The sequence below is a fragment of the Candidatus Nitrosotenuis uzonensis genome, from assembly GCF_000723185.1.
Lineage (GTDB): Archaea > Thermoproteota > Nitrososphaeria > Nitrososphaerales > Nitrosopumilaceae > Nitrosotenuis > Nitrosotenuis uzonensis.
Genome location: NZ_CBTY010000008.1, coordinates 1 through 57,671, shown reverse-complemented (window position 1 = coordinate 57,671; position 57,671 = coordinate 1). Strand labels below are relative to the sequence as shown.

Sequence of the window (57,671 nt, the reverse complement as noted above, 5' to 3'; positions counted from 1 at the left end):
ACACATGCGACATACAATGCGGCCGCGGCAAGACCCATCGGATCTTTTCCAGCAGATATCTTGTTTTCTTCTGCGTTCCTGAGAATCCTTGCGGCTTCACGCTTTGTCTTCTCCGATAGTTCAGCCTTGCTTGCAATCCTTGAAACGCATTTTATCGGATCCACTACGGGCATCTTCAAACTGAGTTCTTTGAGCAGCAATCTGTAACATCTTGCAATGTCCTTTCTTTTTATGTTGCTTGCAACACCGATATCCTTCAGTGTTCTTGGTGTTTCTGTGTCCCTGCATGCGGCATACAATGCCGACGCAATGAGAGCAGAAATTGAGCGGCCGCGCACCAGCCCTTTTTCGATTGCCTTTCGGTAAATGTATGCTGCCTTTTCGATCACAGCATCTCCAAGCGCCAGCTTGTCCTTCAGTCTGCTAAGCTCTGAGAATGCCTGCCTGAAATTTCTGTCAGCCGGCTCGTGTACCTGACTCCTAGAATCCCACGTTCTGAGTCTCTCTATTGTGTTCTTCATTGACGATGACAGTGGTTTGCCTGCAGCGTCCTTGTCTGCCTGGCCTATTATGGTAGCAAGCCCCATATCGTGCATTGCAAGCGATGTTGGAACTCCTGCCCTGCTTTTTCCTTCGTCATCTTTTGAGAATGAGCGCCATTCAGGCCCCGATTCGATGCTTTCCTGATTTATCACAAAGCCACACTTGGCGCAGAAATTTTCCCCAGTGTCATTGTCAGTTACCAGAGACCCTTTACCACAGCGTGGGCAACGGGATGTTTTATCTACATTTTTTACCATTTTTTTCTAGCCTGTTTTCTGTGATTTTCAGATTCTAATTTCTAATTATAGATAAGTTTATCGATGAAAATCTCAGAATCGTACCTGAAAAATCGGTATTTAGGATGGCTTCCAGCCTTTTGGCATTGAGCCGCGTGTAGAATCTGACTTTGGCTCATCTCTTTTGGCCTCTGTGTCTTTTGGCAGTGAGCCGCGTGGGGATTGTTGATCATAGACGCTCTGATGTTGCTTGTAGCTCTGGTCGTCTGTTGCAAGTTCTGCCTCTCCTCTGTTGGTCTTGTATCCACCAGATGCTTCACTTGTATCAACACCTCGGAGATATTTTGGATCAATTCCTGTCTGGATGTACTCTGATTCGCGTTTTGCCTTTTTGTTGCTCCAGAAGAAGAATCCGCCTGCTCCTGCAGCTGCCATTCCGGCCATGCCATATATGATGAATACTGGGAATGAGCCAGTCGATGTTTGGGCAGCAGATGTCGGTGCGGTTGCAGAGACTCCTACCACCTCGTGATCTTGTAATCTATCAGGAGATGCATAGCCTGCAAGGAAGATGTTCGCAGAGTCCCCAGACTGGACAGTCCTTACACTGTAGGGTGCATCCTTTGTAAACGATGCGTGGACTTCTTTTTCTCTTACCTGTCCCTCTCTGAAACTGCTCTCACCCATTGTAAACGATGATACTACAACTTTGGCTCCCGAAAATCCAAATTTGCTAGTCTCTGCAGCAATTCCTGTAGGATCAAACAAAAAGTGCCAGTTTGTTAGCGGCTGGTTGCCTATCCCTGATGCATCTATGAGTCCCATAGCAAGGACGGATTCACCTTCCGTACCGGCTATCTGTGCTGCAACTGTTGGATAATACTTTTTAAAGAATGATAACGGCTGGTTTATCTCAATTTCTCCATGTTCTTGGGTTGTAAGTGTGATTGGTGCATTGGTCTGGATTCCCCTCCATGCCACATCAAATAGTGCAGGCGTTCCTTGTGAGTATTCACGGATTAAAAATCCCTCTATTGTAGGCGTAAGTATAATTCTATAGTCAACAGACGCATTATCGCCTCGTCCATAAAGCGAAGCTCTGTATTCTATTTTGATATCGGTGATGTGTGTTGAGCTCTGTGCCCTCGATAGGCTCAAGTTAAGCTCATCCAGTAGTTTCTGAATTCCAGGTGTGTTCGAATCTGCAACGACTGTAACTGAGTACTCTTGGCCCCTCAGCGCGTCTGCTATTGCTCCACCCTGTTTGTATTCTATGAAAACCGTTCTCTGGAATGTGAATTTTGGTATCTGTGCAGTCTCGAATGTTTTTGCGTCCCAGTTGAGCTGGGCTGCATACGCCGGAGAAACTACACTCATAACTAAAAGACTAACTGTAACAGTAAAGAGTGCGGCGCCCTTTTTCACGCACAGACTGCCAATCGTCGCAGTAATAAATCTTCCCTGAATTATGAAAATCGCTAAAAAATTTTTCAAAAAACACAGTTCCGTGTTATGATTTTATTTTTCGTGAAAAAACATTGGAAAACATTCGATATTGAAAGGGTAATATGGATCCGCCGACTCTTACAAAAAGAGGTTTTAGAGTAGATGATAACAATTCTTGCTGGAGGCACTGGCTCTGTAAAGTTTGTACGAGGACTAATATCCCAGACACGGGACGTTAACGTAGTCTGCAATGTGGGCGACAACTATTGGCTTTACGGACTGTATGTGTGTCCCGACATAGACACCATAATCTACGGCTTGGCAGACATATTGGATTATGAAAAAGGCTGGGGCATAAGGAAGGATACTTTTGGATTTTTAAGACAAATGGAGATATTCGGAGAAGAGACATGGTTTAGAATAGGCGACAGGGATGCGGCAACACATCTCATTAGAACTAACATGCTAAAGAATGGCAAAAATCTTGCAGACATTACAAAATGGATGTGTGAAAAGTTTGCGGTGGAGGCAAAGGTCATGCCAGTCACAGACAATACCATCGAGACCAGAATAAACACAAACAAGGGGGAGATGCACCTGCAAGAATATTGGGTAAAGTACAAGGGAAAAGACAAGGTTGAAGGAATTCAGTATATAGGCGCAGACAAGGCAAGGCCCAACCCAGAGGCAGTAAACGCAATACATGATTCAGAATTGATAATAATTGCTCCAGGCAACCCGTTGACCAGTATAGGCCCAATGCTTCAGATAAAAGGGATTAGAAAAGAACTGTCAAAGAACAGAAAGCGCGTAGTTGCGGTGAGCCCCCTGATAGGCAACAAAGCGTTTTCAGGTCCGGCCGCAGAATATATGGCAGCAGCTGGCATAGAGGTCTCACCCTACGGCATAGCCCAGATGTATTCTGATGTCTGCGGAAGCATTGTCATAGATTCCAAGGACAGGCTGATCACAAAAAAGATTCAGAATCTAGACATGAAAGTATACGATACCAATATCAAGATGACCAACAAGCTCACAGAGGACGCCTTGGCATCATTTGTACTAAAGAACGTGCGCGTATAGATTGCAAATAGCTGCAATTATTCCCGTAAAAACATTTTCAAGGGCAAAGAGTAGACTTGGCCTTCCGCAGGAAAAAACTGCGGAACTTTGCAAGCTAATGTTAGACGAGGTCCTCTCGGCAATCTCACAGACACCGTCGATACAAAAGATCATCGTCGTATCAAGAGACGAGGACGCATTCAAGCTTGCAAGAAAGTATGGCGTCAAAGAGATTTTTGATCAATCCGAGAATGGTGTGAACGAGGCTGTCGCTCTTGCAGAAAAATTTCTTCTTGAGATTGGGTTTGACTCGTCGGTGGTTTTTCCGCAAGACATACCGCTTGTACGCCCTCACGACATTCAAACACTACTCTCCTTTCAAAAGTGGGACAACTCGATGATTGTGGTTCCGTCAAGAAAATTTGATGGAACCAATGCTCTCCTAAGAACACCACTAAATGTGGTAGAGACCCATTACGATGAGGACAGCTACAAAATACACCTTACCACCGGCAAGTCGCGCAATGTCAGAACATCGTTTGCTCTTATCAACAGGATAATGTGGGATGTAGATGACAAGTCAGATGTTGAATTTATCATGAGTAACATTGAAAAACAAGAACTTGCAATAAAGCTGCAAAACATACTGGAGAGAAGATGATACCATTAATCGGAGTGTTTTTGGCAGTAATAATGTCTGGAAGCGTAATTCCAGGTGGCACCGTGTCGTTTTACGTGCATGATGATGATCTGAATACTAGTCATCGAGGAATTGATGAGATATCAACTGCAGGTCTTCTCACAATCACCCTTGCTGGCACCCCCATACCAGGACCATCAAAGATAGTGGAAACAGGAGTCAATTCTGGCGTGTTCGTCGGCAGAGTGAGCATACCTGAAACAATCAACGGCAGGACAGTGCAGCAAGGTGACACATTAATAATAAAATACAATGACGAATCGGACTCGTCTGGCTACCCCAATACAGCATCACGCTCCACATCCGTTGCAAAGACAGAAAGCAAGTTCAGCATATCTTCCACCAAAATAAGGCCAGGCCAATCCTTCCAGGTAAAAATCTACAGCCCCAACTACAATCTTGACTCAAGAAACGCCGATAACATTTCCCTGAGCCTAATAGAGTTCAAGGGAAGCAACGGTGTCAAGACCACGCTTGCAAACAAGGCTTTCGATCCGAGGCCGACATCTCTGAGGGAGACTGGCGATAACACCAACCTGTTTGTGGCCACCCTCAAAATGCCAAAACAGATTGACGGCAAGACATTAAAGATGGGATCAACGGCTGAGCTAAAGTTCAAGGATTCAACAGGTCCATCAAGAACCACTGAGACGTCCAAGATAAACGTCAGAATAGGATCTTAGAAAAACTGCGTGCTGGCCGTAACCCTCCTTCTGTTTTAGATGAGCATTTCGCTTTGCAGCCTACCTGAACTTTGTGCAGGTCATACGTTCTGTTTGGCTTTGCTCTGCACGGGTCAGACATTGCATTCCGTCCTGCCGGAAACCTCAGGTGTTCCATCATCGTACTCCAGTTCGGATTTTTTCTGTTCTGTTGCCAATCATCTCTGAGTTTGTGTCTCCACAACGTGCTCCTGCATTGAGGGAGGAGTTTCCTCTGCTTTCGCAGCGCTCATCCGCCAGCTCGCATATGCAGTACGCATCAGTCGTATATCACTGTTTTATCTTAGAGTCAAAATAGTCCTCATCGTATCTGCCTCTTGCGCGCCGTGCCTTAAGCGAATATCCAAGATGAACCACATCAACATAAATTCTGTAAAGATATCTGTTCTCCCTCAGCCTTGACGATATTATCTTCCAGATCGTCCTTGCATGAAATTCGGAGAACCTATGATCACGTATTACCATGACCGATTTTTTCGTCCTGCTTAGCACCTCAAGCGTCTTTGGCGAGAAAGCTGAATCGGCTTGGTTTCCTGCACCGAGTATTATTATCTCAGATTCGACCTTGTCAAATACTTCAAGCAGGCTAGGCGCCACATTCTTGGTCTTTGGATATACTTTCTCAAACTGGACATTCTTCATTTCCAAATCAAACATCATTTCGTTTATGGCATTCATTACCTCAAGCTCATCCTCAGGTGATTCGACCACGCCGCGCACAACTCGGATCTTGCTTCCAAATGATTTTGAGATAGAGTTTGCAATCCTCAGTCCCAAATTGGAATGCCTCCCCTTATCATATGATACAACGATGTTCTGAAAATCTACGTCTATGTTTTTGCCTATCTTCATGCCCACAAAATCACAAGTTGAAAGCGAGAGGAGCTTACGGTTGCTTCGCAAGTCGGAAAAATCCATTATTACCAAGTTTATTCCCTGTTCTTCCACGGTAGCCAGAATCGCATCCGTTACGTCGTGTGACATCCTCACAAGATATCTGTGTCTGATCGGATTTGGTATTGATTTTTTGAGCTTGTCAAATACTGCAATTGCAGATTCTCCTACCTTTGATGAGAGGGAAAGTGGCAGGTGGACTGGAATGTGGACAACAGAGAGGACTGAGATCTCACCCTCCTTTTCGCTTGCTATGGCATTTGCGATTTTAAAGTAATGCATGATGTATTTTGGGTGGTAGATAATCAGTATGCGGTATTCCCTTCTTTCTTCCGGACCCTGATTGTAAATCAGCGGGGCATAGTGTTCGATTTCTTTTTTTGATGTGTATGTCTTGTAAATGATAAAACCTGCCACAGTCCACACTATTGCAATTGCCCACGATTGTGGATGCATAAAGAGAAGATATACAGACAGTCCCACCGCCGAAAGAATTCCCAGTGTAGGAATGAGCGGAAAAAATGGCGTCTTGAATGTGTATTCCAGCTTTTTCTCGTACAGACGTCTTATGCTTATTGCAGCATAGTTTACCTGTGCAAACAGGAATAGGAACATCACGCTTGCTGCAAACGCAATTTCTGTAAGATCAAGTGCAAGTGCTAGCACCAGCATTATTGCCCCCGATGCGATTGTTGAGACTACCGGTGTCTTGTACTTGGGGTGGATTTTGCCGAAGGGTTGAGGCAGATTGTACTGCGAGCCCATTGCATACGAGACGCGGCTTGATGAGTACGTAGTCGCATTCAATGCTGCAAGTGTTGAGACAAATGCACCTACAAGTACTATGAGTGCTCCGAATGGAAGAAGATGACGCGAGGCCTCGATTATCCCAAGCTCGCCAAAGCCTCCAATATAGGACCATGACGGCTCCCCAAGTTCAGATGATGAAAGCCCAGCAATGAACACGAATGTAAAGAGAATATAGATTGCAACAACAGCGCAGAGCGAGATGAGTATTGCACGCGGAATGTTCTTTTTTGGGTTTCTCAGCTCGTTACCAGTCTGAGCTATCACCTCATATCCTTCAAATGCTATGAATGTCAGCCCCATGGCAATTACCAAGCCAGACACTCCATGTGGGAAAAAATCCTCAAAGTTCTGCGGCCACGAGTTGTTTGTAAAGGCCATAGCAAATACAGCAGCGGCAATTAACAGGCCGATTATCGAGATTTGTGTTATTGTAATTGCATTACCTACTTTGCTTGTAGGTGATGTCCCTTTCACATTTATGATTGTGAATGCCATGATTGCAAGCGCGGCAAAGCCCTTCTCAAGCAGTGCAGATGACTCGACCAATCCCATCTGCGAGATAAGATGGACAAAGAACGAGGCAAACGCTACCGCATACAGGCTCCCTGCGATCGTGTGCGCAAACCACGACATCCAACCACTCAGAAATGCATTGGGTCTTGGAAGTCCCTCCCTTACCCACCTATATCCTCCTCCCGTATCAGGCAGAGCCGAGCTTAGCTCTGCATATGTAAGTGCGGTAAACATCGTTATCACGCCGTTTAGAAGGAATGCTATCATGAGTGCAGGTCCGGCCTCTGCCATTCCTGGTCCGACCAGCACAAATATTGCGCCGCCGATCATTGCCGCAACACCGACCATCACAACATCTAGCAGTCCCAGCGTCCTTGCAAGTCCGGTAGAGTTTTCAGCTGCCATTGGTATCTACCGCTCCAGAAGCGAATTTGAATAAATCTTTACTTGGGATCTTAACTTACCAAATCAGTCAAAATTAGCGAATCCGTACTGGCTCAAAAGCGGTGCTATCTGCTCCTCAGATTGCAGCAAAGAATAATCATTTAGCAGATCCTCGTTTAGCTCAAGAAATGTGTGGCCCCAGTTGAACTTGTTTAGCAGTTCCTTGCAAAGACTGACATATCCTAGAATGAAAAGCGCTCCGGCTATTGCCTCCACCGTTGTGAGCTTTCCCAGCTTGGCATAGTTGACCGGATTTCCTGCTAGAAGCGGCGGAAGTTTGCGTGGAATTCCGGAAAATCTTTTTGCAAACGTGTTCTGTGCAAGATTCCACGAGCAGTCTATTGCTGTAACCGATGAGCATATATGAGCATCGCGCCGCAACAGCGTTGTTTTTGCAAACGGGTCAAGAACTATTGTGTTGCCGTGCGTCCTTGTCACAGGTCTTGCAAGCCCGAACTTGACAAGTTTGGCAGCCGTGCATTTCTTTGGATCATCTTGTCTGAACATGAAAACCTGAACATTCATCAAGCTCCAGAATACGCTCGGAAATATCTTTCTACTGGATTGCGTTGTATAGGATCTCGTAGTAAAATCTTGACTGCTGCTCGCCCTTTACTATTTGGACAATCCAGACAGAGTCCGGGACAGCAGTAGATGATATGAAGAATTTTTCAACAGGCTTGTCGTGTCCTGAATATTCTACGTTGTACATCTCCTTTCCGATCATTACCGATGTTCCAGTGGTCGGCCCGCTTACAAGGCACATGGCCTCCTGACCTATAACGCACTGTCCGTCCGGGGCAATTATCCTAAGATTGACGTTTTGCTCCTGTCCTCGCGACGTGATGACAGAGCCTTGGAGTGATATTGGCGTCATGCTTTTTCCATCAAGTGTCTTTGATGCAAGGAATATCGGAATCTCAGATTCTGGTAATCTGTTGAATTTTTCTGATATTGTCGAGACTATAACAGGTGCAGGCACTTCAGCCTTCTTTGGCACAATCTGGAATGTTTTTGTGAATGTGCCAAACTCTGCGTCCACCTTGACTAGGTATGTTCCGTATTCGACTTTCACTGGAATTACATACTCGTAGCTGTACATGCCGTTGTTGTAAGAGCGCGCAATGTCTGTCTTTTTGCCTCCAAGACCACAGTTGGCAGTTCCACAGTTTATCGCAGTGCTCTCTTCTGGAATAACTACAAGGTCGAGCTTTTGCAGTGGCGATATCCTGTTTGTGGTTGCAACTATCTGCACCCTCTCGCCTGGAGTGTACTCTTCCTTGTCTGTTGTGACAAGCAGGATTGTCTTGCCGCTGCTCTCAAGCGGAAGATTGTTTTTTACATTAAACGTAGTTTCCGCCCTGGTCTTCTGGTATATTGCAGTAACCTTGTATGTGCCATCCTTGAACACGGTCAACGGCAGGTCGTATGTTGCTCTAAAGTAGCCGCCTGCGTCAAGAGGAAGTGATGAGTCATAGATTACTTTGTTTACGGATGTTCTTATCTGCACGTTCACTCTTTCAGGTATGCCGCCAAGAGTGCTCTTTACCTGCTCTCGCTTTATGGCAGCGCCGGTAACTAGTAGCTTCTCCCCTGCAGCATACGTCTGCTTGCCGGTTGATACCTCAAGAGGCTTTACAACCAGAGTGTCAGTTTCCGGGTTTTGCGAGACCTTGAAGAATACGTCAACTGTCTGAGATGCAGACTTTACGGTTATCTTGTAATTTCCAAATACTGTAGGACGCACTTCTTTTGGATCTCTAATATCTGCCTGTGCGAATTCTTTTATCGGAGTCTTCCAGCTCCATGAAAATCGTGATTTGTCTATGTGTGCCCCGCTCTCTTCTGTCTTTCCGTCAGGCCTTGTAAGTGTGATCTTGACGCCTGATTGGCCTGCTACAAGCGTGCCCTCCATCTTGACGGTCTCTCCAAGGCCATACACTGTCTTGTCCAGCTTTACGACCAGATCCTTGTTTGTCACATCAAGCTCCTCTCTGATGGCAAAGTCGGTAGTAGTTACAGTGCCGTCATAGTTTGCCTTTATGAAGTACTTACCTGGTGGAAATACTGCCCTTGAGAGTTGTATGTCTACTTTGTAGTTTCCCACCGGATCTGGGATCGCCGTAAAGCTGTATTGTGCTACAAGGCTGTCATCTCTAATCCTAAGCTTGGGGTCTTTGGCATAAAATGAGATTGGTTTTCCCATAGAGTCCTCAATAGATATTTGGACAGGGATTGCTGCAAAGGTGGTTCGCTGCTTTAGTATTACATGGCCCATTATTGTAGCCTTTTCATCTATTTTGTATTCTGCCTTGTCTGTTGTGACAAAATTCTTGTTTTCGGCATAAACGTACTGGTCTGGATTTTCAACTATCTTAAAGGTCGTAGTTGCACTACCAAACTCTTTTGATACTGTTACCTTGAAATCTCCAAGATTTGATTGGCCTGCAGGTACATTCAGCTCGTACCTGAATGTGCTATCTCCTGCCAACTTTACTTGGTCTTTGACTTTGAAGATGTTAGAAACAGTCTTTCCAACGGAGCCGGTTCCAGTCTGCAGTATCTCTATGTCAAGTGCGGCCACATACTTGTTACTTCTTCCTGTGATGACTATGGGCTCACCCATCCCGTACACTTTTTTGTCTGTAGTAAGCACAATCTGCGAGAGATCCTTTACATCCTGAAGAACATCAAACGTTGTTTCTGCGTGCTGTCTGCCATAGTCGGCGACCACATTATATCTTCCATAGATTGGGTTTACCGTGCTAACGAACATTGTGGTGGAAAACTCGCCTTTTGTGTTAGGGTATAGCGAGCCTGAGAAGACCTGCTTGCCTTTTGCATCATAAATTACAAGTTTGAGGCCCTCAAGCGGAATTATCTTGTTAGTCGATGCCAAGAGGCTCACTCGCTGGCCCGGTATGTATGCAATATTATCAGTATATACTGCAAGCTCTGATTCTTGCTCCGCTACAGTTTCTGCGACTTTGTCGCCCACTGTAAAAATGGCAGTATCCTGTGCACTTCCATAAGATACCGATACTGTGTATGTGCCGCCAATTATTCCCTGCACCTTGTCAAGCTTTAGGCTTGTCTTGTAGTTCAAGTTTAGATCAGGATACATTGAGAATTTCTTTTGGTAGTTGCCAGGCCCTTTAACCACTATTTCGATTTGCTGCTGCGAGAAAAATGGCTTTACCTGGTATATCTGCTCTGAGACGGTACCTGATATGACGGCAGTCTCGGAGAACAGATAGCCTTTCTTATCGGTAGCAACCGTCACTGTGAGCTGGCCCACATCAGCAGAGTCGGCGCCAATCTTTCCGTTTGAGCTTCCAGCATTTGATGTTCTGAAAGTCCAGTCATTAGATGAGTTGGTATCATACCCATCATACTTTCTTTGCCACGAGTTGACATCATTTTTTTGATCAGAAATCGTCGGGGTTTCATCTATGACGTCACCTGCCTTGTTCTTTAGCTGCACCCTCTCTGAGACATCGGTAAACCAAAGAATCGTGTTACCAAATACTAGATGTTGACCAGCCTTTATTGTCGTTCCAGAAGACAATGTAAGAGTCTTTCTTGCAACTGAAGTTGACGCAATCTGCCATCCGCCTATGTCCACATCTTTGTCAGTCGGATTGTAGAGTTCCACCCATTCCACTACCGATTTTGCATCATCGCCGGGCGGATTTGTGTCCACTTCATTGATTACTACATAATCAGCTATCTGAGCATAAGAGCTGGCAAAAACTCCACAGAATGCCAGTGTGGCTATTACACCTAGTAGGGGCAGCGTACGCATTTTTTCTACCTATTGGCTTTTGTCAATTTTATTATCATTTTAGAAGTAAATTGAGTAAAAGTTGAGCAAGTGGTTAAGTTGAGGTGCATTTGCCATTACTTGCTTGTTTATCATTAAAAAAGGGTGCGTATGAATGTTCACGGACTTGGTTGGCATTTTGGACACCTGCCTCCAGTTATTTTCGAGCCACAGTCCATGCAGAGTCCCTCTCCGACATCCTTTGCAATCACATTCTTGCTTCTGCTCACGTAGAACTTGATGCCTACGTATATTGCAACAGATATTATCACAGAGTAGATTAGAGGCAGTCCGACACCAAGAAATCCTATTGTGAGAAATATCACTCCTGCGACAAGCAAGAGTTCACGTTTTTGGTATGCCAACGAATTTGAATTTATGTTGCCAATTAAAATGGTATTGAAAAGGTGGGATCGGCCGGATTTGAACCGACGACCTCAGGTACCCAAAACCCGAATCATACCAAGCTAGACCACGATCCCAGTCAAGTCTGCAGCTTTTTCTCCCCAATTTAAGCCACATGCTTTTAATAATATTCAGAATCAGTGCAGACATTGCAGCTTGATGATTATGTGAAAGCAGGCAAAATTGCGTCCGAAGTTCGTGAGCTTGCCAGAAAGACAGACTGGGTAGGAAAAACACTGTACGAGATTTGCGAGTCAGTCGAATCCGAAATCAAAAAGCGAGGCGGCAAGTGTGCATTTCCAGTCAACGCAAGTCTTAACGAGCTTGCAGCACATTACACTGCAGAACCCAACGACCCAAAGATGCTCACAGACAGGGATCTTATCAAAATAGATCTTGGAGTGCAGATAAACGGATTCATTGCAGACACCGCAGTTACTATATCTTATGATCCGCAGTACGAGATTCTTGTGAGCACTGCAGAAGAAGCACTCAAGACTGCAATGTCGATGGTAAAGGAAGGCACAAAGTCAAGCGAGATCGGAAAGACCATAGAAAAAGTGGTAAAACAGTACAACTGCAAGCCAATTGCCAACCTCAGCGGGCACTCGCTGGAGCAGTATACAATACATGCAGGCAAGTCAATTCCCAACATGTGGTCCATAGGATCATTCTCACTTTCAGCAAAAGAAGCTTATGCCTGCGAGCCGTTCGTAACGACATCAAATGGCCTCGGTTTTGTCAGAGAAGGAAAGATAAAGAACATCTTCGGTCTTGTTTCGCGAAAGAAGGTCAAAAGCGAGGCAGCAAACAGACTTGTAGAGCACATATGGAATAACTACAACATGCTTCCATTTGCCCTGCGCTGGATTACAAAGGAATGGGATGAAAAGGAGGCAAGAGCGGCACTGGACGAGGCAATAAAGAACAAAGTTGTACGCGCATATCCAATACTAGTTGAGGCAAACGGTCAATGCGTGGCGCAGGCAGAGCACACGTTTATTCCCACCGAGAATGGTGCAATCATCACTACTCAATAGTCTCGCCAAAAATTTTTGCAATCATCATCTTTACTTTGCACTCTTTACACTCTGATGCTTGTGCGAACAAAATATCGCCTTCTTTGAACTTTCGTTTTGAGTCTTTTTTACAGGACGGGCACTTTTCCACAGTAAATGCAACTATCGGCTTTTCTTTTTTTGAGAATATCATTGTGGCACCCCCAATGTATTTCCTACCCCGACTACCAGTACTGTCTGCCCTGGAGTAGTACTCTCACGTATCGTTCTGTAAACTTCGGATTCGACTTCATCTGCTCGCTCCGCTATCTCTTTTGTCATCAGCGTTATTGCCTCTTTAATTGACTGTTTTATCACTATGGCGTAAATTGGGATTTTGTGCTTTGTTGCAACTTCTTCGATTTGAAATCTGTCCGTTCCGATACCCCCTATTGCCGCACCGAATCCCTGAGCTATTGATGCTGATGACTCGCCCTCTAGCTTTAGTGCTGCATCAATCATTATTATGATGTCAGGCCTTTTCTCACCGACTATTATCTCGACTGCATCACCTGGTCTTCCCACAGTTGCAAGCGGACCTTCTGCTTTTAGTAGTTGCAAGACTCTTTGCTCAAACTCGCCTTGAGCATACACGGTCTCAAATGCGATTGATTTTTTTTCCAGTCCCAGCATCATTTTGCCCACCACCATAGGCCCTATGCCATCACCTATAGGTTGCCCCTGTCTGAGAGCTGAAACTGCGCCGCGCAGTGCCGCTGCCTGCTCCATTATGAATGGCAGCATCATCTGCAGCGGCAGAATCAATGGGAAATTGTTCTGTTTTTTTGCTGTAAGGAATAGGTGTCGAACGATTTTGTGCAACAGATGTAGCGATGTTACGACTTCGAGTAGGTTCTGCACCTTGCTTAGCTCATGTGAGTTGTCTGTGCCGCATAGCATCTTTACCTGTAATCTTGTATAGTCCTCCCTTGAACGCATAAGGTGTTTTATTTTCGGCATGATCCCATTGGGGTCGATGTCAACTGGCATTATAGTAAAATATTCTATGAAGCGCTCCACGCTTTTTTCCACATCACCTGAAACTTGGAGGCTTTTCTTCAAGTGATCGAGCATCTCTTTTTTTGATTCATCCCTGAACTTGAGTAGCTTTTCAATGTTCTTGTTTATCTCCCCTGATGTCACATGAAGCTGGATTCTCTGGCCATAAAAGATGAAGATTACAATCGGAACTATCCATATGAGCCACATTATTGGGTTAGAGTCCTCCATTCCAAGGAACTGATCTATATTGATATCAGTAAAGTTCAACTAGAATAACTGGCCTAGAGCACCTCATTAAATGATTGTGCATGGGATCAGGCTCAAACGGCGCGAATTTCAAATTAATTGTCCGCTAGGTAAACAAATAGAAAGTGCTTTTTATATAGCCTAGCTTCCTGAACTGGTAGCGTATGCCACAAACAAAACCGATTGTAAGCATTGAAAACGTAGTTGCTTCTGCCTCAGTGGACCAGAAAATGGATCTAAACGAGATTACTCGCAATTTTCCAGATGTAGAATACCATCCTGACCAGTTTCCAGGACTAGTATTCAGGCTCAAAAGTCCCAAGACGGCAACACTGATTTTCACATCAGGTAAGATGGTCTGCACGGGGGCCAAATCAGAAGAGATGGCAAGAAGTGCAGTCAAATCCGTAGTGCAGAAGCTTCGAAAGGGTGGAATCAAGATCAAAAAAGATGCCGTAGTAGACATACAGAACATAGTTGCGTCAATCAACCTTGGCGGCAAGATTCACTTGGAACAGGCTGCAAGAACGCTACCAAGAAGCATGTACGAGCCAGAACAGTTCCCTGGCCTGATTCACCGAATGCTAGATCCAAAGACCGTAATTCTGCTTTTCTCCTCAGGAAAGCTTGTCTGTACGGGTGCAAAGAAAGAGCCGGACGTATACCGTTCTGTGAATAACCTGCACTCGCTTCTTGAAGAGAAAAACTTGATGATTTACGACTAGGACCTCTTCTTTTTTGTTATAATTGGTTATGTGTAATCTAAGGAGATAGTCTTTCTGAGCGGAAAGTGACATGTTTCACTCTGGCAAGTCAATTAGGAGTAAAATCTAGCTCAACATTCATTGGATCAAAAATATTTGAAGATGCATTTGGTATTCTGTGAGGTTGCTGGCACTAAAATCTGTAAAACAGCCAAAGGCAGATGGCTTCCAAGTGAAGCGGTGAAGAGGAACGCGGTTTATCAGGAACCGCTAATCCTCCGAGTCGATGGAAGCAAGATGGTCACGGAGGGTTGAAAGTGTCAGCCACGTAGATCACACAGAACCTTACAATTCATAAGCAAAGTAGACATACTCGTATGGATCACTATCTTCAGTGAAGATAGAGAATTTTGGAGAATTCAGGTTAAAGGACATCACGTTGATTTCCTCACTGCCAGACATGGGGCGCGTCGGCGGACTTGTAACTGAACACATTGCACAAAAAATAGGCGCCAAGATTGCAGCCAAAGTTGTTCTCACAGACAAGCCCTGGGTAGAGCTCAAAGACGGAATAATAGAGATGCCGTTTGACGAGTACAAGTTATTAGTTGATGAGAAGAGCTCACTTGTCATATTTACAGGCGAGAACCAACCACAGGAACCTGCGATGGTATTTGAGCTGGTAAACTTTGTGATTGATACTGTGCAAAAATGGGGCAATATCAAAAGAATAATTTCCACGGGAGGCTACATGCCGATGCAGAAAACAGATGGCGATTCCGTCTACTGTGTTGCCACTGACCAAGATACTCTCGATGAGATGAAGTCCTATGGCATAAAGCAGCTTGGCGGTGATGTCAAAAGCATCACATGGTTCAATGGCCTTGTGTTAGGCATTGCCAAGCTGAAAAAAATACCAGGTATAGGACTGTTCGGTGAGATTTATGATGCGGAAAACCCGCAACACCGCGCCGCAAAAAACATCATAGAGAAAATAGAGAAGATGATAAACATCTCAATAGGAACGACCGAGCTCAAAGAAAAAATACTGGAAAAGCCCGTAGAGACAAAAAAAGACGGCCCTGGCATAGGCTAGACAAATCATTTGATCACGACATCTACAAAAGATCAAGACTGAGCTGAGCTTCAGTCCTGTGTGTTGCCGGTAACATGCAGACTCTATACGCAGTTGTAATGCATCAGATATGCGCTATTTTATTTTGGTTCCAGTCGGTACATCAGAGTCAACTGTAAGCCAGTACGGTTTATCGTTAAGGTCAGCTGCAAGAAGCATTGCGTTTGATTCGACACCGCCAACGGTTTTAGGTTCCAGATTGGTTATTGCAATAACCGTCTTACCCACAAGCTCTTCTGGGGTAAAATACTGGGCGCCCCCTATTATCAGCGAGCGACTTTGATCACCAAGATCTATTACTCCTTTGATTATCTTTGTCTTGCCTGGAATCCTTTCTGTGGAGATTATCTTTGCAACACGAATATCCAGCTTTGCAAAGTCATCGTATGTGATGCTCATGCTATCGAAGATTTTTGGCTCGTTAAAATCATTTCCCAGAAACGGCAGTTTGTGAAGGATGTTTAATACCAGATCGACAATATATGCACAATCCATTTATTAAAAATGCCCAAGAATCAAAATCATGGGACAGTTCTTCACGGATGACGTGGACGAGCTAATCAGGCTCGGTCATGGTGATCAAGAGCGACTCAATCGAATAAAAAGCGAATACCAGACAAAAAAGCTTGTCACTCTTGAAGACAGAAGGTACGTTGAGGGCCTAATTGCACGTTACATGAGACCAGCAGCAGAACCGCAGCAAGAAAAACCAAAAGCCAAAGAAGAAAGAATTGTACCACCACCTCCAACCCCGCCAAAACAGCAAGACAGGTTTGAAATAAAACAACAGAAAGCAAAGATGGAAAAACCAATTCCAAAGATTGGTGCAAAAAAGATGCGCAATATTGCCATTAGTGTTGCATCAGTTGCGGTGGCAGTTGTCATAATAGGACTGGTTTCACTAAATCAGGGCGGAATATCACTTGACGGTATTGATGAGCCAAAAAATCTAGAGCTTGATCAAAAATCATACTATCGAGGCGATATAATCTCTATATCTGGAAGAGTGAGTGTCCCAACCAGCGTTGTGAGCCTTGGAATTTTCAACACACAGAACCAGCCAGTATGGACTGAGACTGTAAACGTGGACGAGAACGGAGAGTACTCCACACTTGTAATTGCAGGTGGTGATGGATGGGAGCAGGCCGGAACGTATGCAGTAACGGCAAACTATGTAGGAACACAGGATCAGGCAAACTTTTCGTTCAATCCAACTTCGCAAGACTAGCGCCAGATGCAGTCAAGACTAATATTTTAGATCAAAAAACACACAGCATGACGGAAATTGAGGCTTCAGTGAACATAAGTGCACCGGTAGAGAAAGTATGGCAGATTGTCTCCGACCTTGACGGTGAACCAAAATTCTGGAAGGGCACCAAGTCGGTCAGGAATATATCAAAGGACGGCAACACTATCGTGCGCGAGGTAACCATCGCATTCAAGGATTCAAAGTGCATGCAAAAAGTCACACTTACTCCAAACGAGAAAATATTTGCAGAATTCACGGAGGGAATAATCAAGGGTACAAAGACAGTAATCCTCATCCCACACGGTAACGAAACGGAGCTGAAGGCAGTCTGGGACATCAAGCTCTCAGGCATGATGGGTATGTTCACAGGCATGGTCAAAAAGCACATCAAAAGTGGCACAGAGCAGGCACTTGAGAGCATAAAAAAAGAAATCGAGAAATAAGATGGACTTTGTCGACATTGTCAACTATGTCTTTGTTGCAATCGTAATTGGAATCATACTTGCTTGGGCGTTTCTGCTAAAATCCATGGCAAACTCGTTCAACAAGACACCGTCGCTGGACAAGTTCTCAAATACAATACACAGGATGCCAATGGTATCAGTCATACTTCCTGCAAGAAACGAGGAGGGATTTATCGAAAAATGTCTTGATTCGCTGCTGGAGCAGGATTATGAGAATTATGAGATAATCGCAATAGATGACTCTTCTGAGGATGACACCGGCAAGATAATTTCAGAGTATGCAAAAAAGAATCCAAGAATAGTTCACGTGAGCGCAAGGCCCAAACCAGACGGATGGATGGGAAAGAACTGGGCATGTATGGAAGGATACAAAAAGACGCAAGGCGAGCTTTTGCTTTTTACTGATTCGGATACCACGCACTCACGGAATGTCATATCGCTTGCAGTATCACACCTTCTCTCAGCTGAGCTTGACGCACTGACTGTCATTCCAAAGATGAACTGCCTGGATAGGTGGACAAAGATCACGCTTCCAGTACTTTCCACATTTCTGCACACGCGTTTTTCAGCTTTGCGCGTAAACGATCCGACAAAGAAGACAGGCTACTTTTTTGGCAGTTTTTTTATCATAAGAAAATCAATATATGAAAAAGTCGGAATGCATGAGGGAGTAAAATCCGAGATTATCGAGGACGGGGCACTTGGGAAGAAGGTAAAAGAATCAGGATTCAAGTTGCGTATGGTGCGAGGCGACCACCTAGTTGATGCAGTTTGGGCGCGTGACTGGCCCACATTATGGCATGCCCTAAAAAGACTGATGATTCCGCTATACCTGCAGAATGGTAAAGCTGCAATAGGCGTGTTCTTTGCAGTGCTCTTTTTGCTTTTCATGCCGTATGTGTTTTTGGTATACTCTGCGCTGCTGCTCCAATATTCGAGCTCGTTTGCAACCCTGTTTGCTTCTTCGGCAGTATCAGCTGGCCTTCTTTATGCAGCCGGACTGTATGATGCAAGAGAGCTCAAGATACCGGCAAAATACGCAGTGTGCGGACCACTTGGCAGTCTTGTGATTATTGCAGGCTTTCTTGCCGGCCTTGCTCACGCAAAAAGTAACAGATCCGTCTCATGGCGCGGCAGACAGTATCACATGAGAGATCATGTGCAAAACTCAATCAGCGTGTGAGCCAGATCATATAACATTGGTTAGTAAAGATTATACGGAAACTTGAAGCTTTCAGATTGTTGAGCAAATCAACTGCAATAGTAGGTAGTCTTCTCGGAGTAATAATAGTGCTTATTGCGTACAGCGTTCTGCTAAATCCGCCAAGCCAGATTCCAACAGTTGATGTTATCTCACAGACTACAAAAAACGTCGGAATAGCGCAGAACGCCAATTATGAGTTATCTCTAGTCCAAATTTTTGACAAGTCCGAGGCAGGAGTTGTCCGTATTAACGTGCAGAGACCTGCAGAGGCATCACGCGGTCCGATCGGGATAGGCTCTGGATTCGTCTACGATAAGGAAGGCCACATCATAACAAACGCCCATGTCGTGGACAAGGCAGACAAAGTTACAGTTACGTTTTTGGACGGAAGATCATTTAAGGGAAAAGTGATCGGGCATGATGCGTTTACCGATCTTGCAGTGATTAAAGTCAATGCCAGCTCCGATGCACTACACCCACTTGAGCTTGGAGACTCCTCACAGCTCAGAGTTGGCCAGCCCATAGCGGCAATAGGAAATCCGTTTGGACTTTCAGGCTCGATGACATCAGGTATAGTTAGCGCTCTTGGAAGACTGCTTCCAACGCAGGACCGGGGATTCCAGATACCAGATATCATACAGACGGATGCAGCGATAAACCCAGGCAACTCTGGCGGGCCACTTTTGAACATGCAGGGTCAGGTAGTCGGAATCAATACAGCAATCCAGTCAGAATCGGGCGAATTTTCCGGCGTCGGATTCGCAATACCATCCAACACGGTAAAGAAGATAGTTCCTGGACTTATCCGGGACGGAGGATACCACCATCCATGGGTTGGAATATCCGGAAGAGATATCGATCCTGAACTAGCTGAGATTTTGGGCCTCAAGGATGCAAGAGGATTTCTAATCATCAATGTTCTAGATGACAGTCCGGCGGAAAAGGCTGGTCTGCGCGGCACTACAGAGTCAAAAGACATAGACGGTGTAAGATACCACCTTGGAGGAGACATCATACTTGCAGTAGATGGCAAAACAGTCAGGAAGATAGATGACATACTCATACACCTGCAAAGGGAAAAGACAGTAGGTGATCAGATGGTATTGCAGATTCTAAGAGACGGCAAAGTGACAGATGTGGTGATCACTTTGACTGAAAGGCCCAACTCCAACAGCATCATAAACTCGACCGAGTCCACACAAAGATAAATACGGCATTTCTTGATTACTCACATTGAGCGACCTTGTGCTCGATTCTGAGCCGCTAAACAGAATTGCAGAGGGAAGAAAGGTTACAAAAGAGCACGCATTTGAGATTTTCAATTTAGCAAAAGACAACCCCTCTGAGCTGTACAATGTTGCAGCTTGGATGCGAAATAAACACAAAAAGAAAACAGTCACATTCTCAAAGAAGGCATTCTTCAATCTAGTAAATTTATGCAGAGATACTTGCGGATACTGCACGTACAAGGCAGAACCGGCAAGCTCCAAACTGTCAATGATGAGTAAAAATGAGGTAAGGGAGCTGGCAAGGCTTGCAAGAAAGTACAAGTGCACTGAAGCGCTTTTTGTCACTGGCGAGAGGCCAGAGCAAAAGTATGCTGAGGCACGAAAATGGCTCAAAGACAATGGGTTCTCAAGCACGCCAGAATACCTTGTGCACGCTTCAGAGATAGCGCTCAGTGAAGGGCTGTTCCCGCACACAAATGCCGGAAACCTATCAAAATCAGAGCTTGCTGAGCTGAAAAAGACAAACGTCAGCATGGGTCTCATGCTTGAGAGTGCAAGCCAGAGATTGATGCAGGAGAATATGCCGCACCATCTTGCCCCGAGCAAAAATCCAAAAGAGAGAATAAGCGTACTGAGGAACGCAGGTGAGCTCAAAATACCCATGACCACCGGTATCCTGCTTGGCATAGGAGAGACACCGGAAGAGTCAATCGAGTCGATATTTGCAATAAGTGCACTACACGAACAGTATGGGAACATCCAGGAGATAATACTGCAGAACTTTCAGCCAAAACATGACACAGTCATGAGAAAGATGCCATCTGCGGAGGAAAATTACTTTAAGATCATGGTTGCAATGACACGGGTAATCATGCCGGAAATGAACATACAGATACCGCCTAATCTATCGCCAAGATCATACCAGAGATTTCTTGAAGTAGGCATAAACGACTGGGGCGGAATCTCACCACTGACATCAGATTATGTAAATCCGGAATTTGCATGGCCTGAGATATCTTTCGTTGATAAGAATTGCCGGATGGCAGGATTTGAACTCAAGGCAAGGCTGCCGGTATATCCGGAGTTTATTTCCATGACAGATTCGGGACTACATGAGAAAATCGCACAGGCAACTGACACGGAGGGTCTTGCAAAGACATCGTACTGGAAATGAGCACAATCGACTTGCTGCTAAAAAACGCTGATCCGCTTATTGCTCACACCCTAGATAGGGCACTTGATGAGAAGGAGATATCTGAGGAGGAGGCCGTGCGTCTTTATGAGGCGCAAGGCCTTGACTTTCACCTTGTCGGGATGGTGGCAGACGAGCTTAGAAGAAGGCGGGTCGGCGATACTGTCACATTCGTAGTCAATAGAAACATCAACTTTACAAACGTGTGCATAAAGCAGTGCGGGTTTTGCGCGTTTAGTAGAGACTTTAGAGAAGAGGAAGGATATTTTTTGCCAACCGAGGAGATAGTAAGACGGGCAAAAGAAGCATACAGTCTTGGTGCCACCGAGGTTTGCATACAGGCCGGACTTCCTCCAGACATGGACGCTGGATTGTATGAAAAAATCTGCAGGGCAATCAAGTCAGAAATACCAGACATGCACATACACGGATTCTCCCCTGAAGAAGTGCTGTACGGTGCAACACGTTCACAAGTTTCAATCAAGGAATACCTATCAAGACTAAAGGATGCAGGCGTCAACACGCTTCCTGGTACCGCCGCTGAGATCTTGGATCAGAAGATCAGAGACAAGATCTCACCAGGCAGAATATCAGTTGACGACTGGACCGAGGTGATAAAGACGGCTCACAGACTGGGAATTAATTCCACATCTACCATCATGTTCGGCCACATAGAGACTCGTGAGGACAGAGTAAGGCATATTGCAAAAATTCGCCAAATACAAAAAGAGACTGGCGGATTTACCGAGTTTGTGCCGCTCAATTTCGTCCACACCGAGGCACCAATGTACAGGTACAAGATGCATGAGGGAATTCAAAGTGGCGCAGATGCAAATGATGTGCTACTCACTCATGCGATATCAAGAATAATGCTAAACAACCACATCAACAACATACAGATGTCTTGGGTCAAGGAGGGCCCCAAGATGTCACAAATATTGCTCATGTGGGGGGCAAACGATTTTGGCGGCACCCTGATAAATGAGAGTATCTCAACTTCAGCTGGCTCTCAGCACGGACAGCTTCTCAGGCCGCGCGAGATAAGGCGCATCATACGCGAGGCAGGAAGAATTCCTGCACAACGTACAACCACATACAAGATAATCAAGACATACAACACAGACTCGGAAAGCGACGAGTTAGACAGAGTCGACGATACCAATAGATTCGGCTCGTACTTTGAGTTGGTAAAAATCGACAAATACAGATACAAAAACCCAAGGTCGTCATAGTTGTCAGTCTGCGACGATATCATCGCACGCTCCAGACACCTCAAGGTAGACGAATGCGAAGCTGTCATGTGTTCAAAGAGAGCAATCACAGTAAGAATAACAGACTCGGAGATTACCGAGATAAAGGAAGGACTCTACAATGTTGCATGCGTGCGATTGATCCATGAAAAGAAAATCTCTGCGGCGCAATCCACATCGCCCCATGCTGGCATGGTTGATGATGCACTTGCATCCTCAAGGTATCTTGTGCAAAGGCCGTTCTGGATATCTCTCCCTGAAGACTCTAAATGCCACGCAGTCAAGAACATCAATGATGAAAAGTTATGGGCAGCTGACGCATCATTTGCAGCAGATATTGCTCAAGAGATGATAAATTCTGCTTTACACAGCAGCATTGCAAACATCTCAGGCTCGCTGAACATCGTGTGTGATGAATTTGAGATAATGAATACGCACGGTCTTGAAAGGAAGGAAAAATCTACATACATATCAGGCGTGATAAACTCGGATTCGGACAAAACCAGTATGCCCTCAAGCGGAATAGGTCAATCAAATTCCAGAATGCTGCATGGCTTTGATGCTGCCAGCATAGGTGCAGAAGCATCACAAATGTGCTCAAACTCGCTCAACCCAAAAAGTGCAGAGCAAGAAACGACAAGCGTCATCTTTGAGCCCATGGCAGTAGGTGAAATACTTACATTCGTTCTTTCTCCTAATTTTTCTCTAAAGACGTACTCTGAGAAGCGCAGCTGCTTTTCAGGCAAGATAGGCTCGCACATAGCAACCCAAGAGTTTTCACTATCAGATGAACCGCACGTTGCAAACGGGCTTGGCAGTAAGTCCTTTGATGATGAGGGCATGCCCACCGCAAGAAGACAGTATGTCAGGGAAGGCGTTATGGAATCGACATATTCTGACCTGTATAACGCGTTCAAAGAAAACACAGTAACATCTGGAAACGCTATAAGGCACGGCTCACCGCTTGGCAGGGCAGCAGAGCCAATACCTATTGCCTCGCCGCACAATCTTTCCATAACTGCAGGCAATATGACAAGAGATGAGCTTGTAAGGCAGACCCACAGCGGCATCATAGTAAGCAGACTTTGGTACACTTATGCTGTAAATCCGATCAAAGGCGACTTTTCATGCACCGCAAGGAGCGGCATCTGGAAAATAGAAGGAGGAAGAATCATACATCCACTAAAGCAGGTAAGAATAGTGCACACACTTCCAAAGCTTTTGCAGAGCATCTCTGCAATAGCAAACAATCCTAGGACGGTTCTTTCGTGGGCTGCAAATCCTGTCAGCGCACCTACCATAAGATGTGATGGGATATGCATTGCGCCAACCTAGCAAATTTAATTAGCAGTTTGACAAAATCATCACCATGTGCGAGACATTGGATGAGATTCACGCCATGCAGCTTGCCGCAGTCATAGCAAGAATGCGCAAAGAGGCAAAACGCCAAGAGATTCCAGCCGTGGCCTAATGCATGGTGTAGAAAAGCTGCCCAAAGATCAACAATTTTCCAAGCTAACCTTAATAAGGTAATGTACCGTACCATACAGTACATGAGAGCAAGACTGACATACCTTCCTGTAGAAGTGGCCGACAAGTTCGAGGATTTTATCATATCGCGTGACGAGCAGGTTCTGGATGCAGTAAAGGCACGTGCGCGTGACTTTAGCACTCTCTCGCTGCTAAAGCTTCTCTATCAAGTAAGGTGCGGGCCAATGACATTCTCTGAGCTGTATGCAAGCTCAAAGATCCGCATGAAGAGATCTTTTCTCAACTATCTGCGGCTCTGTACCGATTACGGGTTTGTCGCAAAACAAAATGTGGGATCAAATGTGAGTTATTCTATCACCGACAAGGGCAGAACAATGCTCAACTTATTCATGCAAAAAAGTAATTAATTGCAGAGCAAGTCAGAATAGAGTGAAAAATAATTCTGGCGATCACGTTCATGAGATTGCCAAGACGAGCTTTAAGAGCCCCATAATCTTTGCAGGTTTTGTAGGTCCGGGTCTTGCAGGCCCGCTTTCTGTAGGATACATGATAGAGAGACTGAAGATGAAAGAGATAGGATACCTTCGTTCAAAATATCTGCCGCCGTCCACCGTTTTTATGCAAGGCAGACTAAGACATCCGTTCAGGTTCTACCTAAATGATGACGGAACGATTTGTGCAATAATTTGTGAGATTACCTTGAGGATGGATGGGCTGTATGATATAGCATCTACCATTCTTGATTGGGCCGAAAGCAAGGGAACAAGGGAATTTGTCATACTTGACGGGGTCGCAAGCGATGAGCATGATGAGAGGACTTTTTGCGCAGCAGAGGAGGACCTATGCAGGATAATGCAGGACAAGGGCATAAACATGATATCTCAGGGATTCATCACAGGAATACCTGGAAGCATACTTAACGAATGTCTTGTGCGCAGGATACGCGCAATAACGCTCCTTGTCAAGGCAAACAACACAAACCCCGATCCGCTTGCAGCGGCGACCCTCATAGATTCCATAAACAAAGTATACGGTCTTGACATCGACACTACCGAGCTCAAAAAGGAAAAGGAGCGCATAGGCAAAGAATTCAAGGAACTGTCTGAAAAATACAAAGAACACCGCAAGGTCGACTCTGGGATGTACATGTGACTAGGCTTTTATTATTACACAGACACGTGATAACATGGCATTAACATACAAGTCCTCCGGCGTCGATGTGCAGAAGATAAAGAAAAGCCAGAGCTCAATTGGCAGAATAATTGCAAGCACGCACAGCTTGCAGAAGGTAAGATCAGGTTTTGGTCACTATGCCGGACTGGTAGAGATTCACGGAGGCAAGATGCTTGCAACACACACTGACGGTGTAGGCACCAAGGTCATGATAGCAAACATGATGAAAAAATACGATACCGTAGGAATAGACTGCGTTGCAATGAATGTTAACGATATTATTTGCATAGGGGCAACGCCGCTATCTTTTGTGGACTATATTGCTGCAAACAAAAATAACGAGCGCGTATTCATCCAGATTGCAAAGGGACTTGCAGTAGGTGCAAAAAAGGCTGGCGTGCCTATAGTAGGAGGCGAGACTGCCATAATGCCAGACCTGTTTGGTGAAAAAGAGTTTGCATTCGATCTTGCAGGCATGGTAGCAGGATTGGTTGACAAAAACAAGATAATCTTTGGCAACAATATAACCACGGGGGATGCAATAATAGGAATTGCAAGCAGCGGAATACATTCCAACGGATACACACTTGCAAGAAAGGCATTGCTTGGAAGATATTCCGTAAAAGACAGTGTCAGGGGCATAGGCAGGATAGGCGATGCGCTCCTAAAGCCTACTGAAATATACGTAAAGCCTGTACTTGAAATCATTTCAAGATGCCAAGTGCACGGCCTTGCAAACATCACAGGGGGCGCGTTCACCAAGCTTTTGAGACTAAAAAAGACTGGATTTGTGCTCGATTCTATGCCAGAGCCGCCCAAGATCATGCAGTTAATAGAAGAAATCGGTGTAAAAGAGGAAGAAATGTACAAGACGTTCAATATGGGTGTTGGATTTTGCGTGATTGTCCCAAAAAATCAATCAGAGAAAGTCATCACAATATGCAAAAAGCACAAAATAAAATCATGGCAGGTAGGGAGCATATCAGATAAGAAGGGCGTCTTTGTCCGATCCAAAAAAATCGCCTAGACAATAAAATCATTTTTAATTACCAATATTCATAGGACAGAAGAAGGGGAAAATGGCAGCAGAATCACATTTCATTCAAGTTGTAATCAGCGTTTGCATACTCTTGTTTGCTGCCAAGCTTTTCGCAGAGATATTTGTGAGGCTAAAGCTTCCAATCGTGCTAGGCGAGCTTCTGGCAGGAATGGCAGTAGGCCCGTTTGCAATAGGCTCACTCCTTACAGTAGAGGGCGACTCGCTTGTCAGCCTCAGCCAAGAAGTAAAGATACTTGGCGAGATAGGCGCAATCGTCATCTTGTTTATGGCAGGACTTGAGATGACGCCGCGAGAGTTCATCAAAGGAGGGAAGGCATCATTTACTGTCGGCACACTGGGTGTGGTCGTGCCGTTTTTTGTAGGATTCATAGTTTTCCAGTTTTTCGGATTTGATGCATTTCAGGCAATGCTAGTTGCCACTGCCCTGACTGCCACAAGCATTGCAATATCTGTGCAGGTGTTAAGCGAATTCGGCAAGCTAAAGACTACAGAGGCCCGGCTGATAATTGGTGCTGCAGTAGTTGATGACATACTTGCAATTGCCGTTCTCTCGATCGTAACATCGTTTGGCGGCGCAGCCGACCTATCTATTGATGTAATAGAGATCACATATACAATATTCAAAGTACTTGGCTTCTTTGCGGTAATGGCAGTTGTTGCGATATTTATCATACCAAGAATCGTTGGCTCAAGACTGTGGAAGGCAGGAGGCAGCATAGAAGGCATAGTTACGGCCGCATTCTTTGGTGCCGCAGGAATTGCTGCATCAATAGGTCTTTCCCCAATTCTAGGTTCCTTTGTGGTCGGCATGGCGCTTGCATCCACCAAGGTCTTTGAGAGAGTCGAGCATTACATCAGCAAGCTTGGACTCATCTTTGCCCCACTGTTCTTTGCGATAATAGGAGCGCAGGTAGACTTTAGGGGACTCAACTTTGAGATACTGATGATAGGAGGAGCGATAATTGGCGTGGCAGTTGCAACAAAGCTGCTCGGATGCGGCTTGCCTGCATGGTTGTTCTTAAGAAACGGGGCGCAGGCAAGAAAGGTTGGTGTCGCAATGGTCTCAAGAGGAGAGGTCGGCCTGATCGTAGCAGGTGTTGGAATATCAAGCGGAGTTCTTGCACAGAACGTCTACACCATGATAGTCATCATGGTTGCAGTGACCACGATCATAACGCCCATCTGGCTTAAGATAGAGTACAAAAAAGAAATGAAACAAAACCAGTCATAGACGAAAAATATTAAATTAGACTAACAAAGTCGAGCATTCATTGGCTGAAGATTTTGTGGACATGTGCGCAGTTTGCAAGCAGGGCGTCCCAAGGGTATCAATGGTCTACCAGAAAGGCAAAGTCTTTCACACACAGTGCTTTGCCGATCATGGAAGCTCGTTTCCAGCACCAAACCATGAGCTAAACCACCTTTCGGCCAGGACCCGTGTAGAGCTTGTTCAGCTAAAAAATCTGAAAGCTCGCGATGAGCTTGAAAAACAGGCTGCAAAAGAGAGTGCCAAAGAAAAAAGAAAATCAAAGTCAAAGAAAAAATCAAAGAAAAGACCTGCAAGGAAGCCAAAGACACAAAGGCGGAAAAAGAAGGCCAAGGCAAAATCGGCCAAAAGACGCACAAAAAGACGATGAATTGCTTTGAAGAAATTTAAGGCCTAAAGCACACCGAACCACATTGTACAACCACAGATTTACACAGGCATGCACTGAGATATCGCAGAACCTCCTTTCTATTCATTCACCTACAAAAGGCCAGGTAAAGTCACAGATCAAAAAGGTGTGCACCAAGTATTCGCTTGAGAGAATTCCACGAAACTCTGAAATACTCTCTACTGTGAGCGGTCAGGATTACGCCAAGCTTCAAAGAATACTGCTAAAAAAACCAATCAAGACAGCATCAGGCGTTGCAGTCATAGCTCTGATGCCGATGCCTTATGCATGTCCGCATGGCAGGTGCACATACTGTCCCGGGGGCATAGAGTTCAACTCTCCTAACAGCTATACCGGAAACGAGCCGTCCACAATCAATGCAATAGAGAACAACTATGATGCAAAAAAACAGATCATGACAAAGATTGAAAAACTCGTATCTTACGGTCACGATCCTGCAAAGATGGAGCTTGTCATAGTAGGCGGAACGTTTCTATTCATGCCCCAACAGTATCAGCGAAACTTCATAAAATCATGCTACGATGCGCTAAACGGATTTGATTCTGATACACTTGAGGAAGCTAAAACTGCAAACGAGACAGCTAAGATAAGAAATGTCGGCTTTACAATAGAGACAAAGCCGGACTATTGTAAAAAAGAACATGTCGATATGATGTTAGAGTATGGGGTCACCAGGGTGGAAATAGGAGTGCAGAGCCTGCAGGAGAAAATATACAAGATTGTCAACCGCGGCCACACATACTCTGATGTCACAGAATCATTCCAGGTCTCAAAGGACTCTGGATACAAGATTGTTGCACACATGATGCCAGGCCTGCCTACCGTGAGCCCGGAAGACGACATTGCCGACTTTAAGAAACTGTTTGAAGATAAGGATCTCAAACCAGACATGCTCAAGATTTATCCATCTCTTGTACTGCAGAATACTCCACTGTATGAGCAGTTTCTGCAGGGCAAATACAAGCCGTACTCTGATGATCAGATGATACGCGTGCTCTCCGAGGTGAAAAAGATGGTGCCAAGGTGGGTCAGAATAATGAGAGTGCAACGCGAGATATCATCGTCTGAGATAGTGGCAGGACCAAGATCAGGAAACCTAAGACAGATTGTACACCAAAACCTCAGAAAACAAGGTGCATCATGCAGATGTATAAGATGTAGGGAGGTTGGGCTTTTGAGCGGTCCGCAAAAGGAGCTGAAAATCAACAGGATTGATTATATCTCATCTGGCGGCGATGAAGTATTCTTATCTTATGATGATTCCGATGATAAAATATACGGGTTTTTGAGGCTGCGAAATGTCTGCAACCCACACCGAAACGAGATTCCCAAAAGGTCGTGCATAGTTCGAGAGCTGCACGTGTATGGAAGATCACTTAAGATAGGCGAGCACGAGGACGGACAGGTGCAGCACTCTGGTCTTGGAAGAAACCTGATGAGTGAGGCAGAAAAAATATCAAAAGAAGAGTTTGATGCAAAGAAGATCCTGGTAATCTCAGCCGTGGGCACAAGGGAATACTACAGGAAGATGGGCTACCATATGGATGGTCCTTATATGGCAAAATTGCTGGTGTAAAATAATGTCCGAAGACGATGAGCGAGTAATTATCGGAAAGGGAACTTGGATAGACAAGCTTGCCTCAGAGATGATAGAGCGCGAAAAACAGCTTGGAAGAGATACATCTATGCTCAGGGTCGAGTCAGGGCTTGGAGCATCCGGCATACCGCATATAGGAAGCCTTGGAGATGCTGTACGCGCATTTGGGGTCAAGCTTGCACTAGAGAACCTCGGATACAAATCAGAGCTTATCGCATATTCGGACGATCTTGACGGACTGCGAAAGATTCCGGAGGGGCTGCCGTCTTGGCTTGAGGAGCACCTTGGCAAACCAGTGTCTTTGATTCCAGACCCGTTCGGAACACATGAGTCATACGGGATGCACATGAGCAGCATACTCCTTGATGGGCTTGATAAGCTTGGAATAAAGTACAAGTTCCAACGCGCAATAGAGACATACAAGCAGGGCCTGTTGAAAAGTCAAATCCACACAATTCTGACAAATTCCGAAAGAATTGGAAAGCAGATAGAGGACATGGTGGGGCAGGAAAAATATCAGAAATTTCTTCCATATTATCCAGTCTGCACAAAATGCAGCAGACTGTACACGGCCCAGTCGTACGAATACGACTCTGAAAGAATGAAAGTAAAGTACAGATGCGTCGATGCAGAAATCGGATCCAGGATGCTAAAGGGATGTGGTCACGAGGGAGAAGCAGACATTGCAAAGGATCTTGGCAAGCTTGCATGGAAGGTAGAGTTTGCCGCAAGATGGCATGCATTTGACATAAGATTTGAAGCGTATGGAAAAGATATCATGGACTCTGTCAAGGTCAACGACTGGGTATCAGATGAAATACTTGGTCATCCTCACCCGCACCATGTCAAATACGAGATGTTCCTTGATAAGGGAGGAAAAAAGATTTCAAAGTCGGCTGGCAACGTTGTGACCTCGCAGAAATGGTTCAGATACGGCACACCAAAATCGATGCTACTGCTTTTGTACAAGAGAATAACTGGTGCAAGGGAACTTGGATTTGAGGATATACCGGTATTGATGGACGAGTACAATGAGCTTGAGGACATCTACTTTGGTAAGATAAAAGTCGACAATGAGGCAAAGCTTGTAAAATCACGCGGCCTCTACGAATATGTCAATCTTCTTAATCCTCCAAAGACGGCTCCAACTCACGTGAACTTTAGGCTGCTCATCGAGCTGTGCCGCATCTTCAAGGAAGACAGGATAAGCCTTGTGACAAAAAAGCTAATCGATTACGGTGCAATAAAGGCACCAGAACCACACATAGATGAGCTCATAACACTGGCAGGAAACTATGCTGACGACTTTGAAGACTCTGAGACGACGGCAGTTCAGATAAACGAGCAGGCAAAAAAGGCGCTAGGACAGCTTGTCAAGGTCCTATCATCTGAGAGCGAACCAGAGGACCTGCAGAACACCATTTACAACATATCAAAAGAAAACAACGTGGCTCCAAAAGAATTCTTTATGATATTATACCAGATTATCATAGGGGCAAGCCGGGGCCCGAAGATCGGCCCCTTTATCATGGACATTGGTCGCAAGAAGGTAGCCCAGACCATATCACGGCATATCTGATATGGCCCACAGCGAGCACAACAGGCCGAAAAAAAGCGGCGCGTATTTTCTGATAATCCTTGGCGCGCTGCTCTTTATGATTGCCCCACTGATGTTCTCAGAGACGCCGGAGACAGGTCTTGTCATAATAGTGGTCGGATTCCTAGTGGGAGGCCTTGGATTTTACCTCAGATTCGTAAAAAAATGAATAAAGGTGCCTGCCTTTTGCTTACAGGAGTGACTTTTGATGGGACTGTTTAAGCGCAAAAAAGAGGAAAATGCAGAGCCTGCAGAACAAAAGCATCAAGAAGAGCAAGTCAGAATAAAGAGTCCGGAAGAGATCAGGGCCGAGCAGACAGCAACAGAGCTAGCATACCTTGAGGGCGAAATAAGATCAAAGACAGAGCACCTCAGATCAGTTACTGAAAAACTCTCACTTGTAAAGCAAGAATATGATCAGGTAACTGCAAGTCTGATGAGCACTAAAAAGGAAATCAATGAGAGAAAATCCGAGATAGATTCTCTACGAGAGCAACACCAACAAATTATCCAGCAGATAAGGCAGGCAAAGACCGACCTAGAGTCCGCAAGAAAAGAATTTGAAGTGAAAAAAGAGGCACTCGGAGAGCTTGCCAAAGCCCGTTCTGAGCTTGAACAGGCAAGAAAAGAATATCTTGCATTAAAGGGCGAAAGCGAGGAATTCAAAATTCAGCTTGATGTGATAAAAAAATCGTACGAGGATACAAGAAAATCGTACGAGACAGCAAACCAGTCCCTTACCAAGGCAAATTCCGAGTTGGAAGAGATAAAAAGACAAACAGAAGTCCTAAAAGCAGAGCAGGATACTGCGATAAAGGAGGCAGAGGCAAAAAGAAAAGAAGTCGAGCTCGCAAAAAAAGAGCTAAAATTCATCGAGGAGCAGATGGCAAACGTCGGTGAAAGGACCGCCCCAAAGAATGTTGTAGCTGCTGCAAGCTCAGTTGTATCGTCACTGAATGCCAAGCTACTTGCGACGCAAAAAGAGCTTGAGATTGTCAGGACAGCATTACAGCGTGAAAGAGCAGAACACCTTGAAGCAAGAAAAAAGCTCGACGAGGTTGCAAGGAAGGATGCTCAGTAGATCACTTGAGGCGTTTTAGAATTTCCTTTTTGATAAATAGAAATTCTTCGTTTGAGAGAACGCCTTTTTCCTTCAGCGATGCCAGCTTGGTTAGCTGTTCCACTATGCCCTCTTTTGCAATATTCCTTTCTTCCACAATAGGTGATTCGGGTTGTACCTCGATTGACTGCAGCTCAAAATGGGAAGTGTTGCCTATCTCCTCAAGAAACGTGTTGCCAGAGCACCCCACAACCTGCATGTGCTGGATAAGCTCCTCGCCTGCAAATTCTATGAGCATGCCCTTGGCTGACTTGTATCCGCATGTATCGCACGTTACCACAAAGCTTCCCGTTGCCAGGTTTGGCACAGAATCGGCACGGGTCTTTCTCACATATTCGGCGTATCTTGTCTTGCCGCACTGGTGACTGTCAGTTGACATGTGGTCATCACAGAACCTGAATCCGCAGTACTGGCACTTTGAGGGAGTCCTTAGGATCTCTCCGCAAAATAGGCACGAATTGGCTTTTGTTTTTGGGGGCGATAGGCTCAACCTGAATGAGGATTGTGCCTAATTATTAAAAAGGACCAGCTCGTACTGGATGAAATTTTATGCTTCTCAGGACTAGTTTTTATTTTTGGATTGATGCATCAATACATTGTCTGTCATCAGGACCATCGGCAGGGGCATATTGTTTGTCGCAGTAGGAATAGTCACAATAACTGTCGGATTTTTTATGCTCAGAGGGACCATGAATATGTGGAACCGCTCAAAAAAGGATGACACATCAGAATGAGTCAAACTGACAGATAGCGTCTATAATAAGCTAAAAGATGACCAAAGTAGACAAGACATCATCTAAAAATAGTGCAAATGCATACCAAGTGGCATGGTAGGACCAAGGGACGGTGGATTTGGGTTCGATCAGTCAAAAAAATACAGTGATGTTGACAACATTGACCAGGTCTGCGTTCAGTGCCAGGCAGGGTCCCATGATAGGTGTGTTGCAAGAGAAGACCAATCAAAGAGCTGCGAGTGCGAGCGATGCATAGAGTTCGGCTAGATTCTGCCGCTATTTGTCTTGTTCGTGCTCTGGCTTTATCTTCTTAAAGTTAGAATACAACAGAACATCATATATTATTTTGAGCGTGCCGCCAAGTACAAATGGGGCTGAAAGTAGTAGGGACTGTATCAGTACCCCGGCAATTGACGGGCTGACAGCCTGCGTTATGTTCCTTGATGTATTTGTAATACCGGCTGCGGCGATTCGTTCCTCATCTTTTACCACCGATGCAAGATACGACTGTCTTGTTGGCACGTCCATCTGTGACATTCCCATCCTTGCCAGATACAACAAAAATGCAATCTGAAATGTCGGAGCAAACGCAATAAATATCATCAACGCATTTGACGGAATGTGAGTAAAGACCATCGTGTTTATCAGCCCTATCCTGTCTGCCAGCTTTGTTGCGACAATAAATGAGAATGCAGTAAGCACGCCAGCTATTGAGAAAACCATCGAAAGATCAGACAATGTGACATCAAAGCGAGTGAAAAACCAGAATGAGACTATACTCTGGAGCACAAATCCGCCTGCAAAGGAATCAAGTGAGAATAGTGCGGCCAGTTTTGTAACTATCTTCTTTGATTGAGGCGATAGATTGATTGCAGACGGTTTGTCCTTGGCGTTTTTTTCTGTGAGCTCAATCTCCCTTGAAAGAAAGCAGTAAATCACGGCTGCCGCGATTCCTGCCAGCATGTAAAGCAAAAACAGCATCCTAAAAGAATCAGTTGCTTCCACCGCAAGCGACTGCAAAATAGAGGGAAGACCTGCAAGCAGCGCACCCCCAGACATTGAGAGCATTGCTGCCATGTTATAAAATCCGAACGCCGTGTTTTGCTTTCTTATGTTACGTATAGTCTTTGGCAGTATACCCTGCTCAAGTGATAAAAATGCACTTGTCTCAGCACCAGTTACGTTGACAGTTCCAATCAGTGCAGCAACTATTAGTGCCACATAGTTGTCTGTAACCAGGAATATGGCACCTGAGACTGCCATCATGACAGCATACAGAATTAGTATTTTCTTTCTGCCAATGCGGTCTGCGTAAAAGCTTGCAAACATTGTAAAGATAATGCTGTTTACAAGCGTTGCAGAAATGACAAGGCCAATCATTACGTCGCTAAGCCCAATCGACTTGAGATAGATTGCAAGTATGATGCTCAAAAAACCATACGAGAATGCGCGTATTATTCTAGCATAAAGGATCAGTTTTCCATCAAGTGAGAGCCAATCAAGCAACGATATGCAGTGATAAAGCATCCATATTATTTGATTTGAAAAAATTAGGAGAGCTCGGCGCTGCCGAACAGCACCGAGAACTGCTTGCACCATACAAGTGCAGTATCATACTTTGAGAGGTCTGTCCCTTCCGGGATCTGATAGTTTTGGTTGCCAATGTTTGCCTTGAGTGGCCCTAGGCTGACAAAGTCCGATGCAGACTTGTCAGTTGCCAAGTACACGTATAGGTCAGGCCCGTTAGTAGACCTGAAATCCTCAAATCGCAGTATCTTGTTTCCATCGTCTAACTGCAGTATCTTGGCAGTGCCCTGCGCATCGTGTATCCCATCGCCAACACCTACGAACATGCCAGATATCATGTTGAGCTTTGCCATAGAGCCATCAGACATCTTGTCTGCCATCATGGATTTGTCCTCCATCTTGTCTGCCATCATATCCGTTTTTAGGTTTGTAGGCAGCGGCTCGTCTATTGTGTTGTTTATAAAAAGCGGCGATATTGCATATGCTGCGACCGGAACCGCGATTGCCACAATTATGCCGACGATTATTTTCGTGTTCATTGTCAAGCCGAGGAAGATTTAGATTAAAACCGTTCTTCCAATTCTGTTCCAAATCAATTACAAATTTGGGCTCCGATTCACTGAATCCAATCATGAGATCATGTCTCTAACTCCTCGTCATCGCCCGAATGAAATTGATCCAATCAAGATAATAATCATCCTAAAACAGTTAAAGCCAAATATCCCAAATAACGTCCATGGAAAAATTCAAAGTGCAGGAAATGATAAGGGAGGAATTACAAAAAGTGCTAACCCACAAAGAAAGTCTCCATGACGGCTGCGCCGCATGCCACATCATATTCTCGCTCAAAAACAAGACTGGCACATCAGAACAAGACTGCGCTGATGCATTATCCGAAGCCCTTACAGCAGATCCTAAGCTTAACGAAGAGTTTATCGAGGCAATAGAAAAAATACACATGATAGAGAGGAACATGGGCGGCACTTTTGCACTTCGCGAAAGGGAATCAAAGGATGCGTATCTTGAGGCGTATTTTGCAAACGTCTTAGAGGAGCTCAGGGCAGACACAATAAAATACTCACAGCATGTAGTGCTCAGAAAACTAGTGCTGGCATACATCTCATTGTATTTGGCCCAGACTATAGGAGTTGACTATCATGCTGCAACTGAGGAGCTCTACTATCTTTTGCGCAAGACAGACTCGAAGAACGCCCAGATTGATGAGATAATCTCAAAGATACAGGCAGACCAGAATCATTTTTAAGAAATTTGCCAATCATAGAATCATGCCAGTAGATCTTATCAGGACCATCAACAGAGTTGGAAAATGGTCCGCAAGCAGGATGGTTGGAAAGAGAAGACCAATAGTGGCAGTATTCAGTCTTACACATTATTGTAATTATTATTGCCCCATGTGCCCGTTTGGAGATGCCGACAAGGAAGGGCAGCTAAAGGTTGCCCACAGGGATGATCTTACCACGGAGCAGTGGAAGCATGTATTTGAGAAAGTATCAAGATATTGCATCTGGTCTATAATTGAAGGCGGCGAGCCCACGAGCAGGCCGGACTTTATGGAGCTTGTCAGACACCTGCACTCGCTTAAAATGCCGATCACACTTATCACAAACTGCTCACTTTTGCACAAAATAGACCTTGATGAGCTAAGAAAACACATACAATTCATCACATGTAGCATTGATTCTGTATTCGAAGAACCTTACTGCAAAGTGCGCGGTGTGCCGCCTTCAATGTACCACAAAGTGATGGAGAACTTGCAGCTGTTAAACGAGAAAAACGTTCCCCACTACTTTAACTCCGTGATAACAAAGTACAACACGGACGAGTTTGCAGACAAGTCGTATTTTGGGAGGGCCAGGCAGCTTGGAATAAAATCAGTCTCACTCACATTCGTTGAGGACAGAGCAGATGTCAACTATACGCTACTCCCAGACAGGGAGACAGTGAAGACAGTTTGCAAAAGCATACTTGAGCACATCAAAAGCGGACAATATCCAAAAGTCATGCTGCCACAACAATACTTTGAGCAGATACTGGAGCACGGGCGTGGCATGTTTGACGAGTGTGGCGTCTGGAAGTCCGTTTTTGTCAACGCGAACGGGACCATCATGGTACCTTGCTGGAAATACAATACGCCGGAGAGCACTTTTAATATTTTGCAAAATAGCATAGAGCAAATCTGGGATGCGCCACAATGGGAGATCGCAAAGACGTGCCATGACTGCGAAGTCCTCGGATGCATATGGTATTCCTCCCAGCCTGTCACAACGTTTGCGCAAAATTACATGCGAGGCCTATCAAAGATGATAAACCAAGCCCCGGAGATCAGATCATGATAAAAAAGTCAAGCATCCACTCCAGAGCAAACCCAAGGAAAGTAAACCCAGCATGGTTTACGGGCAAGGTAAGCATGACGGATATTTCTGCTTCCATAAAGCCCAAAGGCCACAACATCTATCATGTCAGATTTGAAAACGGTGCCAGAACCAAGATTCACTCTCATAATGGAGACCAGATACTATACGTCACATCAGGTATGGGCAGCCTTGAAACATTCTCAAAAAACGGCGGTAGCCAGGAAAGATTTGCCATAAAGAAAAAACAGAAAATCCCGCTGTCTGCAGGAGACATTGTCTTTATCCCAAGAGGTATGCTTCACACGCATGGCTCTATCAGCAAGAGGCAGATATTCTCTCACATTGCGTTCAATATTTTGGCAGCAAGAGAATACAAGACCACATGGTATGAATCGGATTTTAAGAAAAACGTACTAAATCCGATTAAATAACAGTACTAGTACGACAAACACTACACTAGTGCAAAATGAAGGAAGCTGTCCACCTACTTGCCGAGTCAGAATTTCACAATACTGCGGCTTGTAGGAATTTCATACTTTTTTAACATAAACACACACATCAAAATATCACACAAGTACCAAGCATCTACATGAACGAGCAAATTACTGCAATCATAGTTGATGATGAAAAAGACATTACTGATGTCTTTGCAGAATACTTGAAAATAATCGACGTTGATGTATTGGGCATAGGACATAACGGCAAGGATGCCGTGGACCTTTACAAAAGGCACAGGCCAGATATCGTGTTTTTAGACCTGATGATGCCAGAGTACGACGGCCTTTATGCGCTAGAGAACATCAGGGCCGACTCACCAAGTGCTATCGTCATAATAATAACTGCATACATGCATACTGCCAATGCAAACAGGCTTTTCAGCTTGCATCCAACCAAGGTAATCTCAAAGCCATGGGATTTGAATCAGATATACGATGTCGTAGAACAATTCCGCCCAGACAAGGCGGAAAAAATGCAGCAAACAAAATAACATGCATCAGTCAGATTTGAGGAAACGTGCGTGTGCATAATATTCATCAACTGACCTGCTGTACACTATGACCACGTTGTACATTTCCGTATCAACGCCGGTGGCATCATAGTTATGTGAACCCCTTGTTGCTTTTAGTGATCCAAGATCCACACCCGATGAGGCAGAGCCGTCCTTTGTTAGAAACACTCTCTGGTCAATCCCTGGCGTGATGTTCATATTCTCCAATCTCAAAAACGCCTTGTCTGCAGACTGGACAAGTATTGCAGTACCTGATGCCTCGTATCCTTTCAACGCCGTCAGCTGCGCCAGTTTGGCAAACCTTGCGTCCGATTTTGTCTGCTGTCGTATGTCATCCACAGTTTCCACAAGAAAGCTAGGATGCAATCTGGCTTCCTGCATCAGCAACCTTACCGTATCTGATGGCATACCATGTATGAGCGCTGTCCTCTCTGCCTCATCAAGGGACATCAGTACATCAAAGCTCAGACCGGTCCTATACTGCTCAAGCTTTGATGCAAGCACGTTCTGCTGCTCTGGAGGCACGTATGATGCTGCTACCACATAGTACATTCCGATAAGAAATGTTCCCACTACTACAGATATGGTAACCTGTCTCAGCATGTCTATGCCCCCTGAAACAGCATCTGTCGTTTTGTCTGGTGCTGCATTGCAATTGCAAAAAACACACCCATTACAATCCCATACACTATGTGCAGCTCAAGTGAGCCGATCATTACAAGCTCCACATTTAAGACAATTGCATCTGCCTCTGCGGAAAACCCACCTCCTTCTATCTGAGGAATCATAAGCAGCGTAGTAATAGGCACAAAAAACACCAAAAACACCACAATTCCAGTTACTGCTCCTGCAAACGCACCCTTTTTGAGTGATGATATCTCCATAATTTTGCCAAGGCACGAACCAAGGCCAAAGACAGTGCCTATTAGGGCCGCTGTGAGCATATGAGATACCATTCCCACTAGCGTGGCACCAAGTCCTGATATTCCAAGTGGCAGTCCTACCACCTTGTAAAAAGTTCCAGGCGATGAGCCCATGCTAAGGTCGATTACAAAAATACTTACAAATATGGCAAATCCGCCAACAAGTCCAGATACACATCCAACCTTTGCCCTGTTTGCAAAAAATAATGTGTTTGGAGCACTCATGTCGAAGGCCAGTGCTCACTTTCAAATTTTTTCCAGGCTTCCTTCTTTTCCTTCTTTTCTTTTCCCTTCATGTGATACTCCTCGTACAAGATCATCGAGCTGAAAAGTCCCATCACCGCTCCATACAGAACGTGCAGCACTAGTGAACCCCACAGAATCTTATCGTGCGTTTCCAACAGTATCTGGGCCACCCTCATGTCTTCCGGCGTGGCAGGTACAAGACCAGTTGCCTGCTCTGAGATTGCAGGAAACATCACGTACAGAGTTATCGGCATGAAAAATATCGCATATACCTGCAACCCTGTAACAGCACCCCCCAGTATTCCCTTTGGCACACTTGAGATGCGAAGCATTCTGTGTGACAGTGAGAATATGCAGAAAACCGCCCCGACAAGTGCGGCAGTTAGCATGTGAGCAAAAAATCCGAATGCAATTGCAGCCATTCCATCCAGTCCCACCACCAGGCCCACTGCCTTGTAGAACGTTCCAAACGGTACTCCGATCTCGCTGTCTATCCAGAAAAACGAGCTGAAAAGCGCAAACCCTCCTACCAAGCCTGCAACGCAGCCAGTCTTGGCCTTGGAGTACACTTCCGTGCTAATCATGCTCACCACCGAAAGGACTTGTTGTTCTGCAGCCTACATGTGCGCTTTTCAACCATACTAGTATGTGGAAAACAAATATAACATATTTTGTTATTATCCTTAAAATTCATATAATAATAAACTTGTAAAAATTAAAAATGTTTAACATTTCATACAAAAATCAAAAATCATCAAACAAATGTAAACATGGTGAGGATAGTATTGCAAGCAGTGCTTTGGAACCACGTTCCATGCTCGTTGACCTAGCAAGAGCGCATCAACGTTTTCTTGCTTGATACTATCCTAGGTACAGCATTACGCCCAACATCAATAAATCTGATCATCTTTGATCTGATCAATTGTAAGAAAACAATCCAAAAATCAAACGTTTGTTGAAAATCAGCTCAAAAATCATCGAGCTTCTTTTGGTTTTTCCATACAAGCTCATCAAGACCAAGCAACATACGCAGTTTGTTTGCCGTAGCAGCTGCAAAGCCCTCGTAGTGATTGTTTGCAAGAACTGCCGCAAACATTACCTTATCTTTTTGCTGCTCCAGCTTTGCAGCCCATTTTCTCAAATCCTCCGTCCTATCGCGCACCAGCTGCCCAAAGCTTTGCTGTGGAATCTTTCTGTCCCCGATTATTCTCAAATACAAAAAGTCCGACGTCACAGGCAGCGTGTTTTGCACATTCTGAACATCATTCCAGACAAGGCAGATGTTTCTATCGGTAAGGTACCGCACCGCATCCTCTGAGAACCAGCTCCGGTGGCGCCCCTCTACTACCATCCTTGCAAACATGTGCATAATCTCCTCAAGGCCTTCTCTTGCCTCCCAAAAAGATAGTGAGGGGGGAAGCTGTATGACGCTGAGCAAATACTTGGCATCAAGCGGCCTTAGCGCATCAAGGAACTTTTCAACATCATGTAGCGCTCCCTTGAGTCTTTTTTCATGAGTGATCATCTGCGGCAGCTTTGCGGTGAAGCGAAAGTGCGCTGGCGTTTGAGATGCCCATCTTTTTGCATCATTTGTCCCAGGCATACGGTAGAACGTAGAGTTTACCTCCGTTATGTCAAAAAATCTAGAATAAAACTTCAAAAACCTTGATGAATCCATTCCTGCAGGATAGAACGGTCCAACCCAGCCATCGTAGCTCCAGCCGGTGCACCCTATGCTAATTTCCAAGACTTATTTTCTCTTAAAGAGGCTGCCTAGTCTAAAGCCGCCCTGCTTTTCCTGCTTTTTGCCAATGCCATCAAGATACTCGTACGATATCTGCCTGCCATGTCCTACCATCCCCGACGTCTTCAGGTCCCGAAGCTTGAACCACTTGCCGTTCTCCAGCTTGATGAGCGCATCATCAGATAGCGCAAACCCGGAGCCCTCGTCATGGAACTCGATGTATCCTCCAGGCCTGAGCTCAAGCTCGCAGTTATAGTTAACAGTGGAGCCGAAAATCGATATTATACGCGCCCTGACCTTGACGTTGTTTATCAGGTTGTTGACAACCACAGTATCGCCATCAAGCAAGACAGTCTCGCGTGCAGTGCCTGCAACTATCTTGCCTTTGGGCGCTCTAAGCTCTGTAAAATGCTCCTTTGTGATGTACAGGCCCACCCTGCCCTGCGGGTCCTGCTGTAGCTCCCTTATTCCCGAGAGATTGCCCACTATGATATCCCCGTTATCTGCAGTTATCTTGGCGCCATGCTCTATTACAAAATTGTTCTTGAGTGCATCAACTAGAGTAAAGTTGCCCTTTGTTACCGTGATGATCGTCTTTGTACTCTCAGTTGGTGCAAAGTACGGGTTTGTCACGCTTCCTGCCATCATTATGCTGCCATCGTACGTAAAATGGCCAGCCCAGAACTTGCCTTTCACATACAGATCACCTGTCTGCTTGCGCTCAAACTCCATCTCCCCGAGCTCCTTTGAGCCGAAAAGCTTCGTGCCGGCCTGGTCAGAGCGGCTCAAGAGGCCTGCCCATTCCTGAGCAAGATCCATCTCGCGCGCCACATCGCCGGACAGTACAAGATTCCTCTTTTTTCTCTCCTCCTCCGAGTCGCCTGCATACACCCTGGCTTTTTTGAGCTTTTCAATGTCAGTATCAGGGTATGTCTTTCCCTGTTTGAGGTCCTCATACGCCTGGATTATCTTTTTTATCTTTTCCTCGTCCCCGCCCCTGTCTGAATGGTGGTCAAGAACGAGCTTTCTGAACGCGTCCCTTATCTCCTTCTCAGATGCCCCCAGCTTGACACCCAAAATATCGTAATTGCTCTCAACCATCCAGTCTTTTTTGATATTGATGGGTTATTTTGTTTTTTCAAGTGCCGCCTTGATGGCCCCAACATATCTTGATATAATATCTGTAAATACTGTCAGCTTGTCCTGAGGCAGTGCCATCGAGCCAGCCCGGACGTCAAGCTCGCGCTTTATTCTTGTCTGCTCCTCAAGTAAGAACTCCAGCTGGGTCCTGTTTTTCTCCCCAAGGCAGCCAACTGCCGAATCAAATTCTGATTCAAGCTTGTGTCTTATCTCAGAGAGATGAGGCGTTTCCCCGTATACGTCCTTGAATGAAAAACTCCCAAAGACCCTCCTGTTAAGATCGACCATTACTGCCACTGATGCTTTCCAGTATACTAAAATTTTGATTCAGCTAAAGCCGGCGCCGAACTTCTCGCCCTGCTGCAAAATGTCCACATCGCCCGCATCATGCAGCATCAGGTACAAAAACGCCTCGTTGACAAGGCTCCTTGCCTGCTCATCCCCTATCTCAAAGCTGGTCTTTGCAAAATCATAGTACTTGGCCAGTTTTTGAGGATCCTGCTCATCAAGAGGCACCTTGTCCTCTCGTATCAGCTGCGCGATCTTTTCTATCTTAGAGTCATGATCTGGGTCAGGCATCTGATCGTATTTGTCAGATTGGTTATTAAACATTGAAAATTTTTCATCTGCGACATGCACGAGTTGAAATTCTTCCATCAATTTTAAAGTCTTAAAAGTTTGGCTTGCGTATCATACCGTATGGAAGAATCGATCCAGCAGTGCCAGTGCCCCCCTGGCTCGGATAGCTATGTTGACGATGAGGGTATGAGAATCTGCAAGTCATGCGGCGGATGGATGCCGCAGTAACACCATTTTTGAGTGCTAAAACCCTTCAGGCGGATTTTGGATAAAGACATTGCATACAAGGCTGTCTGTTTTCTCATCCCGGAACTGCACGTTGCATGTGACAAACCTTCCCTTGAGCGCGCGCTCCAAGTCTTCTTGTGTCCTTTCCTCATATTGTGGGTCCTCAGGGTTGTCTACCTTGGCAATCACTATTCTTTCTGATTTGCCATACTCTGCCTTGTTGTCTTTTCTAAAGTGGGTCACTGCCATCACAAACGAGTTCCCAGAGACGCATCGTATCACAGGCCCTCCTATTCCATCTCCCATGACATATGTGTGAATCCACAGTATAATTGTGCTATGCCGATTTACCTGCAAGAGGAATCATGATGTGCATTGTAGTGCCCTTGCCCTCCCCGTCGGATTCAGCCCGGATCATGCCCCCGTGCCCTTCCACTATTCCCTTGCATACTGAAAGCCCAAGGCCGCTTCCACCGTATCTTCTGTTCTTGTCTGTCGACACCTGATAGAACTTGGCAAAGAGTCCGTCTATCTTGTCCTTTGGTATTCCAATGCCGTTGTCCGCAATCGTAATAACTGCGTTGCCTCCCTCTGATTTGAGCGATATGTGTATCTTGCCCGTCTTATCAGGCACAAAGTCAAGGGCATTTAACAGTATATTCTGGAATACCTGTCCCATCCTCATGGAATCAAACCTGCATGATACGTCCTGCAATTCTAGCGATACTGCAACTCCTTTTTTCCTAAACTCGGGCTCCAGCTCTGACATCGTACGTCTTACAAGCTCAGAGAGGTTTCCCTCCTGAATATCCAGTCTGAGCTTGCCAAGCTCTAGCTTGTTTGCATCAAGCAAGTCCTGAATCATCTTTTGTAATGTAATCGCGCTGGTGCTAATTGAGTGAAGCCTCTTTGCCTGCTCCTCGTTTAGCTGACCCAGTTTTTGCGAGAGTAGTATCTCAGAATACGCCTTTATTGGAAGAAGTGGGTTTTTCAGATCGTGAACTATCATCGTTACAAATTCGTCCTTTGATTTTTCCACCTTTTTTAGCTCCTCGTTTGCCCTCTCAAGGGCCTCTGACTTTTCCTGCAGCCTTGCCCTCAGAAGGTTTGTGCGCACAAGCAATACAGGGATTACAAACGAGAGGACAACTCCTGCCACAAGTATTATGGTATGCTCGTATGATTGCGCCTCAAAGCTTGCATCCCAGAGAACGTACCTCAGATCATAGTATTTTTTCAGCTTGTGCCCAAACAGATTTGTTTTGTATTCTACAGTTATTGCGTTATCTTTTTCCTTTTGCAATAACTCTACCACACTCCCTGATGCGCCGCCCGACTTGGCAACGCTGTACAGTACTTCATTATCATCTATCGGACTGAGCAATACAAGCTTGTACTGCTCAGAAAGTATCGTGCCCTCTGGGATAAAATATCCAAATGGTACTGCAATCACAAGCGATGCAGTCTCGTTTATTGCAAACTCGGCAGTCATTGCCTTTTGTCCGGCCACAACTGTAGGATAGTCAGGAAACAGAAAATCAAAGTCATGTCCGACGTATTCTTTTATCGGGTATGATTCCACTATTGTACTGCCATCAAGCACAAATAAGTTGAGTATCTCAGAGTTGCTGCCAAGTATTGTCTGCGCAAACCTGTCAAACTCTGCTGAGCTGACACGCTCTGAGCTTCCATAGAGGCCTATTATTCCAGATGATATGGTTTGCACCCTTCCCTCCCTTCTTGATATGGTGTTCTCGATGACTTTGGTATAGTCATCCTTGTTTGACTCTATTATCTGGGCCTGGTATGAGGACAGCTGGAAAAACACGATGAGCGAGCCGGCAAGGATGAAGGCGCCGACCAGAGCAGGTATGATAAACGGCGAGGATTTTTTTGCGTTCAACTGAATAATTCTAAAACAGCACATCCATATCTTTTGCTCGTTCCATCTTTGGAAGTCACTCCGGCAAATTCCAGATATGCAGTACAGGATGCGCAGGAACTGCGGTGCTTGACTGCTTGTTGATCGCACTACCTGACGCCTGCGAGGCGTCCGTACTAATCAGTAAATATTTGAAGAAAGATCACCAATAATTTCGAATAAGATAGGTGAGGGTCTGGTTGGATATTTTGCGCGTTCCGGGTTTGATCTCAGACCCATGCTATGCATATCACACGTAAGTAGAAAATTTTTTCCTTAATTTTGTTATAGTTCGTAATCCCAGTAGGATAACAATGTGTGAATGAGCTTCTTCGTGCGTGAAAAACTACTGGATAATCTTTTAGTGAATCTTCGTAAAATCAACAGAATAAGCTCATTTCCTAAGCTTCGTACACGAAATTTACGAGAAAAGCTTTTTGCCGTACATTTAGGCACGAGGCCTGAAGATTATTGCGAGCTTTTCGTGCACAAAAGTGTCAAAATCTAAATTCCGATATTTGCCAAATCCATAAAGCTCAAAGGAATTAATTGATTATTTCAATCCCTTAGGTTGGAATTTTCCTGCTTCGTGCCAGATAACAGCATGAGGCGATTCAATATCGTGTAATTTTATCCGATATATTTTAGTATCGGATAGACTTATCCGATACCATGGCACAGTACGCAGAATTACCTTCACACATACAAAAGAGAATAACAGAGAAAAAACGAAAACTTGGATCAAAAGGACATCTTACTCCAAGAAGAATTAAAGAGATCGACGAGCGCATGCAGGTGGATTTTGTTTACAATAGCAACAAAATAGAAGGCAGTACGCTTTCCAGAGGCGAAACTGAGCTAATACTACGAGGAATAACGATAGGAAAAAAGAATATCCCGGACGCATTGCGTGGAAAAGACCTCGGAGATATTCTAGTTGCACATAATCACTCCAATGCAATCGATTTGATTAAAAAAATTGCATTTGACAGAGTTTACAAAGTAACTGAATCAGATATTAAAAAAATTCACGGAATCATAATGAAAGGAGTGATTGCTAGCGCTGGACAATACCGAAATTATGACATAGATGTAAAGGGTGCAGGGTTTACACCGCCTCCATTTTATGACATTTCAAAACACATGAGAGATCTGCTGCATACATTAAACAGCAATCCCGATGAGTTAAGACCGATTGAGCTTGCGGCACAGATTCACTATGATTTTGCATGGGTTCACCCATTTGAGGATGGAAACGGGAGAATGTCTAGATTATTACTTAATTTGATTCTAGTAAGAAATGGATATCCGTTTGCGGTAATCAAAAGCGTTGACAAGCCGCAATATCTTAGGGCACTACGGGAAATGGATATTTCTGGCAATTTCAAGCCATTTCTGATTTATGTGTCGCGATGTGTCGAGCAGACATTGGATCTTTATCTGGCACCAAAAAAGCCCTCAAAAAAGGAAGAATTCCTACCGTTGGCAAAGCTTGCAGGCGGCACACCTTATTCTGCAGAATACCTAAGCCTGCTAGCAAGAAAGGGGCGAATTGACGCCATAAAAGAAGGTAAAACATGGAAAAGCACTAAAAAAATCATCAGTGCCTATCTTAAAGAACAAGGGAAATGATGTTATTCCTCCTAGAGAATGGATATAGTCTGAGCATTCCGCAAAACCAGAATCTGAGCTGCGTCAATTGTTGTTTGATATTCAAGAAGATGCGACATAGACAGGAAAACAATTGACAAAATAAAATCCTAGGTTATTATCAATATTAAGCCCCCAACTAAAATGGAGATACAAACAGTTGAAAATCAACAAATTAACCATGACGAAATCGCTAAAGTGCTAGAGTTCCTAAATAACGGCAATACAAGCAGCGAGTCGTCACAGCCGATGATTCAGAGAAGCTCATCAACGAAGGATGGCAGTACATCGGAACTTTGCCAAACGGAAAGGTCGTCGTCAAAATGTGCCCGTACATTACGTAAGAGCGGGTCTAGTGGGAACCAGTACCCATTTTGGGCCTTTTTTAGACCCGCTTTATGCCTGAAAGTTTGGTGAATAGCCTAGTTACTTTGACGGGAATTAGTTTTAACTAAGGAAATCGAAATATGAATTAAATAGAAGAAATGGCATCATATCTATTCCCCAAAGATCTGATGTACCTCATAACACCACTAAACATGGAATCGATACGCCTTTATTCTCACGGCAGGTGGCTTTAATCATGGCACTTTCACAAAGTGCAAAGATGCTTCTGATACTAATTGGCGCTACAAAATATGTTGAAGGTTCCACAAGGCTACAGAAATACGGATTATTGGTTTCTAAAAAAATTGGACAAAAAGAGGAATTCTTCAGCGACTGGCAGCCTGACAAATTTGGAGTTTTCAGCAAATCCCTGGCCAAGACTGTAACGATGCTGGCAAATGAAGGCCTCATAACTGCAGACAAGGTAAACACATATGGAAAAGACACAATCCGTTACAGAATAACAGACAGCGGAAGAGGCCAAATTCAAGACATCATACGTGAAAAGAAGGATCTGGTAGACGAGATTTGCGGCATTCCGCAGTATTATTTTGGCAAATCGTTAAAGGAAGTCTTGGCCGATGTCTACACTTTGTATCCAGAGTACACCACAAACAGCACCATAAAACACGAAGTAAACAAAAACAGAATAGAGCAAGAGTCGCTGTTTGAAGAATCTGAGTTTGACATTCCTTTCAAGCCATCAACCAGGCTGACGGCAGACATAACCAACCTAATTACAAGGACTCCTTCGGAACATGTCTTTAATGACGAAGACGTGCGGGAAAAGCTTGCCAAGCAGATCGGTTTGAAAAACATTCCCAGTCTTGACTCAGGCGCATTTGACAGGCTTGCCGGGATGCTGAGAAACAAGGTTCAGGCTGAAAAAATAGACTCCGTAGACGTTATACGAAATCTTTTCCCTAGCGCAAGCCAGATCCATACAAATGTATGGCATGAGAGTAGATGGTTTACTGCCATGGTATCATGGTACCACACAGGATACCGCAAGGGCGACCCGTAGACTGACTCCGAGTGAGCGGAAAACAAAATACCGCAATGACGGTGGATGGGAGAATTCCGCTGCATCAGGCATTTTCAAAAACAAGGAGGTGATCATACCATAATCAACATAGGAATTGACGTACACAAGAAAAAGTGTGTTGCTACAGTAAAATCCGATTCAAGACAGATCCTAGGACAAGTAACATTTGATAATAATTCACAGGGAGTAAACGAATTCATCAATACCATAAAACAACGATACCACAGTGATATTCGGGCAGTATGCGAATCCACTGCCAATTACTGGCTCAGATTACACTATACACTGGAGGAAAACGGCATCGATACCATTCTGGCTCATCCTGCAAAGACCAAAATAATAGCACAAGCCAAACTAAAAAACGACAAGCTTGATTCTGAAGTACTTGCAGATCTACTAAGATCAGACATGATATGCAAGTCATTTGTTCCAGACAAATCATATCGAGAACTACGCAATCTAGTCAGAACAAGACTGGGACTAATCAGAACCAGAACCACATACAAAAACAAGATTCATTCAATTTTAGCAAAATATGAGTACAAATCTCCAGTCTACAAGACCTTCTCAAAGAAGGGCATACGATGGCTAAAAGAGATAGACCTGCCTTCAGTGTTGTTTCTGCCAAAACTCGTGAATTTGCCAAGTTCAATTCTTTGGTTGTTTTTTACGTATTCTATTCCTGCAGTGATACTTCGTATGCCATTTGGTTGAGAGAGGCCGTTAATATGATGCTCTGCGGATGCAAGTGTAAGTATTTTTTCAAGATCACGAATTTCGTTTTTCCTTAAATCCGACTTTCTTTCCCTGATTTCTGACCATGCCCAAGTCAGAAATGTGTAATAGCGCAGTCTATCAGTCTGGGTAGTTATTCCGGGAATAAAATATTCTTCGGAAAACCTGAAAATAGCTAGCTGCAATGGGTCTCTAATTGTACCGAGTGGTATTTTTTCTGACCATAAAAGAGACATTACTATACATGGTTAAAATCATGGCAGATATTTTTTTCTCAAGGCATTTTGAGTCAAGACCAAATTAGTGTCGAATCCAACAAGACCCGATCATACTTTTGAAAATCTAGTCTACTTTTTCTTTGTACAGGTGTAAACTAATAATGACAAGCATGATTAATCCACAAAAGAATTTTTATGAATTTGTTGTTTTCTGTTAAATTTACTAATATTCAAGATTGGAAAATGGTATTTAACTCACTAGAAAAATCCTTTGAAGAAGGAATTTTTCAAACAAGCAAAAATGTTATTGTTTTTAGAGCAATACATTCCTCCAATATTGCCTTGTTAGAAGTGACATTTCCTAGATCATCCTTTAAATTTCTAAAAGTAGAAAACCTGTCTTTTAAATTTTTAATAAAAGAACTGAGGGTTATTTTGAATTATGCCAATCACAATGATTCAATAGAGTTTGAGATGCCAAATGACAAATTCCTTAATGTTTACATAAACAAAGTTTTGATTGCAAAATTAACTATACAAAAAATTCATGATTTAAAGAATTTTGAGCCTCCAAAAATCGAATACACTTCTATGATTCATTTAGGTTCAGATGTAGTTAAAAAAATACTTGCTAATTTCAAAAATAATTATGATTGTGTTCAAATTAATTCTAAGAAGAACGTCATACAATTTAGTAGTTTATATGAAAATAAAACATCAAAAATCAATATAGATGAGGAGAATGCTGGGCTTTATGAGGTACAAATCGTTAACAATACGTCTTCCACTTATTCGTTAGAATACATGAAAGATATTATTCGAAACATTGGAAAAGCATGTAAAACTATGAAAATGGAATACGCTTCATCAAGCCCACTGCGTTTGTCATTTGTCACATCATCAAATGCTCAAATTGAATATTATTTAGCTCCAAGGATCGTTTATCAATAATTTATAGTGTCAATCTACGGAAAGTTCTTCATAAATGGCTTTATACAACTTGTCAAGAACAGGTTCGATTCTATCCTTATCGAAACCAAGGACTTGAAGTATTGTAACATCAAGAATCCTACGATACTTGTTATTGGTCAAATATTGATCCTTAATTGACGGAAAATTTATCTCTTCTAGTTTTTCTGCTATTTCTTCAAGTTTTGATTTTTCCTCATGTGACAGTTTTTTAATGTCAAATAAGTCGTAGAGAACCCAATCGGCTTCCATAATATGAGTAAATCCTCTTGTCGATTGAGAACGGTATAACAGAAAATTTGCAATGGTTATACTGCTGTTTAACAGTAAAGTTTGGAATAATCCTTCTTGTGAGCTATTAAAGTCTAGAATTTTAAAAGAATGTGGGGCGACAAATTTTTTCTTTGAGTAAAAGGCGAAATGATGTGTGTTTGCTGAATCTGGCCTAAATCGATTTGGAATAATTACATGACGTAATTTGTTCAAGACATTTTTGTTGTGCGTAAACCAATCAAATTTTCCTTTCCATTTAGAAAACCGTAAAATTTCATCAAATTTTGCTGGTTCTTCTGTAATCACATAATCAATATTATCCACTATAAAGTTTTTAATTCCAGTTAATGTTCGCAGAGCCGGTTGAGTTTTGCTGATTGGAATCTCAAATTCATTCTCAAGTGATTTAATTTTAAATTTGAGTGTCTGAGATTTCTTTTCTTTAAGGATCAAAAACGATCTTTTAACTCTTGATTCGTCTATTGGATTATTAATAAAAACAAGCTCAGAAAGGCCTTCTGGCGACGCATGGAGCCCCTCCCTCATAATTTCCTTCGACAATTTAACTAGTTTATTTCCAGCGGTTTTTCTTACCTCGGCCATAAAATTGGAGATGACCAAACCATTCTTTTGTGATTTAAAGCCAATCAGTGGCATGAGATTATCAGAATAATCAAACAGTTCTTTTGTCTTTACAAAGGTTATTTCGTAATCATCGTTATTTTTATTAGTTTTTTCAATATAATTGCGGTTCAGATCGTTGATTAATTTTGTTACTTGATCTGAAGGCATTTTTTTGATTTCAGATTTTATCGAGACGATTGCAGTATAATCTTTTTCGTCGGGTTTTTTTCTCTCTGCTATGTATAAGACATCCCTATATGCTGAATTTTCGCTGAATGCATCATCGATTATTGGCTTAACAATAAATTTAGCAGAAAAATTACTCAAAAGAAAATCACGTACAGGTTGAGTTGCGCCGCCTCTTGCAATGCTAATTGGAATTACTGCGCCGAGCATTCCACCGTTTTTTAATAAAAGATTTGACAGTCCTATAAAATAACCCCACAAATTTACCATCCCCCCAACTTTTTCCTTTAGAACAACATTATTGTTCAGTTTGGTTCTCATCTCATCAGGCATTTTTTCTCTATCTGAAAAAGGAGGATTCATTATAACCACATCTAATGGTGAAATGTTGAATGTAGAACCTCTTCCTTCCATGGATACAGATCCTCCTTTTTTACTCCAAGCAACTTCGTTTGTGAGTGTCAGTTGTGCTGATTTTTCAAAACCTGTAATTGGGATTCCTTTTCCTCTCGTAAACGCAGCGCTTCTGAGCCTATCCGCTAATTCAAGACTGTCCATCGAAGCAATTCTCACGATGTTGGTAGGTTGATCTATCTGCTGCATAGCAAGATTAATTGTTGTGAGGTGGCTTGCAAACGGCATAAGGTCTGCTCCGCTGATTTCTTTTTCAATAAATTGTTTATGAACTGCTTTGAAATTTTCAAATCCTTTCTGTGATTTGTATAAGTTTAGTTTTCTGGAGTAACTTGCAACTAACAATGTTCCAGAACCACATGCAGGATCCATTACAGTTTCGTTCCATGAGTGAATTGTTAGGCCTGCTAACAAGTCCGCAGAATTAGGATGAGTGTAGAATGCGGCTAGTATTTTTCTAATTTCATGAGGAATGAGATCGTGAAAGAATCTTCCAGCTAGATCATGGGTAATTAACTCAGCCCTTATCAATTGGATTGCTTGAATAACATCATTAAGAATTTCAATTACCAGATTATCTTCTGGAATTTGGCCCAAGATATTAATTTTATAGATAGATTTAAAATCGATTTTAGTAATTGCATCAAAATATTTTTGTAGATCCTGTATTTTGGCTATCTCCGTTAACTCTGGTAATTTAGTACTGGTCATTTTTTTACTGTAAATTCTATAAAAAAGTAATTGGTTGAATAACAAATATGAAGAAAGATTTGTTATTTGATTCTCCGCTAATTCTTGATCATCAATGTCACCGATTGATGTAAAAAGATCTAATTTTTCAACTACTTCAGAGACGAGTTTTTCCTTTTTAACATATGATGTTATTGCGTTGAGATCCGAAACAATTTGGCGTATTTGTTTTACAATCGTGTGTAAATCTATTTTATGAACTTTGGAATCAATTTTATTTTTTAATTCCTCAAATATTTTTGAGGCAGAATCTTCAACTGTTTCATTCCAATAATCAGTAAATACATGACATTTTATTTTGTCGTTAAGGGTTATTTTTCTTAGCCATTCACTATTGACAATAGGTTGATTTTTGAGAGTTTCAGGATATATTAAGACCAGAACGTTTGATGTGCCAAGTTTACTTGCGTACCTAAAGGCTTGCGCAGTCGCCTTCGTGCTTAAAGTTGGTGTATTTTTTTCTAATTTTACCTCAATTACAAATTTATCTTTCCCATATGTGAAAACAATGTCAGAGAAATCCCTTTCTTTTCCTGCTCTTGATTCACCAATGCTGTCAAATTTTATTTCCCGTAGGAAGTCACTGATAGGATCATAAAGAGTTCTTTCTATTATCCGGTTCTGAGAAGACACCATATTGAGTTTTTGATATTACTATTTGAAATTTTTCATACTAACAATAATTATGCGTGAGAAATTTTGCTCTATTGAAACATCTCATTTAATATCTGATCCACGTCATATACTGTACAAATCGGACTTATACATCGGTAAAGAGTCTTTACTGATTGTTTCAATTGTTTATCTGAAGCCAAAGGCCCTTGGAGCATTAACTTACTTGCACCACCAACAAAGCTCACATCCACTTGATTTGAAAACTTGTTTGTAGTTTCTGATTCATTGAATCCATATAGGTACATAAGATAGAAATCCTTCTTCGGTTCTTTTTGTTTGCTGTCTGTTTTGTACCAACCAAGTAGATTGATGAATCCAGAAGTAATTCCAAAATATACTCCATTTCTTACACAAGATGATCTTATTTCAATTTGATACTTATTTCCGTTGACAGTCAATATCAAATCGATCTGGGTAATTCCTTCTACGCTATCAATAAATTCAGAAGACTCGGTGATGGTCCCAGGCAAGTTTCTCACTTTTAATTCATTTTGAAGAAGATTTTTCGTACATAATTCAGCTAATCTTCCACGCATATTTGCCGCTTCTAATTGGGGCAAGGTCCTTATCTCTTCTTTCGGATTATGAGGATTTACTTTTCTTGCTAACTGTTTACCTTCCAAAATTGCTTGTTGTAATATTGAATCTGATTGGTTGAAAGAGAACGCCAAATAGTGTTTGTAGTTATGTGAATGAGTGCAGGAGATTAGTTTTCTGCTAATAATCATAAATTAGAATAATTATTTAGTTTGTATCCTATATGCTTTACAATAATTATTAACGCATGTAAAGAATCATATCTAATAAATCTGGTTTGCGTAAGATTTGTACATCACTTCTGAAACAGATTTCATGAATCATAATGATGAAATTAGATTGCTTGCATGTTTGAATTATGTACTGAATCTGTTAAGACCAGCCATCATGAAAGTTCAATATCAGACCCATTTTAGCAGTATCGACTTAGCTCACTTAATCTCTTATTTATTTCAAGAATTTTCTCTGTTTCCGGAGTGGTTTGCAAAGCTTTCATCAGATAATTTCTTTCCATTTTATACTCCTTCATTTTCATACATGCGGTTGCCAAATTAATCAGAACGTTTGCACGAGTAGCTTGATCTGTGAGGTTCATGGAATTTTCTTCAGCCTTGGTAAAATATCTCTGTCCAGCTTCTTTGAAACCTAGCATACACTCAGCCTCACCTATGTTTTTTGCAAGGCTGGGATCTTTCTTTGCAAGGGCTACAAAACAGTTTGCAAGAAATCGCGTGTTGTTGCAATCAGACGTTGATATGCCGTTTTCTAGGAAAAGTTCGTGTGGAATTAACTGCAGGAATTTGAAAAGCTGTTTCGGATATTTTCGCTTGTTGTCATTATTTACAAGCGAGTCCAGAAATGATTGGTACGGATCCTCGATTTCTCTGATTTTTTCCAGGCTTAACAAGCATCATCATCGATGATGGTGGGTCTATTTTAAGACCATGATAGGTAGCGGGTCTAGTGGTTCTCGGACTCCCGTAATGAACGAGTCATGCGAAAAAAGAACTCGCACTGACATAGTTAGCGGATCCGGGGGGATGCTCAACAATAGTAAACTTGTTTCAGTTATTTTGTGCGTAGAATTTTTGTTTTGAGTTTTTCGAAAGATGACACAGTGATTTGGATTCCACTGATGCTATCTTAGATAACGGTGATACTCTTTGATATATTTTTTGATGAACCATTGAAGAAAGATTCTTTCTTCTTTTTTGACTTGAGATCTTTCAAGTGCGTTATAGTATCCATTTCTTTCCTCATATTTGATATCAAGCATAGGGTAGTTCTTCTTGTTTAGCACAAAATTCATGATAAGCCTCGATATTCTGCCATTGCCATCTCCAAACGGATGTATTGTTACAAATTTCAGATGTGCCAGGGCGGCAAGCTCTATTGGATGAATACGATTTTTGTTCTTGTTATACCACTGGAAGAACTCTGTCAGCATTGGGAATACTTCGACTGGTGACGGTGGCAAGAATTTACTTGCACCTATTCCAACTTGGTATTTTCTTATCTCGCCCGCAATATCGGCCTTTGTTTGACTAAACAAGTCCCAATGCCAGTCCAAAGTCATTTGTAATGTCAGATCTTTTTTGGAGTTCAAAATTCTATAGAAAAGATCCCTGTGTGCTTCAGCCTCTTTTACATCCCGAATTGGTTTGCTTGTAGGCGTTATTCCCCTTTCAAGCAGATCAGCAGTTTCTCTCCTAGTGAGTGTGGAACCTTCTATCTTCTGAGTGTCATATGTGAATTTGGTGACAAATGACTGTAGTTCTTTTTCTTTGATTGATTTTGGTATTGATTTGTGTTCTTTGATGTAATTTTTTTTAATTATATCTAGATCCGAGTACCATTTTACTTTGTAAATGTCGTCTATGAGTTGTCTTTTGATAGTTTCAATGTTTTTTGGGATTTTGTTTCCAAGATAGAGTTCTTTTTTCAAAACCTTTTTGCCTTTTCGATAACTGTGCTCCAGGTAGTAGTATGTCTGTCCCTTTATCACTTTCTTTCTTACTACCACCATAAAAGTAGTTACCCCTACAGATTTATATAATTTTCATTTTTGTCAAAAATGTAGGGGTAATCAAATACGATTGCGTATGAGTATCAAATTTAGTTCGTGGGGACTCGAACTTACCAAAATCAAGAAGGCGGGACCGGTGCGCTTCGATCGCACGACCTGACGCTCCGCAAGCGTCCGCACTATCCAGACTGTGCAACGGCCCCAGATACCGTCGCAGGCGACCCTTTAATTTCGCTTGCGCATCAGGCCTTTGATCTTTGGCTATGGCAGTATCAATTTCATCCCCACTTGACATTGTGGGGGAAAATGCAGTGTCCGGCCAAAATACGTGATAAAAAAACTCACCAAAATCAGATCCTGGAAACGTACGGGTCCCACATCCGGACCCACCGCGGGTAGCTGGACCTCATGAGCGGCAGGTAGTAGTGCCTCTGCGAGATATTGCCGCGCCTGCCCTGCATGAACTCGGCCAGGAGCGGGTCGATTCGCGTGGCGACCATCGTATAATTTAGCTTGCGGAGGTGCCTTAGCTGGCATCCGAGTATTCTTGAGTGGAGGTGCCTGTGTATGCTGTTGTAGCTTATTTTCATTGAGATCTTTTTGTGCAGTATCGGGTGGCAAAAGACGGCGTTTGCCTTTTTTGTCCTGCGGTCCCAGAACATCTCAATTACCCTGCCGTTGCACAGCTGCAGGTGGTCGTTGAATGCGCGTACTGCCTCCTCGGTGCGCAGGCCAGACACCAGGGCAAAGGTTGCAAACAGAGTATACTTGGGCGGCAGGGCCCGTATGTTTTTTGCAACGCGCGATATTGTGAGCGTCTCTGCAAGGGCATAGTTCTCGTACGGGTCGCGCACCCTCTTCCACTTTACCTCCTTTCTTTTGAGCCACACAAGGAACTGCTCATGAAAATACGTGTCGTGCTTTATGTCAAGAAAGCGGCATATGTTCGATATTGCCTTGAGTATGTCCTCCTTTCTTCTTGTGTGCTCCATTAGGATTAGCTCCGGCGTGAATGCCATCCTGTAGACTTTTTTCCCAAGTAGCCAGAGGTTTCTGCCATAGTGCCTGTGCTTTGTGCTGGTCAGCCACCTCAGGTACTCGTCCCAGTCCATCGAGTCGGCAGCTGATACCAGAGATGACAATGATGGAAAAGGTCTTGCTGTACCTTAAGGGATTTATTCGCTCTCTGCCTTTTTGACAAAGATATAGTACATTATCAGGCCAGCTATGATTCCGCCGATTATCGGGCCTGCCCAGTATATCCAGTGATAGTCCCAGTAGCCTGATGCAATTGCAGGACCGAGCGTCCTTGCAGGGTTCATCGATGCTCCCGTGAACGGAACGCCGACTAGGTGCAGCAGAAATATCATGCCTCCTATTGAGAGACCGTGCAGTCCGGCAGATGCCTTTTTGTGCACTGCAGTCATGAATATTACAACAACAAGGAAGAACGTAAAGACCAGTTCGAGTGCAAAGCCTGACATGGCAGAATTGTTGAGAAGCTCGCTCGGGCCTCCCTGGGTTCCAAAGTTTACCTTGGCTCCAAGCTCTGGCAGTATTGTCTTGAGTGAGAATGCTGCAATGATTGCGCCTATTATCTGGAATATTATGTAGCCTATCCCGTCTACTATTCCTATCTTTCTTGTAATCATCATTGGGATTGTGACTGCTGGGTTGATGTGCGCCCCGGAAACGTGGCCAAACGAGTACACCATCAGGCCTATTGCCGAGCCGTGTGCAAACGATATCAGTAAGATGCCCTCAAGTGTCAGTCCCGGGCCGAATGCTGCTGCGGACACTATAACTGATAGAGGTCCGAAGAACACCAAACAAAATGTCGATAGTGCCTCTGCAAACCATGCCCTGCCGTTAACCATCAAAGAGCAGCCCCGCGGATTTCAATATAAAATATGCGGCCGTCTCACGATCGTGTGCTGAAAAATATAATTGGGCATACACCCAGATCCAATTCGTGATATCAGAAGGAGACAAGGCGCCAGACTTTGAGCTAAGCGATGCTGACGGAAATCTGGTAAGATCATCTGATTACAAGGGCAAAAAATATGTCGTGTACTTTTATCCGCGCGACTTTACTCCCGGCTGCACCATAGAGGCAGACGAGTTCGCTCAGGAATATGCCAAGTTCAAAAAGGCTGGAGTGCAGGTCTTTGGCATCAGTACTGACGATGTGGAATCACACAGAAAGTTTGCAGATAAGATGAAAATACCGTATGTTCTTCTCTCCGACCCGGACGCCAAGGTTGCAAAAAAGTTCGGCGTGTGGGGCAAAAAACAGTTCATGGGAAAAGAGTACATGGGAATACAGAGGAGCACGTTTCTTGTTGACGAGAAAGGCAAGGTCTTCAAGGTATACCCTGCTGTAAAGCCAAAGGGACATGCACAACAAGTTCTCGGTACAATACTTGGAAATTAAAATAAAGGAAAAGATCTTAGGACGGTGTCCAGCCTTTTGGCATAGATCCCCTATTTGGACTTGGTTTTGGTGCAGGCGGCGGTGTCGTCGGCTTGAATCCAGCTGGCAGTGATCCCCTGGTCGGGTTTGTCTGCGGCTGTGGCGGCGGTGTCTTTGCCTGTTGCTGCTGTTGCTGCATTCTCTGCAGATATTGTTTTTCGTATTCCTCAAGCTGCTCCTTGCGCGACTTGCCTGACGAGTTGTTCTCCGGCTGCGGCTGTGGGGGTGCCTGAGTCTG

60 protein-coding genes, 2 tRNA genes, 1 other RNA gene and 1 pseudogene (1 of these 64 running past the window's edge) are annotated in these 57,671 nt (G+C 43.8%); 33 read left to right on the top strand and 31 right to left on the bottom strand.

Features of this window, described 5'->3' with window-relative positions:
* Positions 1-800 carry the 5' portion of a transcription initiation factor IIB gene (locus tag NITUZ_RS02835; RefSeq protein WP_048195099.1) on the bottom strand. 109 nt of this gene lie to the left of the window's left edge, so 800 of the gene's 909 nt are visible here — the first part of the coding sequence; its start codon is at positions 798-800; its stop codon lies beyond the left edge, outside the window.
* 99 nt (positions 801-899) lie between these two features.
* Entirely contained in the window at positions 900-2,204 is a 1,305-nt protein-coding gene (locus NITUZ_RS02830; RefSeq protein ID WP_155991265.1) for a hypothetical protein, read from the bottom strand.
* 183 nt (positions 2,205-2,387) lie between these two features.
* Here NITUZ_RS02830 and cofD point away from each other — a divergent pair, with 183 nt between their 5' ends.
* The 3 genes from cofD to NITUZ_RS02815 are packed head-to-tail and all read left to right on the top strand — an operon-like array spanning position 2,388 to position 4,670.
* A complete protein-coding gene (gene cofD / locus NITUZ_RS02825; protein WP_048195097.1) occupies positions 2,388-3,308 on the top strand; it encodes a 2-phospho-L-lactate transferase in 921 nt (306 codons plus the stop codon).
* A 1-nt stretch (position 3,309) separates the two neighbouring features.
* Positions 3,310-3,948 (top strand): 2-phospho-L-lactate guanylyltransferase, encoded by a 639-nt coding sequence (gene cofC, locus NITUZ_RS02820; protein WP_048195095.1) that lies wholly within the window; start codon positions 3,310-3,312, stop codon positions 3,946-3,948.
* Positions 3,945-4,670, top strand: coding sequence for a hypothetical protein (locus tag NITUZ_RS02815; protein WP_052370042.1), 726 nt, complete (start codon positions 3,945-3,947; stop codon positions 4,668-4,670). Before cofC ends, NITUZ_RS02815 begins: the two co-directional genes overlap by 4 nt.
* Before the next feature lie 7 nt (positions 4,671-4,677).
* Here the strand turns inward: NITUZ_RS02815 and rnpB are convergent.
* The 6 genes from rnpB to NITUZ_RS02790 form a co-directional block, all read right to left on the bottom strand.
* Positions 4,678-4,954: RNase P RNA component (gene rnpB / locus NITUZ_RS09665), an RNA gene on the bottom strand.
* Positions 4,955-4,979: 25 nt separating this feature from the next.
* A complete protein-coding gene (locus NITUZ_RS02810; RefSeq protein WP_048195094.1) occupies positions 4,980-7,331 on the bottom strand; it encodes an amino acid permease in 2,352 nt (783 codons plus the stop codon).
* A gap of 63 nt (positions 7,332-7,394) precedes the next feature.
* Positions 7,395-7,895, bottom strand: coding sequence for a DUF367 family protein (locus NITUZ_RS02805; RefSeq protein WP_048195092.1), 501 nt, complete (start codon positions 7,893-7,895; stop codon positions 7,395-7,397).
* 31 nt (positions 7,896-7,926) lie between these two features.
* Positions 7,927-11,175, bottom strand: coding sequence for a lamin tail domain-containing protein (locus NITUZ_RS02800; protein ID WP_048195086.1), 3,249 nt, complete (start codon positions 11,173-11,175; stop codon positions 7,927-7,929).
* Between the two features lie 137 nt (positions 11,176-11,312).
* On the bottom strand, positions 11,313-11,558 hold the full coding sequence (locus NITUZ_RS02795; RefSeq protein WP_081844842.1) for a hypothetical protein: 246 nt from the start codon (positions 11,556-11,558) through the stop codon (positions 11,313-11,315).
* Between the two features lie 43 nt (positions 11,559-11,601).
* Positions 11,602-11,675, bottom strand: a tRNA-Pro gene (locus NITUZ_RS02790).
* A gap of 72 nt (positions 11,676-11,747) precedes the next feature.
* Here NITUZ_RS02790 and map point away from each other — a divergent pair.
* A complete protein-coding gene (gene map / locus NITUZ_RS02785; protein WP_048195958.1) occupies positions 11,748-12,638 on the top strand; it encodes a type II methionyl aminopeptidase in 891 nt (296 codons plus the stop codon).
* On the opposite strand, the gene NITUZ_RS02780 is transcribed toward map, so the two are convergent.
* Positions 12,628-12,810, bottom strand: coding sequence for a hypothetical protein (locus NITUZ_RS02780; protein ID WP_048195083.1), 183 nt, complete (start codon positions 12,808-12,810; stop codon positions 12,628-12,630). The two genes, map and NITUZ_RS02780, sit on opposite strands and share 11 nt — an antisense overlap.
* Positions 12,807-13,925 (bottom strand): DUF1512 domain-containing protein, encoded by a 1,119-nt coding sequence (locus NITUZ_RS02775; protein WP_048195081.1) that lies wholly within the window; start codon positions 13,923-13,925, stop codon positions 12,807-12,809. Before NITUZ_RS02775 ends, NITUZ_RS02780 begins: the two co-directional genes overlap by 4 nt.
* 143 nt (positions 13,926-14,068) lie before the next feature.
* Here NITUZ_RS02775 and NITUZ_RS02770 point away from each other — a divergent pair, with 143 nt between their 5' ends.
* On the top strand, positions 14,069-14,629 hold the full coding sequence (locus NITUZ_RS02770) for a TATA-box-binding protein (RefSeq protein WP_048195079.1): 561 nt from the start codon (positions 14,069-14,071) through the stop codon (positions 14,627-14,629).
* 373 nt (positions 14,630-15,002) lie between these two features.
* Positions 15,003-15,704 (top strand): PAC2 family protein, encoded by a 702-nt coding sequence (locus NITUZ_RS02765; protein ID WP_048195077.1) that lies wholly within the window; start codon positions 15,003-15,005, stop codon positions 15,702-15,704.
* Between the two features lie 114 nt (positions 15,705-15,818).
* Here NITUZ_RS02765 and NITUZ_RS02760 read toward each other — a convergent pair whose 3' ends face one another.
* Positions 15,819-16,142, bottom strand: a complete 324-nt coding sequence (locus NITUZ_RS02760) for a tRNA-binding protein (RefSeq protein ID WP_048195956.1) — start codon at positions 16,140-16,142, stop codon at positions 15,819-15,821.
* A 124-nt stretch (positions 16,143-16,266) separates the two neighbouring features.
* On the opposite strand from NITUZ_RS02760, the gene NITUZ_RS09625 reads away from it, so the two are divergent.
* The 16 genes from NITUZ_RS09625 to NITUZ_RS02680 all read left to right on the top strand — a co-directional run bounded on the left by NITUZ_RS09625 (position 16,267) and on the right by NITUZ_RS02680 (position 32,006).
* Complete coding sequence (locus tag NITUZ_RS09625) at positions 16,267-16,971, top strand: hypothetical protein (RefSeq protein ID WP_052370041.1); 705 nt, start codon at positions 16,267-16,269, stop codon at positions 16,969-16,971.
* A 47-nt stretch (positions 16,972-17,018) separates the two neighbouring features.
* Complete coding sequence (locus NITUZ_RS02750; protein WP_048195075.1) at positions 17,019-17,435, top strand: type II toxin-antitoxin system RatA family toxin; 417 nt, start codon at positions 17,019-17,021, stop codon at positions 17,433-17,435.
* A gap of 1 nt (position 17,436) precedes the next feature.
* A complete protein-coding gene (locus tag NITUZ_RS02745) occupies positions 17,437-18,639 on the top strand; it encodes a glycosyltransferase family 2 protein (protein ID WP_048195073.1) in 1,203 nt (400 codons plus the stop codon).
* Positions 18,640-18,698: 59 nt separating this feature from the next.
* Positions 18,699-19,868, top strand: coding sequence for a S1C family serine protease (locus NITUZ_RS02740; protein ID WP_048195071.1), 1,170 nt, complete (start codon positions 18,699-18,701; stop codon positions 19,866-19,868).
* 25 nt (positions 19,869-19,893) lie between these two features.
* Positions 19,894-21,063, top strand: coding sequence for a 7,8-didemethyl-8-hydroxy-5-deazariboflavin synthase subunit CofG (gene cofG, locus NITUZ_RS02735; protein ID WP_048195069.1), 1,170 nt, complete (start codon positions 19,894-19,896; stop codon positions 21,061-21,063).
* Positions 21,060-22,313 (top strand): 5-amino-6-(D-ribitylamino)uracil--L-tyrosine 4-hydroxyphenyl transferase CofH, encoded by a 1,254-nt coding sequence (gene cofH / locus NITUZ_RS02730; protein ID WP_048195067.1) that lies wholly within the window; start codon positions 21,060-21,062, stop codon positions 22,311-22,313. The genes cofG and cofH overlap by 4 nt, the downstream gene beginning before the upstream one ends.
* On the top strand, positions 22,314-23,666 hold the full coding sequence (locus NITUZ_RS02725) for a TldD/PmbA family protein (protein WP_048195065.1): 1,353 nt from the start codon (positions 22,314-22,316) through the stop codon (positions 23,664-23,666).
* A 218-nt stretch (positions 23,667-23,884) separates the two neighbouring features.
* On the top strand, positions 23,885-24,229 hold the full coding sequence (locus NITUZ_RS02720) for a helix-turn-helix domain-containing protein (RefSeq protein ID WP_048195952.1): 345 nt from the start codon (positions 23,885-23,887) through the stop codon (positions 24,227-24,229).
* A gap of 22 nt (positions 24,230-24,251) precedes the next feature.
* Positions 24,252-24,974 carry a proteasome assembly chaperone family protein gene (locus tag NITUZ_RS02715; protein ID WP_048195063.1) on the top strand — a complete coding sequence of 241 codons (723 nt, stop codon included), beginning with the start codon at positions 24,252-24,254 and terminating at the stop codon, positions 24,972-24,974.
* Between the two features lie 34 nt (positions 24,975-25,008).
* Positions 25,009-26,022 (top strand): phosphoribosylformylglycinamidine cyclo-ligase, encoded by a 1,014-nt coding sequence (gene purM, locus NITUZ_RS02710; protein WP_048195061.1) that lies wholly within the window; start codon positions 25,009-25,011, stop codon positions 26,020-26,022.
* Positions 26,023-26,074: 52 nt separating this feature from the next.
* Positions 26,075-27,286, top strand: a complete 1,212-nt coding sequence (locus NITUZ_RS02705; protein WP_048195059.1) for a cation:proton antiporter — start codon at positions 26,075-26,077, stop codon at positions 27,284-27,286.
* Positions 27,287-27,326: 40 nt separating this feature from the next.
* Positions 27,327-27,692 carry an LIM domain-containing protein gene (locus NITUZ_RS02700; protein WP_048195057.1) on the top strand — a complete coding sequence of 122 codons (366 nt, stop codon included), beginning with the start codon at positions 27,327-27,329 and terminating at the stop codon, positions 27,690-27,692.
* Positions 27,693-27,735: 43 nt separating this feature from the next.
* Positions 27,736-29,307 carry an elongator complex protein 3 gene (locus tag NITUZ_RS02695; protein ID WP_048195055.1) on the top strand — a complete coding sequence of 524 codons (1,572 nt, stop codon included), beginning with the start codon at positions 27,736-27,738 and terminating at the stop codon, positions 29,305-29,307.
* 4 nt (positions 29,308-29,311) lie between these two features.
* Entirely contained in the window at positions 29,312-30,907 is a 1,596-nt protein-coding gene (lysS, locus tag NITUZ_RS02690) for a lysine--tRNA ligase (protein WP_048195053.1), read from the top strand.
* A gap of 1 nt (position 30,908) precedes the next feature.
* Positions 30,909-31,094 (top strand): hypothetical protein, encoded by a 186-nt coding sequence (locus NITUZ_RS02685; RefSeq protein ID WP_048195051.1) that lies wholly within the window; start codon positions 30,909-30,911, stop codon positions 31,092-31,094.
* A gap of 39 nt (positions 31,095-31,133) precedes the next feature.
* Positions 31,134-32,006 carry a coiled-coil domain-containing protein gene (locus NITUZ_RS02680; protein ID WP_048195049.1) on the top strand — a complete coding sequence of 291 codons (873 nt, stop codon included), beginning with the start codon at positions 31,134-31,136 and terminating at the stop codon, positions 32,004-32,006.
* 1 nt (position 32,007) lies between these two features.
* Here the strand turns inward: NITUZ_RS02680 and NITUZ_RS02675 are convergent, their stop codons facing one another.
* Positions 32,008-32,535 carry an AN1-type zinc finger domain-containing protein gene (locus tag NITUZ_RS02675; RefSeq protein ID WP_048195047.1) on the bottom strand — a complete coding sequence of 176 codons (528 nt, stop codon included), beginning with the start codon at positions 32,533-32,535 and terminating at the stop codon, positions 32,008-32,010.
* A 106-nt stretch (positions 32,536-32,641) separates the two neighbouring features.
* Between NITUZ_RS02675 and NITUZ_RS10120 the strand changes: the two genes are divergently transcribed.
* Together NITUZ_RS10120 and NITUZ_RS10115 are read left to right on the top strand one after the other, a co-directional pair.
* A complete protein-coding gene (locus NITUZ_RS10120; RefSeq protein ID WP_177309444.1) occupies positions 32,642-32,779 on the top strand; it encodes a hypothetical protein in 138 nt (45 codons plus the stop codon).
* Positions 32,780-32,872: 93 nt separating this feature from the next.
* Complete coding sequence (locus tag NITUZ_RS10115) at positions 32,873-33,046, top strand: hypothetical protein (RefSeq protein WP_177309443.1); 174 nt, start codon at positions 32,873-32,875, stop codon at positions 33,044-33,046.
* Between the two features lie 9 nt (positions 33,047-33,055).
* On the opposite strand, the gene NITUZ_RS02670 is transcribed toward NITUZ_RS10115, so the two are convergent.
* Positions 33,056-34,285 carry an MFS transporter gene (locus NITUZ_RS02670; protein WP_244443794.1) on the bottom strand — a complete coding sequence of 410 codons (1,230 nt, stop codon included), beginning with the start codon at positions 34,283-34,285 and terminating at the stop codon, positions 33,056-33,058.
* 44 nt (positions 34,286-34,329) lie between these two features.
* On the bottom strand, positions 34,330-34,845 hold the full coding sequence (locus tag NITUZ_RS02665) for a DM13 domain-containing protein (RefSeq protein ID WP_048195043.1): 516 nt from the start codon (positions 34,843-34,845) through the stop codon (positions 34,330-34,332).
* A gap of 197 nt (positions 34,846-35,042) precedes the next feature.
* Here NITUZ_RS02665 and NITUZ_RS02660 point away from each other — a divergent pair, with 197 nt between their 5' ends.
* The 4 genes from NITUZ_RS02660 to NITUZ_RS02645 all read left to right on the top strand — a co-directional run bounded on the left by NITUZ_RS02660 (position 35,043) and on the right by NITUZ_RS02645 (position 37,669).
* Positions 35,043-35,570 (top strand): hypothetical protein, encoded by a 528-nt coding sequence (locus NITUZ_RS02660; protein WP_048195041.1) that lies wholly within the window; start codon positions 35,043-35,045, stop codon positions 35,568-35,570.
* 22 nt (positions 35,571-35,592) lie between these two features.
* On the top strand, positions 35,593-36,660 hold the full coding sequence (locus tag NITUZ_RS02655) for a radical SAM/SPASM domain-containing protein (protein WP_048195039.1): 1,068 nt from the start codon (positions 35,593-35,595) through the stop codon (positions 36,658-36,660).
* Positions 36,657-37,112, top strand: a complete 456-nt coding sequence (locus NITUZ_RS02650; RefSeq protein WP_320409002.1) for a cupin domain-containing protein — start codon at positions 36,657-36,659, stop codon at positions 37,110-37,112. Before NITUZ_RS02655 ends, NITUZ_RS02650 begins: the two co-directional genes overlap by 4 nt.
* Before the next feature lie 158 nt (positions 37,113-37,270).
* The gene (locus tag NITUZ_RS02645) at positions 37,271-37,669 is read left to right on the top strand and encodes a response regulator (RefSeq protein ID WP_048195038.1); all 399 of its coding nucleotides are present in this window, start codon (positions 37,271-37,273) and stop codon (positions 37,667-37,669) included.
* Between the two features lie 6 nt (positions 37,670-37,675).
* Here the strand turns inward: NITUZ_RS02645 and NITUZ_RS09620 are convergent, their stop codons facing one another.
* The 9 genes from NITUZ_RS09620 to NITUZ_RS09615 all read right to left on the bottom strand — a co-directional run bounded on the left by NITUZ_RS09620 (position 37,676) and on the right by NITUZ_RS09615 (position 44,453).
* Positions 37,676-38,293 (bottom strand): DM13 domain-containing protein, encoded by a 618-nt coding sequence (locus NITUZ_RS09620; protein WP_052370040.1) that lies wholly within the window; start codon positions 38,291-38,293, stop codon positions 37,676-37,678.
* Positions 38,294-38,295: 2 nt separating this feature from the next.
* The gene (locus NITUZ_RS02635) at positions 38,296-38,838 is read right to left on the bottom strand and encodes a hypothetical protein (protein WP_048195036.1); all 543 of its coding nucleotides are present in this window, start codon (positions 38,836-38,838) and stop codon (positions 38,296-38,298) included.
* The gene (locus NITUZ_RS02630) at positions 38,835-39,443 is read right to left on the bottom strand and encodes a hypothetical protein (protein WP_048195033.1); all 609 of its coding nucleotides are present in this window, start codon (positions 39,441-39,443) and stop codon (positions 38,835-38,837) included. The genes NITUZ_RS02635 and NITUZ_RS02630 overlap by 4 nt, the downstream gene beginning before the upstream one ends.
* Positions 39,444-39,826: 383 nt before the next feature.
* The gene (locus NITUZ_RS02625; protein WP_048195031.1) at positions 39,827-40,606 is read right to left on the bottom strand and encodes a DUF72 domain-containing protein; all 780 of its coding nucleotides are present in this window, start codon (positions 40,604-40,606) and stop codon (positions 39,827-39,829) included.
* Positions 40,607-40,609: 3 nt separating this feature from the next.
* Positions 40,610-41,704: a J domain-containing protein gene (locus tag NITUZ_RS02620; protein ID WP_048195029.1), complete on the bottom strand. Its 1,095-nt coding sequence runs from the start codon at positions 41,702-41,704 to the stop codon at positions 40,610-40,612.
* Positions 41,705-41,728: 24 nt separating this feature from the next.
* Entirely contained in the window at positions 41,729-42,040 is a 312-nt protein-coding gene (locus NITUZ_RS02615; RefSeq protein ID WP_048195023.1) for a hypothetical protein, read from the bottom strand.
* A 30-nt stretch (positions 42,041-42,070) separates the two neighbouring features.
* Positions 42,071-42,322 (bottom strand): hypothetical protein, encoded by a 252-nt coding sequence (locus NITUZ_RS02610; protein ID WP_048195945.1) that lies wholly within the window; start codon positions 42,320-42,322, stop codon positions 42,071-42,073.
* A gap of 243 nt (positions 42,323-42,565) precedes the next feature.
* Entirely contained in the window at positions 42,566-42,856 is a 291-nt protein-coding gene (locus NITUZ_RS02605; protein ID WP_048195021.1) for a hypothetical protein, read from the bottom strand.
* Between the two features lie 31 nt (positions 42,857-42,887).
* Complete coding sequence (locus NITUZ_RS09615; RefSeq protein ID WP_052370039.1) at positions 42,888-44,453, bottom strand: sensor histidine kinase; 1,566 nt, start codon at positions 44,451-44,453, stop codon at positions 42,888-42,890.
* Positions 44,454-45,143: 690 nt separating this feature from the next.
* Here NITUZ_RS09615 and NITUZ_RS02595 point away from each other — a divergent pair.
* The 4 genes from NITUZ_RS02595 (at position 45,144) to NITUZ_RS02580 (ending at position 49,457) form a co-directional block, all read left to right on the top strand.
* A complete protein-coding gene (locus NITUZ_RS02595; RefSeq protein ID WP_048195019.1) occupies positions 45,144-46,103 on the top strand; it encodes a Fic family protein in 960 nt (319 codons plus the stop codon).
* A 601-nt stretch (positions 46,104-46,704) separates the two neighbouring features.
* Positions 46,705-47,532, top strand: coding sequence for a hypothetical protein (locus NITUZ_RS02590; protein WP_048195017.1), 828 nt, complete (start codon positions 46,705-46,707; stop codon positions 47,530-47,532).
* A 45-nt stretch (positions 47,533-47,577) separates the two neighbouring features.
* On the top strand, positions 47,578-48,267 hold the full coding sequence (locus NITUZ_RS02585) for an IS110 family transposase (RefSeq protein ID WP_048195011.1): 690 nt from the start codon (positions 47,578-47,580) through the stop codon (positions 48,265-48,267).
* A gap of 482 nt (positions 48,268-48,749) precedes the next feature.
* Positions 48,750-49,457 (top strand): beta clamp domain-containing protein, encoded by a 708-nt coding sequence (locus NITUZ_RS02580; protein WP_177309442.1) that lies wholly within the window; start codon positions 48,750-48,752, stop codon positions 49,455-49,457.
* A 9-nt stretch (positions 49,458-49,466) separates the two neighbouring features.
* Here NITUZ_RS02580 and NITUZ_RS02575 read toward each other — a convergent pair whose 3' ends face one another.
* The 7 genes from NITUZ_RS02575 to NITUZ_RS02545 form a co-directional block, all read right to left on the bottom strand.
* Entirely contained in the window at positions 49,467-52,355 is a 2,889-nt protein-coding gene (locus NITUZ_RS02575) for an N-6 DNA methylase (protein ID WP_177309441.1), read from the bottom strand.
* Between the two features lie 71 nt (positions 52,356-52,426).
* Positions 52,427-53,020 (bottom strand): hypothetical protein, encoded by a 594-nt coding sequence (locus NITUZ_RS02570; RefSeq protein WP_211198871.1) that lies wholly within the window; start codon positions 53,018-53,020, stop codon positions 52,427-52,429.
* A 326-nt stretch (positions 53,021-53,346) separates the two neighbouring features.
* Positions 53,347-53,841 carry a hypothetical protein gene (locus tag NITUZ_RS02565; protein WP_048195003.1) on the bottom strand — a complete coding sequence of 165 codons (495 nt, stop codon included), beginning with the start codon at positions 53,839-53,841 and terminating at the stop codon, positions 53,347-53,349.
* A gap of 231 nt (positions 53,842-54,072) precedes the next feature.
* Positions 54,073-54,960: a Fic family protein gene (locus NITUZ_RS02560; protein ID WP_048195001.1), complete on the bottom strand. Its 888-nt coding sequence runs from the start codon at positions 54,958-54,960 to the stop codon at positions 54,073-54,075.
* Positions 54,961-55,088: 128 nt separating this feature from the next.
* Positions 55,089-55,163, bottom strand: a tRNA-Arg gene (locus NITUZ_RS02555).
* A gap of 147 nt (positions 55,164-55,310) precedes the next feature.
* Positions 55,311-56,072 (bottom strand): integrase, encoded by a 762-nt coding sequence (locus NITUZ_RS02550; protein ID WP_048194999.1) that lies wholly within the window; start codon positions 56,070-56,072, stop codon positions 55,311-55,313.
* A gap of 63 nt (positions 56,073-56,135) precedes the next feature.
* The gene (locus NITUZ_RS02545; RefSeq protein ID WP_048194997.1) at positions 56,136-56,837 is read right to left on the bottom strand and encodes an MIP/aquaporin family protein; all 702 of its coding nucleotides are present in this window, start codon (positions 56,835-56,837) and stop codon (positions 56,136-56,138) included.
* 95 nt (positions 56,838-56,932) lie between these two features.
* On the opposite strand from NITUZ_RS02545, the gene bcp reads away from it, so the two are divergent.
* Complete coding sequence (gene bcp / locus NITUZ_RS02540) at positions 56,933-57,394, top strand: thioredoxin-dependent thiol peroxidase (RefSeq protein ID WP_048194995.1); 462 nt, start codon at positions 56,933-56,935, stop codon at positions 57,392-57,394.
* A gap of 16 nt (positions 57,395-57,410) precedes the next feature.
* Here the strand turns inward: bcp and NITUZ_RS10110 are convergent.
* Positions 57,411-57,671: pseudogene (locus NITUZ_RS10110) on the bottom strand (hypothetical protein); the annotation flags it as partial.

What these genes read in the sequence shown, in the direction of transcription:
- NITUZ_RS02660 (WP_048195041.1), top strand. Translation starts at nt 35,043, where the DNA reads ATGGAAAAATTCAAAGTGCAGGAAATGATAAGGGAGGAATTACAAAAA.
- NITUZ_RS09620 (WP_052370040.1), bottom strand. Translation starts at nt 38,293, where the DNA reads ATGCTGAGACAGGTTACCATATCTGTAGTAGTGGGAACATTTCTTATC.
- NITUZ_RS02685 (WP_048195051.1), top strand. Translation starts at nt 30,909, where the DNA reads ATGGCCCACAGCGAGCACAACAGGCCGAAAAAAAGCGGCGCGTATTTT.
- purM (WP_048195061.1), top strand. Translation starts at nt 25,009, where the DNA reads ATGGCATTAACATACAAGTCCTCCGGCGTCGATGTGCAGAAGATAAAG.
- NITUZ_RS02705 (WP_048195059.1), top strand. Translation starts at nt 26,075, where the DNA reads ATGGCAGCAGAATCACATTTCATTCAAGTTGTAATCAGCGTTTGCATA.
- NITUZ_RS02760 (WP_048195956.1), bottom strand. Translation starts at nt 16,142, where the DNA reads ATGAGCATCACATACGATGACTTTGCAAAGCTGGATATTCGTGTTGCA.
- NITUZ_RS02585 (WP_048195011.1), top strand. Translation starts at nt 47,578, where the DNA reads ATGGGAGAATTCCGCTGCATCAGGCATTTTCAAAAACAAGGAGGTGAT.
- NITUZ_RS10115 (WP_177309443.1), top strand. Translation starts at nt 32,873, where the DNA reads ATGGTAGGACCAAGGGACGGTGGATTTGGGTTCGATCAGTCAAAAAAA.
- NITUZ_RS02595 (WP_048195019.1), top strand. Translation starts at nt 45,144, where the DNA reads ATGGCACAGTACGCAGAATTACCTTCACACATACAAAAGAGAATAACA.
- NITUZ_RS02750 (WP_048195075.1), top strand. Translation starts at nt 17,019, where the DNA reads ATGACGGAAATTGAGGCTTCAGTGAACATAAGTGCACCGGTAGAGAAA.
- NITUZ_RS02580 (WP_177309442.1), top strand. Translation starts at nt 48,750, where the DNA reads ATGGTATTTAACTCACTAGAAAAATCCTTTGAAGAAGGAATTTTTCAA.
- NITUZ_RS02635 (WP_048195036.1), bottom strand. Translation starts at nt 38,838, where the DNA reads ATGAGTGCTCCAAACACATTATTTTTTGCAAACAGGGCAAAGGTTGGA.
- NITUZ_RS02590 (WP_048195017.1), top strand. Translation starts at nt 46,705, where the DNA reads ATGGCACTTTCACAAAGTGCAAAGATGCTTCTGATACTAATTGGCGCT.
- NITUZ_RS02560 (WP_048195001.1), bottom strand. Translation starts at nt 54,960, where the DNA reads ATGGTGGTAGTAAGAAAGAAAGTGATAAAGGGACAGACATACTACTAC.
- NITUZ_RS02655 (WP_048195039.1), top strand. Translation starts at nt 35,593, where the DNA reads ATGCCAGTAGATCTTATCAGGACCATCAACAGAGTTGGAAAATGGTCC.
- NITUZ_RS09625 (WP_052370041.1), top strand. Translation starts at nt 16,267, where the DNA reads ATGGGACAGTTCTTCACGGATGACGTGGACGAGCTAATCAGGCTCGGT.
- NITUZ_RS02650 (WP_320409002.1), top strand. Translation starts at nt 36,657, where the DNA reads ATGATAAAAAAGTCAAGCATCCACTCCAGAGCAAACCCAAGGAAAGTA.
- cofD (WP_048195097.1), top strand. Translation starts at nt 2,388, where the DNA reads ATGATAACAATTCTTGCTGGAGGCACTGGCTCTGTAAAGTTTGTACGA.
- cofH (WP_048195067.1), top strand. Translation starts at nt 21,060, where the DNA reads ATGAGCACAATCGACTTGCTGCTAAAAAACGCTGATCCGCTTATTGCT.
- NITUZ_RS02605 (WP_048195021.1), bottom strand. Translation starts at nt 42,856, where the DNA reads ATGGGAGATGGAATAGGAGGGCCTGTGATACGATGCGTCTCTGGGAAC.
- NITUZ_RS02665 (WP_048195043.1), bottom strand. Translation starts at nt 34,845, where the DNA reads ATGAACACGAAAATAATCGTCGGCATAATTGTGGCAATCGCGGTTCCG.
- NITUZ_RS02770 (WP_048195079.1), top strand. Translation starts at nt 14,069, where the DNA reads ATGCCACAAACAAAACCGATTGTAAGCATTGAAAACGTAGTTGCTTCT.
- NITUZ_RS02815 (WP_052370042.1), top strand. Translation starts at nt 3,945, where the DNA reads ATGATACCATTAATCGGAGTGTTTTTGGCAGTAATAATGTCTGGAAGC.
- NITUZ_RS02620 (WP_048195029.1), bottom strand. Translation starts at nt 41,704, where the DNA reads ATGGTTGAGAGCAATTACGATATTTTGGGTGTCAAGCTGGGGGCATCT.
- NITUZ_RS02610 (WP_048195945.1), bottom strand. Translation starts at nt 42,322, where the DNA reads ATGCCTGACCCAGATCATGACTCTAAGATAGAAAAGATCGCGCAGCTG.
- NITUZ_RS02800 (WP_048195086.1), bottom strand. Translation starts at nt 11,175, where the DNA reads ATGCGTACGCTGCCCCTACTAGGTGTAATAGCCACACTGGCATTCTGT.
- NITUZ_RS02810 (WP_048195094.1), bottom strand. Translation starts at nt 7,331, where the DNA reads ATGGCAGCTGAAAACTCTACCGGACTTGCAAGGACGCTGGGACTGCTA.
- NITUZ_RS02550 (WP_048194999.1), bottom strand. Translation starts at nt 56,072, where the DNA reads ATGGACTGGGACGAGTACCTGAGGTGGCTGACCAGCACAAAGCACAGG.
- NITUZ_RS02545 (WP_048194997.1), bottom strand. Translation starts at nt 56,837, where the DNA reads ATGGTTAACGGCAGGGCATGGTTTGCAGAGGCACTATCGACATTTTGT.
- NITUZ_RS02680 (WP_048195049.1), top strand. Translation starts at nt 31,134, where the DNA reads ATGGGACTGTTTAAGCGCAAAAAAGAGGAAAATGCAGAGCCTGCAGAA.
- NITUZ_RS02720 (WP_048195952.1), top strand. Translation starts at nt 23,885, where the DNA reads ATGAGAGCAAGACTGACATACCTTCCTGTAGAAGTGGCCGACAAGTTC.
- lysS (WP_048195053.1), top strand. Translation starts at nt 29,312, where the DNA reads ATGTCCGAAGACGATGAGCGAGTAATTATCGGAAAGGGAACTTGGATA.
- NITUZ_RS02805 (WP_048195092.1), bottom strand. Translation starts at nt 7,895, where the DNA reads ATGAATGTTCAGGTTTTCATGTTCAGACAAGATGATCCAAAGAAATGC.
- NITUZ_RS02745 (WP_048195073.1), top strand. Translation starts at nt 17,437, where the DNA reads ATGGACTTTGTCGACATTGTCAACTATGTCTTTGTTGCAATCGTAATT.
- NITUZ_RS02780 (WP_048195083.1), bottom strand. Translation starts at nt 12,810, where the DNA reads ATGATATTCTCAAAAAAAGAAAAGCCGATAGTTGCATTTACTGTGGAA.
- NITUZ_RS02645 (WP_048195038.1), top strand. Translation starts at nt 37,271, where the DNA reads ATGAACGAGCAAATTACTGCAATCATAGTTGATGATGAAAAAGACATT.
- NITUZ_RS02630 (WP_048195033.1), bottom strand. Translation starts at nt 39,443, where the DNA reads ATGATTAGCACGGAAGTGTACTCCAAGGCCAAGACTGGCTGCGTTGCA.